Annotated in this window: 54 protein-coding genes and 3 pseudogenes (2 of these 57 only partly in view); 20 read left to right on the top strand and 37 right to left on the bottom strand. The window is 73.8% G+C overall.

Going from position 1 to position 54831, the window contains the following annotated elements; translation table 11 throughout:
* Window positions 1-2639: the 3' portion of a cellulose binding domain-containing protein gene (locus ACFYXA_RS02905; RefSeq protein ID WP_389027669.1), read on the top strand. 16 nt of this gene lie to the left of the window's left edge; 2639 of the gene's 2655 nt are visible here — the last part of the coding sequence; its start codon lies off the left edge, out of view; the stop codon is at window positions 2637-2639.
* A gap of 24 nt (window positions 2640-2663) precedes the next feature.
* Here ACFYXA_RS02905 and ACFYXA_RS02900 read toward each other — a convergent pair whose 3' ends face one another.
* Complete coding sequence (locus ACFYXA_RS02900; RefSeq protein WP_389027667.1) at window positions 2664-3428, bottom strand: class I SAM-dependent methyltransferase; 765 nt, start codon at window positions 3426-3428, stop codon at window positions 2664-2666.
* 54 nt (window positions 3429-3482) lie between these two features.
* Window positions 3483-3788 (bottom strand): 4a-hydroxytetrahydrobiopterin dehydratase, encoded by a 306-nt coding sequence (locus tag ACFYXA_RS02895; RefSeq protein WP_352250180.1) that lies wholly within the window; start codon window positions 3786-3788, stop codon window positions 3483-3485.
* 156 nt (window positions 3789-3944) lie between these two features.
* On the opposite strand from ACFYXA_RS02895, the gene ACFYXA_RS02890 reads away from it, so the two are divergent.
* Complete coding sequence (locus ACFYXA_RS02890; protein ID WP_389027664.1) at window positions 3945-4781, top strand: helix-turn-helix domain-containing protein; 837 nt, start codon at window positions 3945-3947, stop codon at window positions 4779-4781.
* A 7-nt stretch (window positions 4782-4788) separates the two neighbouring features.
* Here the strand turns inward: ACFYXA_RS02890 and ACFYXA_RS02885 are convergent, their stop codons facing one another.
* Window positions 4789-5241, bottom strand: a complete 453-nt coding sequence (locus tag ACFYXA_RS02885) for a hypothetical protein (RefSeq protein ID WP_389027663.1) — start codon at window positions 5239-5241, stop codon at window positions 4789-4791.
* A 246-nt stretch (window positions 5242-5487) separates the two neighbouring features.
* On the opposite strand from ACFYXA_RS02885, the gene ACFYXA_RS02880 reads away from it, so the two are divergent.
* The gene (locus tag ACFYXA_RS02880; protein WP_352250185.1) at window positions 5488-6351 is read left to right on the top strand and encodes a helix-turn-helix transcriptional regulator; all 864 of its coding nucleotides are present in this window, start codon (window positions 5488-5490) and stop codon (window positions 6349-6351) included.
* A 91-nt stretch (window positions 6352-6442) separates the two neighbouring features.
* On the top strand, window positions 6443-7261 hold the full coding sequence (locus ACFYXA_RS02875; protein ID WP_389027662.1) for an SAM-dependent methyltransferase: 819 nt from the start codon (window positions 6443-6445) through the stop codon (window positions 7259-7261).
* Window positions 7262-7350: 89 nt separating this feature from the next.
* Here ACFYXA_RS02875 and ACFYXA_RS02870 read toward each other — a convergent pair whose 3' ends face one another.
* From ACFYXA_RS02870 to ACFYXA_RS02860, 3 genes are all read right to left on the bottom strand, one after another.
* The gene (locus tag ACFYXA_RS02870; RefSeq protein ID WP_130437748.1) at window positions 7351-7776 is read right to left on the bottom strand and encodes an OsmC family protein; all 426 of its coding nucleotides are present in this window, start codon (window positions 7774-7776) and stop codon (window positions 7351-7353) included.
* A 219-nt stretch (window positions 7777-7995) separates the two neighbouring features.
* Window positions 7996-10071, bottom strand: coding sequence for a phage holin family protein (locus ACFYXA_RS02865; protein ID WP_389027661.1), 2076 nt, complete (start codon window positions 10069-10071; stop codon window positions 7996-7998).
* A gap of 108 nt (window positions 10072-10179) precedes the next feature.
* On the bottom strand, window positions 10180-10581 hold the full coding sequence (locus ACFYXA_RS02860; protein WP_130437753.1) for a hypothetical protein: 402 nt from the start codon (window positions 10579-10581) through the stop codon (window positions 10180-10182).
* 85 nt (window positions 10582-10666) lie between these two features.
* Here ACFYXA_RS02860 and ACFYXA_RS02855 point away from each other — a divergent pair, with 85 nt between their 5' ends.
* Together ACFYXA_RS02855 and ACFYXA_RS02850 are read left to right on the top strand one after the other, a co-directional pair.
* Window positions 10667-11440, top strand: coding sequence for an MBL fold metallo-hydrolase (locus ACFYXA_RS02855; RefSeq protein ID WP_389027660.1), 774 nt, complete (start codon window positions 10667-10669; stop codon window positions 11438-11440).
* A gap of 74 nt (window positions 11441-11514) precedes the next feature.
* Entirely contained in the window at window positions 11515-12129 is a 615-nt protein-coding gene (locus ACFYXA_RS02850) for a VTT domain-containing protein (RefSeq protein ID WP_352250228.1), read from the top strand.
* 145 nt (window positions 12130-12274) lie between these two features.
* Here ACFYXA_RS02850 and ACFYXA_RS02845 read toward each other — a convergent pair whose 3' ends face one another.
* The 4 genes from ACFYXA_RS02845 to ACFYXA_RS02830 all read right to left on the bottom strand — a co-directional run bounded on the left by ACFYXA_RS02845 (window position 12275) and on the right by ACFYXA_RS02830 (window position 17406).
* Window positions 12275-13486: an MBL fold metallo-hydrolase gene (locus ACFYXA_RS02845; protein WP_389027659.1), complete on the bottom strand. Its 1212-nt coding sequence runs from the start codon at window positions 13484-13486 to the stop codon at window positions 12275-12277.
* Window positions 13483-14730, bottom strand: coding sequence for an aminotransferase class I/II-fold pyridoxal phosphate-dependent enzyme (locus ACFYXA_RS02840; protein WP_352250194.1), 1248 nt, complete (start codon window positions 14728-14730; stop codon window positions 13483-13485). The genes ACFYXA_RS02845 and ACFYXA_RS02840 overlap by 4 nt, the downstream gene beginning before the upstream one ends.
* A 212-nt stretch (window positions 14731-14942) precedes the next feature.
* Complete coding sequence (locus ACFYXA_RS02835; RefSeq protein ID WP_389027658.1) at window positions 14943-16028, bottom strand: hypothetical protein; 1086 nt, start codon at window positions 16026-16028, stop codon at window positions 14943-14945.
* Between the two features lie 547 nt (window positions 16029-16575).
* Window positions 16576-17406, bottom strand: a complete 831-nt coding sequence (locus tag ACFYXA_RS02830) for a SigB/SigF/SigG family RNA polymerase sigma factor (RefSeq protein ID WP_352250196.1) — start codon at window positions 17404-17406, stop codon at window positions 16576-16578.
* 261 nt (window positions 17407-17667) lie between these two features.
* Between ACFYXA_RS02830 and ACFYXA_RS02825 the strand changes: the two genes are divergently transcribed.
* The gene (locus ACFYXA_RS02825; protein ID WP_352250198.1) at window positions 17668-18048 is read left to right on the top strand and encodes a DUF2795 domain-containing protein; all 381 of its coding nucleotides are present in this window, start codon (window positions 17668-17670) and stop codon (window positions 18046-18048) included.
* 102 nt (window positions 18049-18150) lie between these two features.
* Window positions 18151-18699 (top strand): type 1 glutamine amidotransferase domain-containing protein, encoded by a 549-nt coding sequence (locus ACFYXA_RS02820; RefSeq protein WP_351092902.1) that lies wholly within the window; start codon window positions 18151-18153, stop codon window positions 18697-18699.
* Between the two features lie 218 nt (window positions 18700-18917).
* On the opposite strand, the pseudogene ACFYXA_RS02815 reads toward ACFYXA_RS02820, so the two are convergent.
* Window positions 18918-19163 (bottom strand): annotated as a pseudogene (locus ACFYXA_RS02815) (DUF6158 family protein); the annotation flags it as partial.
* A gap of 58 nt (window positions 19164-19221) precedes the next feature.
* Between ACFYXA_RS02815 and ACFYXA_RS02810 the strand changes: the two are divergent.
* Window positions 19222-20325 carry a Vms1/Ankzf1 family peptidyl-tRNA hydrolase gene (locus tag ACFYXA_RS02810; protein WP_389027657.1) on the top strand — a complete coding sequence of 368 codons (1104 nt, stop codon included), beginning with the start codon at window positions 19222-19224 and terminating at the stop codon, window positions 20323-20325.
* A gap of 34 nt (window positions 20326-20359) precedes the next feature.
* On the opposite strand, the gene ACFYXA_RS02805 is transcribed toward ACFYXA_RS02810, so the two are convergent.
* Entirely contained in the window at window positions 20360-21979 is a 1620-nt protein-coding gene (locus tag ACFYXA_RS02805) for an ATP-binding cassette domain-containing protein (RefSeq protein WP_352250203.1), read from the bottom strand.
* Between the two features lie 150 nt (window positions 21980-22129).
* Here ACFYXA_RS02805 and ACFYXA_RS02800 point away from each other — a divergent pair.
* Together ACFYXA_RS02800 and ACFYXA_RS02795 are read left to right on the top strand one after the other, a co-directional pair.
* Window positions 22130-22726 (top strand): annotated as a pseudogene (locus tag ACFYXA_RS02800) (phosphatase PAP2 family protein); the annotation flags it as partial.
* Between the two features lie 120 nt (window positions 22727-22846).
* Window positions 22847-23695: a class I SAM-dependent methyltransferase gene (locus ACFYXA_RS02795; RefSeq protein WP_389027656.1), complete on the top strand. Its 849-nt coding sequence runs from the start codon at window positions 22847-22849 to the stop codon at window positions 23693-23695.
* Window positions 23696-23761: 66 nt separating this feature from the next.
* Here ACFYXA_RS02795 and ACFYXA_RS02790 read toward each other — a convergent pair whose 3' ends face one another.
* The 12 genes from ACFYXA_RS02790 to ACFYXA_RS02735 form a co-directional block, all read right to left on the bottom strand.
* Window positions 23762-24046, bottom strand: a complete 285-nt coding sequence (locus tag ACFYXA_RS02790) for a gas vesicle protein K (RefSeq protein ID WP_130437762.1) — start codon at window positions 24044-24046, stop codon at window positions 23762-23764.
* Window positions 24043-24231: a gas vesicle protein gene (locus ACFYXA_RS02785; RefSeq protein WP_130437763.1), complete on the bottom strand. Its 189-nt coding sequence runs from the start codon at window positions 24229-24231 to the stop codon at window positions 24043-24045. Before ACFYXA_RS02785 ends, ACFYXA_RS02790 begins: the two co-directional genes overlap by 4 nt.
* Window positions 24228-25034, bottom strand: a complete 807-nt coding sequence (locus tag ACFYXA_RS02780) for a GvpL/GvpF family gas vesicle protein (protein ID WP_389027653.1) — start codon at window positions 25032-25034, stop codon at window positions 24228-24230. The genes ACFYXA_RS02785 and ACFYXA_RS02780 overlap by 4 nt, the downstream gene beginning before the upstream one ends.
* Window positions 25031-25375: a gas vesicle protein gene (locus ACFYXA_RS02775; protein WP_130437765.1), complete on the bottom strand. Its 345-nt coding sequence runs from the start codon at window positions 25373-25375 to the stop codon at window positions 25031-25033. The genes ACFYXA_RS02780 and ACFYXA_RS02775 overlap by 4 nt, the downstream gene beginning before the upstream one ends.
* Window positions 25372-26529: an SRPBCC family protein gene (locus tag ACFYXA_RS02770; protein WP_389027650.1), complete on the bottom strand. Its 1158-nt coding sequence runs from the start codon at window positions 26527-26529 to the stop codon at window positions 25372-25374. The genes ACFYXA_RS02775 and ACFYXA_RS02770 overlap by 4 nt, the downstream gene beginning before the upstream one ends.
* Window positions 26529-27275 (bottom strand): DNA primase, encoded by a 747-nt coding sequence (locus ACFYXA_RS02765; protein ID WP_389027648.1) that lies wholly within the window; start codon window positions 27273-27275, stop codon window positions 26529-26531. Before ACFYXA_RS02765 ends, ACFYXA_RS02770 begins: the two co-directional genes overlap by 1 nt.
* Window positions 27272-27532, bottom strand: a complete 261-nt coding sequence (locus ACFYXA_RS02760; RefSeq protein WP_130437768.1) for a gas vesicle protein GvpG — start codon at window positions 27530-27532, stop codon at window positions 27272-27274. Before ACFYXA_RS02760 ends, ACFYXA_RS02765 begins: the two co-directional genes overlap by 4 nt.
* Before the next feature lie 41 nt (window positions 27533-27573).
* Window positions 27574-28335 carry a GvpL/GvpF family gas vesicle protein gene (locus ACFYXA_RS02755; RefSeq protein WP_389027645.1) on the bottom strand — a complete coding sequence of 254 codons (762 nt, stop codon included), beginning with the start codon at window positions 28333-28335 and terminating at the stop codon, window positions 27574-27576.
* Complete coding sequence (locus ACFYXA_RS02750; RefSeq protein ID WP_351092886.1) at window positions 28332-28760, bottom strand: gas vesicle structural protein GvpA; 429 nt, start codon at window positions 28758-28760, stop codon at window positions 28332-28334. Before ACFYXA_RS02750 ends, ACFYXA_RS02755 begins: the two co-directional genes overlap by 4 nt.
* Window positions 28761-28809: 49 nt before the next feature.
* Window positions 28810-29178: a gas vesicle protein gene (locus ACFYXA_RS02745; RefSeq protein ID WP_351092884.1), complete on the bottom strand. Its 369-nt coding sequence runs from the start codon at window positions 29176-29178 to the stop codon at window positions 28810-28812.
* 161 nt (window positions 29179-29339) lie between these two features.
* On the bottom strand, window positions 29340-31196 hold the full coding sequence (locus tag ACFYXA_RS02740) for a transketolase (protein ID WP_389027643.1): 1857 nt from the start codon (window positions 31194-31196) through the stop codon (window positions 29340-29342).
* Window positions 31197-31801: 605 nt separating this feature from the next.
* Window positions 31802-33706: an FAD-dependent oxidoreductase gene (locus ACFYXA_RS02735; protein WP_389027641.1), complete on the bottom strand. Its 1905-nt coding sequence runs from the start codon at window positions 33704-33706 to the stop codon at window positions 31802-31804.
* A gap of 168 nt (window positions 33707-33874) precedes the next feature.
* Between ACFYXA_RS02735 and ACFYXA_RS02730 the strand changes: the two genes are divergently transcribed.
* On the top strand, window positions 33875-34828 hold the full coding sequence (locus ACFYXA_RS02730) for a TIGR03557 family F420-dependent LLM class oxidoreductase (protein WP_389027639.1): 954 nt from the start codon (window positions 33875-33877) through the stop codon (window positions 34826-34828).
* Between the two features lie 71 nt (window positions 34829-34899).
* Here ACFYXA_RS02730 and ACFYXA_RS02725 read toward each other — a convergent pair whose 3' ends face one another.
* Together ACFYXA_RS02725 and ACFYXA_RS02720 are read right to left on the bottom strand one after the other, a co-directional pair.
* Entirely contained in the window at window positions 34900-35952 is a 1053-nt protein-coding gene (locus tag ACFYXA_RS02725) for an SDR family oxidoreductase (RefSeq protein WP_389027637.1), read from the bottom strand.
* Window positions 35953-35958: 6 nt separating this feature from the next.
* Window positions 35959-36408, bottom strand: coding sequence for a phage holin family protein (locus tag ACFYXA_RS02720; protein WP_389027635.1), 450 nt, complete (start codon window positions 36406-36408; stop codon window positions 35959-35961).
* Window positions 36409-36512: 104 nt separating this feature from the next.
* Between ACFYXA_RS02720 and ACFYXA_RS02715 the strand changes: the two genes are divergently transcribed.
* Window positions 36513-36863, top strand: a complete 351-nt coding sequence (locus ACFYXA_RS02715) for a VOC family protein (protein ID WP_358799009.1) — start codon at window positions 36513-36515, stop codon at window positions 36861-36863.
* Window positions 36864-36879: 16 nt separating this feature from the next.
* Here the strand turns inward: ACFYXA_RS02715 and ACFYXA_RS02710 are convergent, their stop codons facing one another.
* From ACFYXA_RS02710 to ACFYXA_RS02685, 6 genes are read right to left on the bottom strand one after another with little or no spacing between them, the layout of a single operon-like run.
* The gene (locus tag ACFYXA_RS02710; RefSeq protein WP_389027632.1) at window positions 36880-37779 is read right to left on the bottom strand and encodes an arginase family protein; all 900 of its coding nucleotides are present in this window, start codon (window positions 37777-37779) and stop codon (window positions 36880-36882) included.
* Between the two features lie 32 nt (window positions 37780-37811).
* Window positions 37812-38378 (bottom strand): GNAT family N-acetyltransferase, encoded by a 567-nt coding sequence (locus ACFYXA_RS02705; protein WP_389027629.1) that lies wholly within the window; start codon window positions 38376-38378, stop codon window positions 37812-37814.
* 59 nt (window positions 38379-38437) lie between these two features.
* Window positions 38438-39361 (bottom strand): LD-carboxypeptidase, encoded by a 924-nt coding sequence (locus tag ACFYXA_RS02700; RefSeq protein WP_389027627.1) that lies wholly within the window; start codon window positions 39359-39361, stop codon window positions 38438-38440.
* On the bottom strand, window positions 39358-41310 hold the full coding sequence (locus ACFYXA_RS02695; RefSeq protein WP_352249868.1) for a prolyl oligopeptidase family serine peptidase: 1953 nt from the start codon (window positions 41308-41310) through the stop codon (window positions 39358-39360). Before ACFYXA_RS02695 ends, ACFYXA_RS02700 begins: the two co-directional genes overlap by 4 nt.
* A gap of 15 nt (window positions 41311-41325) precedes the next feature.
* The gene (locus ACFYXA_RS02690) at window positions 41326-42630 is read right to left on the bottom strand and encodes a M20/M25/M40 family metallo-hydrolase (RefSeq protein ID WP_389027624.1); all 1305 of its coding nucleotides are present in this window, start codon (window positions 42628-42630) and stop codon (window positions 41326-41328) included.
* Window positions 42631-42670: 40 nt separating this feature from the next.
* Window positions 42671-43504: a M55 family metallopeptidase gene (locus ACFYXA_RS02685; RefSeq protein WP_389027622.1), complete on the bottom strand. Its 834-nt coding sequence runs from the start codon at window positions 43502-43504 to the stop codon at window positions 42671-42673.
* A gap of 110 nt (window positions 43505-43614) precedes the next feature.
* Between ACFYXA_RS02685 and ACFYXA_RS02680 the strand changes: the two genes are divergently transcribed.
* Entirely contained in the window at window positions 43615-44514 is a 900-nt protein-coding gene (locus ACFYXA_RS02680; protein WP_389027620.1) for a sigma-70 family RNA polymerase sigma factor, read from the top strand.
* Window positions 44515-44786: 272 nt separating this feature from the next.
* On the opposite strand, the gene ACFYXA_RS02675 is transcribed toward ACFYXA_RS02680, so the two are convergent.
* The 4 genes and pseudogenes from ACFYXA_RS02675 to ACFYXA_RS02660 all read right to left on the bottom strand — a co-directional run bounded on the left by ACFYXA_RS02675 (window position 44787) and on the right by ACFYXA_RS02660 (window position 47505).
* Window positions 44787-45128 (bottom strand): DoxX family protein, encoded by a 342-nt coding sequence (locus ACFYXA_RS02675; protein WP_358799018.1) that lies wholly within the window; start codon window positions 45126-45128, stop codon window positions 44787-44789.
* Between the two features lie 102 nt (window positions 45129-45230).
* A complete protein-coding gene (locus ACFYXA_RS02670; protein ID WP_389027618.1) occupies window positions 45231-45956 on the bottom strand; it encodes a class I SAM-dependent methyltransferase in 726 nt (241 codons plus the stop codon).
* 148 nt (window positions 45957-46104) lie between these two features.
* A pseudogene (locus ACFYXA_RS02665) lies at window positions 46105-46821 on the bottom strand (PAS domain-containing protein); the annotation flags it as partial.
* Between the two features lie 240 nt (window positions 46822-47061).
* Window positions 47062-47505 carry an SRPBCC family protein gene (locus ACFYXA_RS02660; RefSeq protein WP_352249856.1) on the bottom strand — a complete coding sequence of 148 codons (444 nt, stop codon included), beginning with the start codon at window positions 47503-47505 and terminating at the stop codon, window positions 47062-47064.
* Between the two features lie 189 nt (window positions 47506-47694).
* Between ACFYXA_RS02660 and ACFYXA_RS02655 the strand changes: the two genes are divergently transcribed.
* The 4 genes from ACFYXA_RS02655 (at window position 47695) to ACFYXA_RS02640 (ending at window position 51475) form a co-directional block, all read left to right on the top strand.
* A complete protein-coding gene (locus ACFYXA_RS02655; RefSeq protein WP_389027615.1) occupies window positions 47695-48738 on the top strand; it encodes an Rv2578c family radical SAM protein in 1044 nt (347 codons plus the stop codon).
* Window positions 48739-48923: 185 nt separating this feature from the next.
* Window positions 48924-50501: an alpha/beta hydrolase gene (locus tag ACFYXA_RS02650; RefSeq protein ID WP_389027613.1), complete on the top strand. Its 1578-nt coding sequence runs from the start codon at window positions 48924-48926 to the stop codon at window positions 50499-50501.
* A gap of 54 nt (window positions 50502-50555) precedes the next feature.
* Entirely contained in the window at window positions 50556-50954 is a 399-nt protein-coding gene (locus ACFYXA_RS02645; protein ID WP_352249850.1) for a RidA family protein, read from the top strand.
* Entirely contained in the window at window positions 50951-51475 is a 525-nt protein-coding gene (locus ACFYXA_RS02640; RefSeq protein WP_352249848.1) for a GNAT family N-acetyltransferase, read from the top strand. Before ACFYXA_RS02645 ends, ACFYXA_RS02640 begins: the two co-directional genes overlap by 4 nt.
* Before the next feature lie 37 nt (window positions 51476-51512).
* Here the strand turns inward: ACFYXA_RS02640 and ACFYXA_RS02635 are convergent, their stop codons facing one another.
* On the bottom strand, window positions 51513-52088 hold the full coding sequence (locus ACFYXA_RS02635) for an adenylosuccinate lyase (protein ID WP_351335926.1): 576 nt from the start codon (window positions 52086-52088) through the stop codon (window positions 51513-51515).
* A 425-nt stretch (window positions 52089-52513) separates the two neighbouring features.
* On the opposite strand from ACFYXA_RS02635, the gene ACFYXA_RS02630 reads away from it, so the two are divergent.
* Complete coding sequence (locus tag ACFYXA_RS02630; protein WP_352249845.1) at window positions 52514-54319, top strand: 3-hydroxybutyryl-CoA dehydrogenase; 1806 nt, start codon at window positions 52514-52516, stop codon at window positions 54317-54319.
* 133 nt (window positions 54320-54452) lie between these two features.
* Window positions 54453-54831, top strand: the start of a protein-coding gene (locus ACFYXA_RS02625; protein WP_389027609.1) for a TetR family transcriptional regulator. 455 nt of this gene lie beyond the right edge of the window; 379 of the gene's 834 nt are visible here — the first part of the coding sequence; the start codon lies at window positions 54453-54455; the stop codon falls past the right edge of the window.

Raw genomic sequence — 54831 nt, 5'->3', positions numbered from 1 at the left:
TCCTCACCGCCGTCCTCGCCCTCGCCGCCGGGCTGCTCGCGGGCACCCCGCCCGCACTGGCCTCGGGCGCCGAGAAGACGACGGTCGCCGCCGAGTCGTACACCTGGAAGAACGCCCGGATCGACGGCGGCGGCTTCGTGCCGGGCATCGTCTTCAACCGCAAGGAGAAGAACCTCGCCTACGCGCGCACCGACATCGGCGGGGCGTACCGCTGGCAGCAGAGCAGCAAGACGTGGACGCCGCTGCTGGACTCGGTCGGCTGGGCGAACTGGGGGCACACGGGCGTGGTCAGCCTGGCCTCCGACCCGGTCGCCCCGAACCGCGTCTACGTCGCCGCCGGGACGTACACCAACAGCTGGGACCCGGGCAACGGGGCCGTGCTGCGCTCCGCCGACCGGGGTGCGAGCTGGCAGCGCGCCGACCTGCCGTTCAAGCTGGGCGGCAACATGCCCGGCCGGGGCATGGGCGAGCGGCTCGCGGTCGACCCGCACCGCAACAGCGTGCTCTATCTGGGCGCGCCCAGCGGGAAGGGGTTGTGGCGGTCGACGGACTCGGGCGTCACCTGGTCGCAGGTGGCGAACTTCCCCAACGTCGGCAACTACGTGCAGGATCCGGGAGACACCAGCGGCTACGCCTCCGACAACCAGGGCATCGTCTGGGTCACCTTCGACGAGTCCACCGGCACGGCGGGCGGCGCGACGCGGACGATCTACGTCGGCGTGGCGGACAAGGACAACGCGGTGTACCGGTCGACGGACGCGGGCGCGACCTGGTCGCGGCTGGCGGGGCAGCCGACGGGGCAGCTCGCGCACAAGGGCGTGCTGGACGCCGTCAACGGCCAGTTGTACGTGGCCTACAGCGACAAGGGCGGCCCGTACGACGGCGGCAAGGGCCGGCTGTGGCGGTACACGACGGCGACCGGTGTGTGGACGGACATCAGCCCGGTGGCGGAGGCCGACACCTTCTACGGCTTCAGCGGACTGACCCTCGACCGGCAGCGGCCGGGCACGGTGATGGCGACCGCGTACAGCTCCTGGTGGCCGGACACGCAGATCTTCCGCTCGACGGACAGCGGCGCGACGTGGACGAAGGCGTGGGACTACACCTCGTATCCCGAGCGGGCGAACCGCTACACCATCGACGTCTCGTCCTCGCCGTGGCTGACCTGGGGCGCGAACCCGTCACCGCCCGAACAGAGCCCGAAACTGGGATGGATGACGGAGGCGCTGGAGATCGACCCGTTCGACTCGGACCGGATGATGTACGGGACGGGCGCGACGATCTACGGCACGGAGAACCTGCGGAACTGGGACACCGGCGGGAAGTTCGCGGTCAGGCCGATGGTGCAGGGGCTGGAGGAGACGGCGGTCAACGACCTCGCCTCTCCCCCGTCCGGGGCGCCGCTGCTCAGCGCGCTCGGTGACGTCGGCGGATTCCGGCACACGGACCTGACGAAGGTCCCCTCGATGATGTTCACCTCGCCGAACTTCACCACGACGACGAGCCTGGACTACGCCGAGGCCGGCCCGAACACGGTGGTGCGCGTCGGCAACCTCGACTCCGGTCCGCATGTGGCGTTCTCGACGGACAACGGGGCCACCTGGTTCGCGGGGAGCGACCCTTCGGGGGTGAGCGGCGGCGGGACGGTGGCCGCGGCCGCCGACGGCAGCCGCTTCGTGTGGAGTCCGGAGGGCGCGGGCGTGCAGCACACGACCGGCTTCGGCTCGTCCTGGACGGCTTCGGCCGGCATCCCGGCGGGCGCGGTCGTCGAGTCCGACCGGGTGGACCCGAAGGTCTTCTACGGCTTCAAGTCCGGCCGTTTCTACGTCAGTTCCGACGGCGGCGCCACGTTCACCGCTTCGGCGGCCACGGGGCTGCCGAGCGGCGACAGCGTGCGCTTCAAGGCGCTGCCGGGCGCGAAGGGCGACGTGTGGCTGGCGGGCGGGGCGAGCGACGGCGCGTACGGCCTGTGGCACTCCACGGACGGCGGCGCGAGCTTCGCCAAGCTGGCGAACGTCCAGGAGGCCGACACGATCGGCTTCGGCAAGGCGGCCGCGGGCGCCTCCTACCAGACTCTCTACACCAGCGCGAAGATCGCCGGGGTGCGGGGCGTCTTCCGCTCCACGGACAAGGGCGCGACCTGGACGAGGATCAACGACGACGCCCACCAGTTCGGCTGGACGGGAGCCGCGATCACCGGCGACCCGCGGGTCTACGGCCGGGTCTACCTCGCCACCAACGGCCGGGGCGTGATCTACGGCGACACCTCGGACGCCGGCGGCGGGGGCGGCGGCACGGACCCGCCGCCGAGCCCGGCCGGCGCCTGCGCGGTGACCTACACGATCACCAACCAGTGGTCGGGCGGCTTCCAGGCGGAGGTGAAGCTGACCAACACGGGTGCGGGCGCCTGGTCCGGCTGGAGCCTCGACTGGACGTTCCCCGACGGCCAGAAGGTCTCCCAGCTGTGGAACGCCCAGTACACGCAGTCGGGTTCGTCGGTGACGGCGAGGAACACCACCTGGAACGGCGTCGTGGCGGCCGGTTCGTCGGTGGGCTTCGGCTTCACCGGCAACTGGTCCGGCAGGAACGGCGAACCGACGGCGTTCCGGCTGGGCGGCCAGGCCTGCACGGTGAGTTGAGCCGCTCGCGGTCCTGACCGTCGGTCAGCCGCCTGACGTGGAGGGCGCGGCCGGCTTCCGGAACGCCCTGAGCGTGAACTCGGGGTCGGGGCGGGGGCGGTCCTGGTCGGGCAGCCGCGCCAGCCTCCCGGCGAAGACCTCGGCGAGGGGTTCGCCGGGGGGCAGGGTCGTGAACCAGCCGCGCCGCAGGTCGGCGATCGTGCGGCGCGGACTGCGGCCCTGCCCCCGGCCCGGGAAACGCGCCCGCCCGGCCGGGACGAGGCCGCAGGCAAGGGCGTACGACTCGACGCGGGCCTCGTCGTCCCGGGCGTCGTGGGGCGGCCGGGAGACGAGGACGGCGTCGATGTCGCTGCCGACGTTGTGCGCGGCGGCTTTGTCGACCGTCGTGACGTAGACGCCGCCGGGCCGCAGCACCCGCGCGCACTCGGCGACGATCGTCCGCGCGTCGGCGTCGCTCGGCGCGAGATGCAGCAGCCACACACTGCTGACGGCGTCGAACTCGCCGTCGCGAAAGGGCAGTCGGCGGCTGTCGGCCCGCACGACCCCGCCGGGCAGCCGTGCCGCGGCCTGCCGGACCATCGCGGCCGAGAGGTCCACGCCGGTCACCCGCGGAGCGTCGCGCCCGGCGGCGAGCCTGCGGGTGACGATGCCGGTGCCGCAGGCGACGTCGAGCAGCCTGGCCGTCCCGTCCGGCAGCAGGCCGAGGACGGCCCGGGCGGCGGCCGCCGCTCTGGGCTCGCCACCCCGCGCGGCGTCGTAGCGTTCGGCTTCCTCGTCGTAGTCCAGCACGCGCGCCCCCCGTATCCCCTTGTCCCCGGTTCCCGCCCCGTCCGCCGTCGTGCGTCAGCGCGCCCCGTGGCCCGGGGCCAGCTCCTCGACCCTGCGGGCGAGCTCGAAGTCGAGCTCGGTGAGGGCGCCGCCCGCGCTGTGGGTGTTCACCGCCAGCGTCACCGAGTCGTAGCCGAGGGTGAGGTCGGAGTGGTGGTTCAGCTCCTCCTGCACCTGCGCGACATGGATGACCAGGGCGGTCGCGGCGAAGTGCGAGGCCAGCCGGTAGGAGCGGGTGAGGCGGCCCGCCTCGACGGACCAGCCCGGCAGCTCCGAGAGGCGGTCCTCGATCTCCTTCAGCGACAGCGGTTCGACGGCCATGGCCCGGCTCCCTTCCTGGATGTCGTGCGATGTCGCGGTGTCACGGTGTCGCGTACCCGTCCAGCGTCCCACAGCGCCGCCGTGCCGGCCCCCGCCCGAAGCCGCACCGGGCCGGCGGGCTCGTGGCGCGCCGCTCCGTCGGCTACGGTCGGCGGCATGACCGCTGTCGCCTCCGAACCCGCCCAGGCCGTCGGCCCCCTGCTGCGGGCCTGGCGGGAGCGGCGGCGGGTGAGCCAACTGGAGCTGGCGCTGCGCGCGGACTCCTCGGCGCGGCACATCAGCTTCATCGAGACGGGCCGCTCCCGGCCCAGCGAGGAGATGGTGCTGCGCCTGGCGGAGCACCTCGACGTGCCCGTGCGGGAGCGCAACTCGCTCCTTCTCGCGGCGGGTTACGCCCCCCGCTACCGGGAGACCCCGTTGGACGACCCGGCGCTGGACGCCCTGCGCACCGGCATGGAACGCCTGATCCGCGGCTACGAGCCCTACCCGGCGCTGGTCGTGGACGCGATGTACAACGTGCTGGCGGCGAACCGCGGGATCACCCTGCTGCTGGACGGCCTCCCCGAGTCGCTGCTCACGCCCCCGCTGAACGCGATGCGCCTGACCCTGCACCCGGAGGGCCTCGCGCCGCGCATCCTGAACCTGCCCGAGTGGCGCGGCCATCTGCTCGCCCAGATGGAGCGCGACATCGCCCTGCACCGGTCGGCGCCGCTGCGGGCGCTGTACGAGGAGGTGGCCGCGTATCCGGCGCCGAAGACCGGCCCCGGGGCGGGGGCCGGGGCGGAGGCCGGCTCGGGGGGCGAAGGCGACGAACCGGTGCCGTACTTCGCGCTGCCGCTGCTGATCGAGCACGAGGGCCGGACGCTGTCGTTCATCTCGTCGATCTCCACGTTCAACACGCCCATGGACGTGACCGTCGCCGAGCTGGCCATCGAGACGTTGCTCCCGGCCGACCCGGCGACGGTCAAGTACCTTCACTCGCTTGGAACATGATCTTCAGTCAGTTCTCGCGCGCCTTCAGTGCCGTCTGCTGGAGTGCCGCGAAGCCGGCCACGACGAGGGCCTGCGCCACGGTCCACGCCTCACCCACGAGGGTCGGTGAGAGCCACAGCGCGAGGGCGACGCAACTGAGCACCGCCCAGACCGCGTTGGCCTCGATCACCGCCCGCACGGGCAGCGCCGCGGGGCGGGTGCGGGTGGCGAGCAGGCCCACGCCGGCCGCGTACACCGTGAGGAACGCGCCGAGCCCGAGCAGTGTCGAGGAACCGACGCCGAGGAGCCGGCCGAGGGGCCCGGAGGCGGCGAGGTAGGCGAGGCCGTTGACGCCGGTCACCACCGCGTCCAGGGCGAGGAAGCGGCGCAGCGCGGTGTGCGGCTCGGCGGTGCGGGCGAGTGCGAGGAGCGCGGTGCGCCGGGCGGGGCGGACGGGCGCGGTGGTCTGGGTGGCGGACATGGCGGATCACCCTCCGTCGAGGTCGGGATGCGGCTGGGGCGGCGGGGCCGGACCGGAGTGCGCCGGCCCGGACCCGCTGCCCTTACGATCCCGTGCGGGGGAAGCGGGGTCGATTACTTCCGGGGTAATGCCGTCCGGGCGATCGCGGCGCACCCCGCCGGACGATCATCTTGCCGTCTCCCCTGCGGGCGGGAACCGGAACATGACAGACTGTCCGCGTGTCTCGACGCACAGGGGAGACGTGGCGTGAGTGAGCGGCGGCCCGCGCCCACGGTGGGCCAGGTGGTACTGGGCAGGCGGCTCCAGGAGCTGCGCGAGGCGGCCGGGCTGAGCCGCGAGGAGGCGGCCCGCGCGCTGCGGGTGGCCCCGGCGACCGTGCGGCGCATGGAGACCGCCGAGGTCTCGCTGAAGATCCCGTACGTGCAGGTGCTGCTGGACGCCTACGGCGTGCCGGCGCAGGAGGCCGACGCGTTCGTGGCGCTCGCCGAGGAGGCCAACCGGCCGGGCTGGTGGCAGCGGTTCCACGACGTGCTGCCCGAGTGGTTCAGCCTGTACGTGAGCCTGGAGGGCGCGGCCCGGCTGATCCGCTCCTACGAACCGCACTTCGCGCCGGGCCTGTTGCAGACCGAGGCGTACGCGCGTGCCGTGCTGGAGTCGGGGACGGTCGGGCGGAGGAGCCCGGAGGCGATCGAGCGGCACGTGTCGCTGCGGATGGCCCGGCAGCAACTGCTGGAAGGCCCCGACGCACCCCATCTGTGGGCGGTGATGGACGAGACGGTGCTGCGCCGGCCGGTGGGCGCCGATCCGGCCGTCATGCGGGGACAGCTCGACAAACTGCTGGAGTTCGCGGAACGGGACCGGATCACCTTGCAGGTGGCGGAGTTCGCGGACGGCCCGCACCCGGGGACGTCCGCGCCGTTCACCCTCTTCCGGTTCGCCGAGCCGGAGTTGCCCGACATGGTGGTCACCGAGTACGTCTCCGGCGCGCTGTACCTCGACTCCCGCAACGAGGTCTCCGCGCATCTGGAGGTCCTCGACCACATCACGACGCACGCCGCGTCGGCGGAGCGCACGAAGAAGCTTCTGCGGGACGCCCGCGGAAGCCTCTGATCCCTCAAAGCCGCCCAGGGCCCGGCACGGGTCCCGCGGGCTTCGCACGGCCCTGACCATCCGTACCGCACGCCCGAGGAGACGACCCCGTATGACCGGATCCGAGTCCGAGACCCCCCTGCGCATCGACACCAGCCGGCCGCACCCGGCCCGGGTGTACGACTGGTGGCTGGGCGGCAAGGACAACTACCCCGTGGACGAGGAGCTGGCGCGCAGGATCCTCGCCGTGGACGGAACGGTGCTGCGCGGGGCGCGTGCCAACCGCCGGTTCATGCAGCGGGCGGTGCGTGCCGTCGCCGAGGCCGGGATACGCCAGTTCCTGGACATAGGCACGGGCATCCCCACCGAGCCGAACCTGCACCAGGTCGCGCAGGGCGTCGCCCCGGAGGCGAAGGTCGTGTACGCGGACAACGACCCGGTCGTGCTGCGGCACGCCGAGGCGCTGCTGCACGGCTCCCCCGAGGGCTCCACCCAGTACGTGCACGCAGACGTCCGCGACCTGGACGCCGTGCTGCACCGGGCCGCCGAGTCCATGGACCTCGGCCGGCCGGTCGCGCTGTCGCTGGTGGCGCTCACCCACTACCTGGGCGAGGACCCGTCGGGCGACGACGTGTACGGGCTGCTGAAGCGGTACGTCGCCGCGCTCGCGCCGGGGAGTCACCTGATCCTCTCCCAGGTCACGCCTGATCTGAACCCGGAGGCCATCGAGCAGGCGGCGAACCACTTCCGGCGCAGCGGCACCCCTTTCCATCCCCGTTCGCTCGCGGAGTTCTCCCGCTTCTTCGAGGGTCTGGAGCTGCTCGGCCCGGGAGTGATCCCGGTGTCGGGCTGGCGGCCCGAGCCGGAGGACGTGGCGCTCCAGGCGGAGGGCATCGTGCCGGTGTACGCGGGGGTCGCCCGCAAGCCCTGACGTCCGCGCAGCGGGCGCCCTCCCGCGTGCCGGACGCGAGCCGGCCGGCCGTGCGGGGTGCGCGACGGCCGGCCGGGGCGGTCCGGGGCTCAGGCGAGCTTGGCGGACAGGGTGATCGTGGTGCCCGCGAGGGCCTGGCTGACCGGGCAGTTCTTCTTGGCGTCCTCGGCGGCGGCCACGAAGGCGTCCTCGTCGAGGCCGGGGACCGTGCCCTCGACGGTCAGATGGATGCCGGTGATGCCCTCACCCGGCTGGAAGGTGACGTCGGCGGACGTGACGAGCCTGGTGGGCGGGGTGCCCGCGCCGGCCAGGCCGTGCGACAGGGCCATGGAGAAGCAGGAGGAGTGGGCGGCGGCGATCAGCTCCTCGGGGCTGGTCTTGCCGTTCGCCTGCTCGGCGCGCGACGGCCACGACACCGGCTGCCGGCCGATGCCGGAGGAGTCGAAGGTGACGACGCCGTTGCCCTCGAGCAGGTTGCCTTCCCATTCGGTGTGTGCGGTGCGCGTGGTGGCCACGGTTGTTCCTTTCGCGTGGGGGTCCCGTCGGACGGGTTCACGGGTGACGGGTTTCCGTGTTCCCATCCGATCACACTCACCGTCGTCGCACCCGGAAGACCGGCCCACGAGGCCGTGAACGGCGGCCGGCGTACCCGGGGGTGGGACGGGAGGGCGTACCCAAGTGGGGACGGCAGGGCGTCCCCGGGTCGGAACGGCAGGGCTTACCCGCGAGACCTCTCAGGCGGCCCGTTCCTCGGGGGTCGGCTCCAGGGGCGTCTCGGGGGCGTTCCGCTCGCTCAGCCAGCGGCGCAGGACGCGGTGGACCTGTTCGGCGCCCACGAGGTCCTCGCCGTCCCCGACCGGGGCGGACAGGTCGAGCGGCGACAGCAGGAACGGCCTGGCCTGGGGGCCGCCGAGGCCGCCGTGCGAGCCGATCTGCTCCTCGAAGGCGAGCACCTCCCCGTCGGCGGGGTCGTGGAAGGAGTTGACCATGATGTCGGCGGTGTGCGGGAAGGCGTGCGTGCGGCGCACCGCGTCGGCGGCGCGCGGCCCGAACCCGGCGAGCGGGCCGGGTTCCTCGTCGAGCCGGTCGAGGGGTATCTCCGCGCCGAACGCGCCGAGCACGACCGCGCCGTGCCGCTCGCTGCGCACGAGGAGGAAGCCGATGCCGGGGTGGTTGGCGAGCGTGGACAGCAGGGCGGGGTGACGGGCGTCTATCTCCTCCTTGCTCATCCGGTGCGGCACGTCGGGGAAGGAGACCAGGCCCAGGTTGCCCGAGGCGAGGACGAGGGGCTCCGAGCCGGGGGCCGGGCGGTCGCCGCCGTCGGTCTCCTCCTCCGGTCTGCGCAGCGCGGCCCGGACGGCCGCGCGCGCCTCGGCGCCGCTGTGGGTGTGCCGCGCCCTGCGCGGGACGGGCAGTCCGCAGCCGGCCCGCACCAGGTCGCCGAGGGTGAGGCCGTAGCGGGCGCGGAAGGTCTCCCCGGGGCTCTGCCCGTGGTCGGACAGGACGACGATCCGGTACGGGCGGGGCGCGTGCTCGGCGACTTTCGCGATGAGCGCGAGGGACCGGTCGAGGCGGGCGAGAACCTTCTGCGCGTCGCGGCTGCGCGGGCCGGAGTGGTGCGCGACCTCGTCGTAGGCGACGAGGTCGGCGTAGACGGCGCCGCGGCCGGCGAGCAGGTCGCCCATGACGGCGGCCACGACGACGTCGCGTTCGACGACGGTCGCGAAGGCGCGGACGAAGGGGTAGAGGCCGCCGCGCCCCACGCGCGGGCGCTGTCTGCGCAGCCGGGCGCGGGTGGACTCGACGATCTCGCGGACGACCTCGGCGACGAACGACAGCGCGGTGCGCACCGCGTTGGCCGGGTCGGAGAAGTAGGCGAAGTAGCCTGCCCGGGAGCGGGTGGCCGCGTCGCGGCGGCCGACGGCTATGGACAGGACGAGGGCCTGCTCCTCGGCGCCGCCGCCGAAGAGGTTGCCGCGGCTCGCGCCGTCGCCGGCGAGCAGTCCGGCGTCACCGGTGCGCTCGACCGCGCGGCGCTGGAGTTCGGCGGCGCTGGTGGGCCGGTTGCAGACCATGACCTCGCCGCTGTCCTTCTCGTACCAGCGGAATGCGGGCACGTCGTGGTTGCTGCCGTGCAGGATGCCCAGCTGGCTCGCACCGGTCTGGCTCGACCAGTCGGTGTGCCAGAGCGTGAGGCGGTGGGTGGCGGCGTGGCCGGGGGTGTGTCCCAGCCAGCGGGCCGTCGTGGGCATCACCCCGGTCGCGGCCGCCGCCAGCAGGACGTCGTGGCCCACGCCGTCGAGCTGGAGGAACACGGTGCCGGGGGTGGTCTCGCAGGCCGGGCCGACCCGGCGGCGGCGGACGGACAGCCGGTGGAGGCGGTGCCGGTAGGCGTCGTCGTCGCGTACGGCGAGCGCGCCGCCGGTGGCGGAGGCGACGGCGGACATCACGGCGGCGACGATCACCGCCGTCTCCGGTGCCGCCTCGCTCTGCCCGGAGGGGTTGAGCCGCAGCGCGAGCAGGAGCAGCGAGCCGTTGAGGAAGAACACCAGCAGGCCGAGGACGAGCGCCGGCACGAGCAGCAGCAGGCGCACCAGGACGGGCCAGACCAGCGCCGACAGCAGGCCGAAGACGCCGGCGCCGACGGCGGCCGTGACGGCGATCGTGGGAGAGTCGTCGCCGTCCGGCGACTGCAGCCGGAAGTCCGGCAGGATGCCCGCGAGCGCGAGCATGGTGACCGTGGACACCGCCCACACCGCGACGCTCCGACCGGCCTGACTGACGGCCCGCCGCCAACGCACTCCCCGCACGCCCAGCCACCTCACGTTCCGGCCCCGCCGCCCGGGGGACCGCCACCCACCTTGTCATACCGCGCGGGGGAGGGTCCGGGGCCGGTTCCGGCGGCCGGGGGCGCCGCGTCAGCGGCCGTCGTAGCCCGCCGTCGGCATGGACAGCCGGCGGTGGACGCGGGCCTTCATCTGGGCGTCGTAGGCGGGTTCCGCGAGGCCCACCGTCTCCACCCGGACCCCGCGCCGCTCGCACTCCTCGGTGAACTCCTCGACGGAGGACAGGGCGCTCTCCAGCACCCGGCGGCTGGGCGCGACGAACACGTCGACGCCGGGCCGGACGCCGTCCCACAGCACGCAGTGATCGGGGCGCAGCGCGCGCACCAGCAGCTCCCGGCGGACGACGTACCCGTGTTCCTCGGCCCACCGTGCGCACATCGCGTGCTGGCCGCGGGAGTCCACCAGGAAGGGATCGGCGTCCAGTTCCTCGAGCGGCGTCAGACTCGCGATCGCCGTGACCCGCACCGGCCCCATGGCGTCCCCCCTCACCTCCGGGTTTCGCCGCCGACCCTACTCCTGCCCGTAGGCTTCGGGGGAGTCGCACGAAGGAGGCAAAGAGGTGCCGGTGGAGATCACCTGGTGGGGTCACGCCACCTGCACGGTCGAGGATTCGGACGTCCGTGTGCTCACCGATCCCCTGTTCGCCCGCCGGCTCGCCCACCTGCGCCGTCGCCGCGGCGCCGTGCCCCCGCCGGAGGCGTGGCGCGCGGACGTGGCGCTGGTGTCGCACCTGCACGCCGACCATCTGCACGTGCCCTCCCTGGCGCGCCTCGCGCCGGGCACGCGCCTGCTCGTGCCCCGGGGCGCGCCGCGCGCCGTGCCGGGGCTGCGCCGCCTGACGCATCTACGGGTGACCGAGATGGCGCCGGGCGACGAGACGGACGCAGGGCCGGTGCGGATACGCGCCGTGCCCGCGGAGCACGACGGCCGGCGGCTGCCGGTCGGACCGCACCGCTCCCCCGCGCTCGGATACGTCGTGGAGGGCGAGGCCAGGACGTACTTCGCCGGGGACACGGGCCTGTTCGAGGGGATGGCCAAGGAGGTCGGGCCGGTCGACGTGGCGCTGCTGCCGGTGGGCGGCTGGGGCCCGTATCTGGGCGAGGGGCATCTCGACGCGGGGCGCGCGGCGGAGGCGCTGGTGCGGCTCGCGCCCCGCAGCGCCGTGCCGGTGCACTACGGCACGTACTGGCCGATCGGGATGGACGCCGTGCGCCCCCATGAATTCCATGCGCCGGGCGAGGAGTTCGTGCGCCGGGCCGCGCAACGCGCGCCGGAGGTCGCGGTGCACCGGCTGGCGCACGGGGAGAGCGTGCGCCCGGTGGTCACGCCGTGACGCCGCCCGCCGCCCTGACGGCGCTGGCCGCGTGGACGTCGGCCGCGCTCAGACCCGAGGCCGATCCGACGCCGCTGGCCGTCGTCGCGCTTCTGCCGACGGAGTCCACGCAGCAGGCGATCGGCTATCCGACGCTGTTCCTGCTGGTGCTGGCCGGCGCGCTGGTGCCGGTGGTGCCGACGGGCGCGCTGGTGAGCGGGGCGGCCGTGGTCGCCTTCCACCAGACGGCGCCCTTCTCGCTGCTGCTGGTGTTCGTGACGGCGTCCCTGGCCGCGTTCCTCGGGGACGCGGCGCTGTACTGGCTGGGCCGGCGCGGACTGGGCTCGAAGAACGGCTCGCGCTGGCTGGAGGCGATCCGCAACCGCGCGCCGGAGGAACGGCTCGCCCAGGCGCAGGCCAAGCTCGCCGACCACGACGTGGCCGTCCTGGTGCTGTCCCGGCTGGTGCCGGCGGGCCGCATCCCGGTGATGCTCGCCTGCCTGCTGGCGAAGTGGCCGCTGCGCCGCTTCGCCCGGGGCAACCTGCCGGCCTGTCTGGCCTGGGCGCTCACCTACCAGCTGATCGGCATCCTCGGCGGCTCTCTGTTCCCGGAACCCTGGCAGGGCGTGCTGGCCGCGATCGCGCTGACCATTGTGATCGGCGCGGCCCCCAGCGTGTGGCGCCGCCTGCGGCACACGGACCCGGCGTAGGCCTCCGGGCCGGAGCGGCGGGTCAGGGCAACGGCTCCTTTCTGAGCGCGAGTTCGGGCAGCTGCTTGCGGTTCAGCGGGAGTTTCGTCGAACGCGCTGCGGTGGGAGGGCCGTCGGGACGCAGGCCACGCGGACGAGTTCTCGCTCAGGTCGCGTCGGGGCCCGGGCGGTCGAGCACGCGGGAGCCGCCCACCGGGAGGTCCCACAGGTCGGCGCGGGGGCGGCCCGCCTGCTGCCAGGCGGCGCGGACCCGGGTGAGGGGTTCGAGGACCGGTTCGGCGGAGAGGACGAACGTGCCCCAGTGCATGGGGGCCATCCGGCGCGCCCCCAGGTCCTGGACGGCCCGCACCGCCTCCTCCGGGTCGCAGTGGACGTCGCTCAGCCACCAGCGGGGATCGTAGGCGCCGATGGGCAGGAGGGCGAGGTCGATGCCCGGGTAGCGCTGTCCGATGCGGGAGAACCAGTGGCCGTAGCCGGTGTCGCCGGCGAAGTAGAGGCGCTGCCCGTCGCGGTCGGTGAGCACCCAACCGCCCCACAGGGAGCGGCAGGTGTCGGTGAGGCTGCGCTTGGACCAGTGGTGGGCGGGGACGAAGTCGAAGCGGACGCCGGACAGTTCGGCCGCCTCCCACCAGTCCAGCTCGGTGACGCGGGTGAACCGGCGGCGCATGAACCAGCGGCCGAGCCCGGCCGGCACGAACACCGGTGTGTCGCGCGGGAGTCGGCGCAGGGTGGGCGCGTCCAGATGGTCGTAGTGGTTGTGGCTGATGACGACCGCGTCGACGGGCGGCAGCGCCTCCCACGGAACGCCGACGGGGGTGACGCGGGCCGGGGTGCCGAGGATGCGGCGGGACCAGACCGGGTCGGTCAGCACGGTCAGCCCGCCGATCCGCACCACCCAACTGGCGTGCCCCGCCCAGGAGACGGCGACGGTGCGGGCGTCCACGGCGGGCAACGGGCCGGGCTCGAACGGCAGTCGGGGGATGTCGGCGAGGCCCTCCCGGCCGGGGCGTACGGAGCCTTCGCGGGCGAAGCGGGCCATGGCCTTGAGGCCGGGCAGCGGGGCGGTGAGCCGGTCGTGGAAGGAGCGCGGCCACACCCGCCGCTCCCCCAGCGGCCGGGGCTCGGCGAGCGGCGGCGCGGAGGGCGCCGGGGGCACGGGCGCCGCCGTCGGCGGGGGCCCCGCGGGCACGGGGGGCGCCGAGGACGCCTGCGGGACGGCGGGCGGGACGGGCAGGGGGCTCGCGGGGGACGCAGGGGCCGGGGGGTCGGCCTTCCGGGCGCCACCGGGGGCGGTGGTGACGGTCGTGCCGGTGAAGGCGGTCGCACGGGTGGTGGTCGACTCGGACTGCTGCGTCATCGAGGAGGCTCCCATCGCTGAGCGTCACCGCCGAGATCGTCGAAGACCGACCTCAGGAGGGTCAACGCGCGGTGCACGTGTGGCAGTTCCAACGGGGTGGGTGAGGTGAGGCTTTCGGTGCGCTGGGCGCCGGTGCCGCCCAGCAGCGCGCCGGTGGACAGGCGGACGCGCAGTGCGGCGAGGTCGTCGCCGAAGCGGTGGCCGCCCGGCGCGGGCATGCCGAGCCGGGCGGTGAGGTGGTCCTCCAGGTCCTGTGCGTCGTCGACGTCCCGCGCGGCGAGCGCCTCACGCAACGGGCCGAGGTCGACGTAAAGATGACGGCCGGCCTGCGGCGGCGGGGCGAGCGCGCCGGCGGACACGACGGCGTCGTGCGCGGCGGCGGCCAGGCGCGCGTGCAGCCGTACGGCGTCACGCACGCGCGTGCGGACCGGCTCGGGTTCGGTCAGGGCATGGGCGGCTGCCGCGGCGACCGGGGCGGCGACCCGGGCGTCGAGAGCGGTGAGGACGTCCAGCACGCGCGCGTGCAGGTCGTCCCCCGCCGCCCCGGGTGGCAGCCGGGCCACGGCGGCGGGCCAGCCCGTCGGCAGCAGCGCGCCGGCGAGGTCGCTGACGACGGTGACCCGGTCCGGAAGCATCTCGGCGGGGCTGACCAGCACGGTGGCGTGCGGGTCGTGCAGCGTGTCGCGCCAGGTCTCGTCGCTGACGAGGTGCAGCCCCTCGTCGGCGGCGGCCTCCACGGCCTCGTGCAGCACCTCGGGCGGGGCGACGGTGGCGGTCGGGTCGTCGGCGACGGACAGCACCAGCAGCCGGGGGTCGCCGCCCTCGGCGCGCACCCGCCGCACGGTCTCCAGGAGCGCGAACGGGTCCGGGACGCCGCCGCACTCGGCGGGCGTCGCCACATGGAAGACGGGTCTGCCCAGCAGTCGCGCGTACGGCGCCCACCAGGCCGCGCAGGGCCTCGGTACGAGGACGTCCCCGCCGACCGCGGCGGTCAGCGCGAGCAGCAGCGCCGGGGCGCCCGGGCCGGCCACGATCCGCTCGGGTCCCGCGGGGGTGCCGCGCCGCTCCCAGTAGCCGCGGGCCGCGTCCAGGAGGGCGGGGCCGCCGCCGACGGGTTCGCCGTCGCCGTGGGAGGCGGCGGATGCGAGGGCCTCGGCGAGGCCGGGAGGTACGGGCAGACCGTCCCCGGGGAGCGGGGGGCCGTAGCGGACGGGCCCGTGGCCTTCCGGTTCCGTCCGCCGCATGAGGTCCTCCGCGCAGTCCGTCCCTGGTGCCGAGTGCCGTCGCCGGCCGGTCGCCACACGTCCGCCGGCCGGGGCCGCTGTCCGCCCGTGCGCCGGATGGTGCGTGACATCTCGTACGGGGCCGGGTGTGCCCTCGGGCACCGAGTACCCCGTGTGCCGCCTTCCCATGGCCGCCTCGCCGGTGTTGCGCCGGTCACGGCGCGGGGGCGGCGTCAGAGGCGGCCCGCGGCGTCTCGGCGGCGCAACCGGTGGACGGCGGCGCCGAACGCGCCGGCGATGAGCAGGGCGCCGGCGGCCAGTGCGGGCACGGAGTCGGTGAAGGCGCCGCCCGCCCCGGCCCGCACGCCGTGCTGGACGGCCGCGCCGGCGCAGGCGTCGTCCCGCGGGCCGGCTCCGCGGGTGAAGTCCGGGCAGGGTGCGGGCCGGGGGGTCCCGCAGGGCCGGCCACGCTCGGCGTCGCCTTCCTCGCCTTGACCGTCGGGGCAGGATTCGTGGCCGGCGCAGGGTTCGTCGGAATTGAGGGAGGAATCGGGGGCCGCGGGGTCCTTGGCGTCCTTGGCGTCCTTGGCGTCCTTGGCGTCCTTGGCGTCCTTGGCGTCCTGCGGGCCTTCCGCACACGTCTCGCGCGAGCCGCAGGCGTCGAGGTGGCCCTCCTCGCAGGGCTCGGACGGCGCCGTGCAGGCCTTGCCCTCGCAGGGCGCGGACGGCGACGTGCAGTCCTCGCCCTCGCAGGGCGCGGACGGCGACGCGCAGGCCTCGCCCTCGCAGGGCGCGGACGGCGACGCGCAGTCCTTGCCCTCGGGACAGGTGGGCGCCCCGGCGTCGCTCCCGCCCTCGGTGATGTCGAAGCCGGCGCTCCACGGCGCGCCGCGCCCGCCCGGCGGGGCGGGGCAGACGCCGTCGACTTTCCAGGCGGAGCCCGGGGGTGGCGACGCGGTGCCGCCGGGCGCGTCGGCAGGCGGATCGCCGGCCCCGTCCGCGTCCACCGGCACCGTGAGGGCCGTGGCGGGGGCGATGCGGGCGGTGCCCTTGTAGGCGGGGCCGGTCAGCTCGTCGCCGCCCGGCACGAGGGTGAGCGTGACGGTCCCGTCGGCGAAGGCCCGGGAGGTGGCGTCCACGGTTTGGGGCGCGGGACCTCCGAGGGGGTCGCACGTCACCGAGACGGTGACGCTGCCGCCTGGGGGGACGGCGGTCGGGCCGATCTCCGCCGCCGGCTCCGCGGACGCGTCCGGGACGGCGCCGGCCAGTACGGCGGCGCCCAGGGCGGCGACGGACAGGACACGGGCGGTGCGGCGCATGGAACGGCTCCTTCGGCCGGCGACTGCGGGACACGACGTCCATGCCCCACAGCCATCACAGCCCGCCCCCGCCCTCACCCGCGCGCGACCACCCGCCATTAGCGGGACCCACCCCCACCAACCGGGTGACTCCCCCGGCGAGTCGCCCCACCGCCAAGACCGGCGATGCCGAGCCCCGCCCGCCGACACGGACTCCACGAGGCCGTGCCGACTGCCCGCACGGCGGCACCAGGGCCCCTGCCCTGGGGCAACGCGGTTCCACGGGTGGGGTGCCGCCCCCGCGAGACGGTGCTACGCCCCACCGAAGCAGCGTCGCCCTCAGTGTCCACGCCGTTGCCGCGCACGGCGGCACGGCTACGCCGGGCAGTGGCGGCTGCCGGGAGACGGGTGTGCGCCGCGCACGGCGGTGGGAAAGGTGGTGGCGGCGGCGCCCGGCGATGCCGACGCTCCGCGAGGCAACGCCCACCCCCGTCCAGTGGTCCATGGCCCGCCCCGCCCGCGCCGGCTCCCGGCGAGGGCCACACGGTGCCCGGGGTCTCGGCTGCCCTTACGCCGCTTCCTTCAGGGCCTGTTCGCGGAGGCGTTCGCAGCAGCGGTTGATCAGGCGGGAGACGTGCATCTGGGAGATGCCGAGCTGCTCGGCGATCCGGCTTTGCGTCATGTCCTGGAAGAAGCGCATGTAGAGGATCGTCCGCTCGCGTTCGGGCAGTGCGGCCAGCCCGGCCTTCACCGACTCCCGGTCGACGACCGTGTCCAGCGCGGGGTCGGGCGAGCCCAGGGCGTCGCCGAGGGAGTAGCCGTTCTCGCTGCCCGCCGTCTGCGCGTCGAGCGACAGCGCGCTGAAGCTGTCCAGCGCCAGCAGCCCCTCGCGCACCTCCTCCTCGCTCAGCCGGGTGTGCCGGGCGATGTCGGCGACGGCGGGGTGGTGGGCGGAGCCGGCCTGGGACAGCTCCCGGCAGGCGACCCGCACCCGGTTGCGCAGCTCCTGCACCCGGCGCGGCACGTGCAGGGTCCACATGTGGTCGCGGAAGTGCCGCTTGATCTCGCCGGTGATGGTGGGCACGGCGTAGCTCTCGAACGCCTTGCCGAGCTCGGGGTCGTAGCGGTCGACGGCCTTGACCAGGCCGAGGGCGGCCACCTGGCGGAGGTCGTCGGTGTTCTCGCCGCGGTCGCGGAAGCGGCCGGCGAGGCGGTCGGCCATGGGCAGCCAGGCCTCGACGATCCTGGCGCGGAGCGCGTCGCGCCGGGGGCCGGGCGGCAGGGCGGCGAGCCTGCGGAAGTCGTCGGCGGTGTCGGGGGCGTCATGGTGCGGGTGGCGCTTCGCGCTCGCCCGGTCGTGCACGAGGTCGGGCACGGGGTTGGGCACGGATGTACGCATGAACGTGGCAACTCCCTTGGAGTGCTTGGGTTGGCCGGTCACCGTGGAGATGCGACACGGCACGACCGCAGGGGCCCGCCGGGGTCGCGAACTGCGGTGTCCCACGGACGTGCCTCCGGTCCGAAGCACTGATTCCGCGCCTGCCCAGGCCCCGGCCACGCAAACACCCCGCCCCGATCCGCATATCGGTTCCGAGTGCCCCGTGTCGGCGTCCGCGCCTCGGGTACGCGGTGGGCCGACCCCGAAGATCTGGAGGGAGACATGCAGCGAGGCAGCGACCGGCTGAGTGTCCACCGGGACGACGAGATGAAGCACGAACTGCAGGGTCTGCTGAGGTCCGGGCACCCCACCCGGTCCGAGGAGTGGCACGACCCCGAGCCGTCCGCCGACGACGACCCCGAGGTGTGGGGCGGTCCGGTGGTGCCGGGCACGTCCCGGGCGTCTCTGGCGACCGTACGGCTGGAGCTGGCCCGCATCCTGGGCCGGGGCTCCTTCCCCGCGGGGCCGGAGGACCTGACGCGCGCCCTGCGCCGCAAGAACGCCCCGGACGGCCTCGTGGAGGCGGTGGGGCGGCTGCCGCGGGAGGAGCGTTACGCCACGGTGCAGGAACTGGCCGAGACCCTGGTCGGAAGCGAGCGGTGAGCGGGGCCTCGCCGATGTGCCCGCAGTGACGAGAGGAACGAGCAGCGGCGGGCCGGGGCCCACGAGGCCGGCCGGCCCGCCGCGGAAGGACGGTGAACGAACATGCGTATCGCGTTTCTGACGGCTCCCGAGGGCGTCGAGCAGGTGGAGCTGACCGATCCGTGGCAGGCGGCGCTGGAGGCGGGGCACGAGCCCGTGCTGGTGTCGACCGACTCCGGTGAGGTCCAGGGCTTCAACCACCTCGACAAGGCGGACACGTTCCGTGTGGACGAGGTCGTCGGGGAGACGTCAGCGGACTCCTTCGGCGGGCTGGTGCTGCCGGGCGGGGTCGCCAACCCCGACTTCCTGCGCACCGACGACAAGGCCGTGGCGTTCGTCAAGGACTTCTTCGAGCAGGGCCGTCCGGTGGCCGCGATCTGCCACGCCCCGTGGACACTGGTCGAGGCGGACGTCGTACGGGGCCGGACGCTGACCTCGTGGCCGAGCCTCAGGACGGACATCCGCAACGCGGGCGGCACCTGGGTCGACGAGCAGGTGAAGATCTGCGACCACGGGCCGAACAAGCTGGTCACCAGCCGTAAGCCGGACGATCTGAAGGCGTTCTGCGAGGCGTTCCTGGACGTCTTCGCCAAGGAGACCGAGGCGGCCTGAGACGCCCCGGCGGCGGCCGGGTCGGCCCGGGAGGGTCGCCTCTCGGCCACCCCGGGCGATGCCCCGTCGCCCTCGCGGCCCCGGTGGGTTCACTCCCCGCCGGGGCCCTCCTTCGTCCCGCGGCCCGGTCTGCCCGTACCGCCGGCCGAGCCCGGACCCCACTTGCCGACCGGGGTGTCCTCGCGGCCTCCTCTGCCGCCGCTCTCCGTCGCCGTGTCGCGTTCGCGGGCGCCGTCACGGGTGCGGCTGGGGGCGACGAAGCGGTCCGGGTTGCGGCGCAGGTACTCGCCCTCCAGCTTCGCCATGCGGTCGTTGTGGGCGCGCAGCGCGTCGTTCGAGCCGTGCAGGAGGGTGTCGTGGCGCGTGCGGTGGATCGTCTCCAGCTCTTTCATCAGCTGCTGGTCGTCCAGCCGGTCCGGGTCGACTCCGGTCATCGTGGTGCCCCGCTCGTTGTGTTCGTCCATGTCGTCCGGGTACCCGCCCGGTGCGAAACGACCCCCGAGCGGCATCCGGGAGGGAGCCATGGATCTCGCCTTTCTGCATCCACTGTACGAACATTCCGGCCCCTGGGCCTCCGTCTACGTCGACACCTCACGGCACACCGAGAGCACCCCGCACGAGCGGCGTCTGACGGCCGCCGCGATGGCGCGGCAGCTGGCGGAGCAGGGCGCGGACGAAGCCACCTGCCGGGCGGTGGAGACTGCGATCGACGAGTTGCGCCGCTCCGGCGAACCGCACGGGCGGGCCCTGTTCGCCCGCGCCGGCGAGGTCGTCCTCGATCCGCCGCTGGCGCGTCCCCCGCAGGGCGACCACGCCGAGTGGGCGCCGCTGCCGCGGGTGACGCCGCTGCTGGAGCTGGCCGGCCAGGACCCCGTGTGCCTGGTGGCCTACGTGGACCGCCGGGGCGCGGACCTCGAGCTGCGCAGCGGACTGGGCCGGCGGGAGGCCGGCACGGTCACCGGCCGGCAGTACCCGATCCACCGCACGTCGTCCGCCGACTGGTCGGAGCGGCACTTCCAGCTGAAGGTGGAGAACACCTGGGAGCACAACGCCGGGGAGATCGCCGACCACGTCTCCGCCTGCCAGGAGGAGACCGGCGCCGACCTGATCGTCCTGGTCGGGGACGACCGGGAGCGGCGGGCCGTGCACGAGCGGCTGCCGCAGCGGTTGCGGGACCGGGTCGTCGAGGCGCCGCACGGCGCGGGCAGCCGGCTGCTCGACGAGGACGTGGAGGCGGCCCGCGCCGAGCACACGCGCCGGCGGGCCGAGGCCGAGCTGGAGCGGTTCCTGGCCGCCCGTGCCCCCGACGGCGAGGGCCGGGCCGGGGCCGTGGAGGATGTGCCGGGGCTGGTCGAGGCGGCCCGTGAGCACCGGATCGACGAACTGCTGATCCGAGCGGACGGGCCGGACACCCACCGTGAGGTGTGGATCGGCGAGGACGCCGACCAACTGGTGGTCCGGCGCACCGAGTTGAAGACGCTGGGTGAGCAGAACTCGTGGGCGGCCCGAGCGGACGACGCCCTGATCCGCTCGGCCGTCACCACGGACGCCCCGGTCCTGGTGCTCCCGCCGGAGTCCGAGGAGACCCCGGTGGGCGGCCTGGGCGCCCTGCTCCGCTGGAAGTGACCCCGCGCAGAGCAGACCCCGGCCCCGGTCCCGGCTAGCGGACTCGCTCCACGCGGCGTTCGTCCCAGACCGGGGTCGGGGTCTCGCGGACCCGGCCGTCCGTGCCGAAGACCAGGTAGCGGTCGAAGGAGCGGGCGAACCAGCGGTCGTGGGTGACCGCCAGGACCGTGCCGTCGAAGGCCTCCAGACCTTCCTGGAGGGCCTCGGCGGACTCCAGGTCGAGGTTGTCGGTCGGCTCGTCGAGCAACAGGGCGGTGACGCCCTGGAGTTCCAGGAGCAGGATCTGGAAGCGGGCCTGCTGCCCGCCGGAGAGCCGGTCGAAGCTCTGCTCGGCCTGGCCGGTCAGCTCGTAGCGGCGCAGCCTCGACATGGCGGCGCCCCGGTCCTGGGAGTGCTCGCTCCACAGGATGTCGAGGAGTGTGCGCCCCTGGAGTTCGGGGTGGGCGTGGGTCTGGGCGAAGTGCCCGGGCACGACCCGCGCGCCGAGCCTGAACTCCCCCGTGTGCGCCACGTCCTCACCGGCGAGCAGGCGCAGGAAGTGGGACTTGCCGGAGCCGTTGGAGCCGAGGACGGCGACGCGCTCGCCGTAGAAGACCTCCAGGTCGAACGGCTTCATCAGTCCGGTCAGCTCAAGTCCCTTGCAGGTGACGGCCCTCACGCCGGTGCGGCCGCCCTTGAGGCGCATGGTGATCTCCTGCTCGCGCGGCGGCTCGGGCGGCGGCCCCGCCTCCTCGAACTTGCGCAGCCGGGTCTGGGCGGCGTGGTAGCGGGACGCCATCTCATGGCTGACGGCGGCGGCCTGACGCAGGTTCAGCACCAGCTTCTTCAGCTGGGCGTGCTTCTCGTCCCAGCGGCGGCGCAACTCCTCGAAGCGGGCGAAGCGTTCACGCCGGGCGTCGTGGTAGGTGGCGAAGCCGCCGCCGTGCACCCAGGCGTCGGCGCCGGCCGGGCCCGGCTCGACGGAGACGATCTTCTCGGCGGCGCGGGAGAGGAGTTCGCGGTCGTGGGAGACGAACAGGACGGTCTTGCGGGTCTCCTTCAGCCGCTCCTCCAGCCACCGCTTGCCCGGCACGTCGAGATAGTTGTCGGGCTCGTCGAGGAGCAGCACCTCGTCGGTTCCGCGCAGCAGCGCCTCCAGCACGAGCCGTTTCTGCTCGCCGCCGGAGAGGGTGCGGACCTCACGGAACTGCGCCTTGTCGTACGGCACGCCGAGCGCGGCCGTGGTGCACATGTCCCACAGGGTCTCGGCCTCGTAGCCGCGCACCTCGGCCCAGTCGGCGAGGGCCTGCGCGTACTGGAGCTGGGCGGCCTCGTCGTCGACGGTCATGATGGCGTGCTCGGCCCGGTCGACGGCCCGCGCGGCCTCCTGGATGCGGGGCTGGGCCACGGACACGAGGAGGTCGCGCACGGTCGTCTCGTCCCGTACGGAGCCCACGAACTGGCGCATCACGCCGAGTCCGCCGCTGACGGTGACCGTGCCGCCGTGCGGTTTCAGCTCGCCGGAGATCAGCCGCAGCAGGGTGGTCTTGCCGGCGCCGTTGGGTCCCACGAGGGCCACGACGGCCCCTTCGCCCACCCGGAAGGACACGTCGCCGAGCAACGCCCTCCCGTCGGGGAGGTAGTACTCGAGGTGCGCGGCTTCCAGATGTCCCATGGGGACGCATTCTGCGGGCCGCGCGCGGCGGGCGGCAAACCGATATCCCCCGGACCCGGCAGCCCGCCCCGCTCCCGCGTGCGGGCGGCACGGCCGCAGGGGCGGCCCGGGTGAGGCAGGAAACGGCCACCTCAGGGTACCCGCGGCCCTATGAGCCCAGATGTCGACCTGACCTCCCCCGCGCCCGGCCGCAGTGTGCTGCGCGACCGGCTGATCGCCCTCGACTGCCGTCTGTTCGAGTTCGCCGCCGAGCGGGACTGGCCAGGCGCGGAGCGGATCCTGCCCCGGCTGAGCCGCGGCGCGAACCACGGGGTGCTGTGGTTCGCCACGGCCGCCGTGATCGCGGCGAGCCGCACGCCACGGGCCCGCCGGGCCGCCGTGCGCGGCATCGCCTCCCTGAGTCTGGCCTCGCTGGCGATCAACACCGTCGGCAAGCGCTCGGTGCGCCGTCCGCGGCCGGTGCTGGACCCGGTGCCGCTGGTGCGGCGGCTGAAGCGGCAGCCGATCACCACGTCCTTCCCCTCCGGTCACTCGGCGTCGGCGGCGGCCTTCGCCACCGGCGTGGCCCTGGAGTCGCCGGCCTGGGGCGCGGTGGTGGCGCCGGTCGCGTTCTCGGTGGCGGCGTCCCGCGTGTACACGGGCGCCCACTTCCCCGTCGACGTCGTCGCGGGCGCGACCCTCGGCGCGGGCGCCGCCTTCGTCGTACGCCGTCTGCTGGCGGCGCGCGAGGAGAGGCCGGAGACCGGCGGGGAGGGGTCGGAGGGGGCGTCGTCCGCACAGCGGCTGTCCGCATGACGGAATGAACTGTCTCAGTATGCGGCTGGCCCCCTACAGTGGAGGCGATTCCGGCTAAAGAGGGGAACGGCCATGCCGCGAGCACGGGAGACCGCCGTCTACACCCATGGGCACCATGAGTCGGTGCTGCGGTCGCACACCTGGCGGACGGCCGCCAACTCGGCCGCCTATCTGCTCGGCTCGCTCACGCCCGGGATGCGGATCCTGGACGTCGGCTGCGGGCCCGGCACCATCACCGCCGACCTGGCCGACCTGGTCCCCGACGGGCACGTCACCGCCGTCGACCACGCGCCCGGCATCCTGGACCAGGCCCGGGCGACCGCCGCCGAACGCGGCCTGACCAACGTCGACTTCGCGGTCGCCGACGTGCACGCCCTGGACCACCCCGACGAGACGTTCTGCGTGGTCCACGCCCACCAGGTGCTCCAGCACGTCGGCGACCCGGTGGGCGCGCTGCGCGAGATGCGCCGGGTGACGCGGCCCGGCGGGCTGGTGGCCGTGCGCGACTCGGACTACGCGGCGATGACCTGGTACCCCGCGTCGGCGGGACTGGACGACTGGCTGGACCTCTACCGCAGGGTGGCCCGCGCCAACGGCGGGGAGCCCGACGCGGGGCGCCGGCTGAAGTCCTGGGCGCTCGCCGCGGGCTTCACCGACGTCACCGCCACGTCGTCGACCTGGACGTTCAGCACCGAGCAGGAGCGCGCCTGGTGGAGCGGCCTGTGGGCCGACCGCACGGTGGCCTCCGCCTATGCCGGGCGCGCCGTCGGCGGCGGGCACGCCACCGAGGCGGAACTGCGGGCCGTGGCCCGGGCCTGGCGGGAATGGGGTCAGCGGGAGGACGGATGGTTCAGCGTCCTGCACGGAGAGATCCTGTGCCGGAAGGACGCGAAGGACACGGGCGACGCGAAGGGCGCCTGACACCCGCGGCACCCGCGACCGCGGGCTACGGGGGGCCGCTGAGCAGACGCCGAGCGGCCCCCGGAGTCACTCCCGGGGCAGGAGCGGGCCGAGCGGGCCGAGGTCCAGATTCAGGTCCTCGGGGCGCAGGCCGTAGCGCTCGCGCAGTTCGGTCATGCGGTCGTCGAGCAGCATCAGGGTGAGCCCGATGCGCTCCTCCTGCTCCTCGTTCAGGTCGCCCTGGTCGAAGCGGCGCAGCGCCTGACGCTCCATCAACTGGCGCAGGAGTTCCACCACGGTGAGGACGAGCTTGACCAAGTCACGCTCGACGGTGTCGGGTTCGAGATCGAGGCGTTTGCGCGAAGTCGTCACATCAGATCCCCCCAAGGCGACGAGACGTTCTCGTTGACGGAGCTGATGAGGGCGTTGAGGTCGATCCGGACGAGGTCGACGTCGGCGATCCGCAGAGTGATGTCGCCCGTGATCACGACCCCGCCGGCGAGCAGCCGGTCGAGCAGGTCGACGAGGGCGACCTCACGGCGTTCCACGACGGTCATGAGCCGGCCTCCTGGGAATGCCTCTCCGCCTCCTGGGTCTCCATGTCCACGAAGGAATAGGCGGCCCACGGCCCGGTGAGCTCCACGCGCATCCCGGGCTCCTGGTCCTTGGTGTGGTCGACGATCTCCACGAACTCCTCGGACCCTGCGCGCGGCACGAGATAGGCCGCGTTCAGGACGTTCTGCCCGGACGCCTTGGAGAGGGCGGGGTTCTGCGGCGCGTGGAGACGGGCGGCGTCGGCGTGCTCGGAGAGCAGGGAGTGCAGCCGGCCGGCGAACCGCTCGGCCCGCTGCCAGGTGTCGTCCTGCGCCCTGGCCTGCATCCGGCGGCGCAGCAGATAGTCCCGGCCCGAAGCGGGCTTGGCGCTCGCCTCGGAGCCGGCATCGCCCGCGGGCGGCTCCGCCTGGGGCTCGACGTAGACCTTCACGCCCCACTCCACCCGGCCCTGAAGCCGGTCGAGAGTGCGCCGGAAGTCGTCCTCGCGTTCCTCCATCATCACGCGGACGCCGCTGTCGTCGCGGAAGACGGTGGCGAGCCGCAGCGGCAGCGGTGTGGTGACCGCGGTGAGCGCGTCGATCACCTGCTGGTGGCCGCGGGCGGTCGCGCTCAGCCAGTCCAGGTCCTCCAGATGGGAGCGCAGCGGCTCCTCGGCGAAGTCCTTCGCGGGCACGTCGCTGACGACGGCGACGAGGCCGTGGTGGTGCAGCAGCTTGGCCGGTGCGCCCGCCACCCCCGTCAGCTGGACCTGGAGCGGCGCGTCGAAGGGCCGGCAGACGGCGTACACATAGCGCAGTCCGGTCATGTGGACTCCTCCTCCCGGGACCGGGCACGACCCAGTTCCAGCTCCTCCAGCCGCGCCAGCCGCTCTCGCAACTCGGCGTTCTCACGCGTGAGTTGGTCGCGGCGGGCGCGGGTGGAGAGCTCCGGGTCGTCCTCCCACCAGTCGATGCCCATCTCCTTGGCCTTGTCGACCGAGGCGACGATGAGACGGAGCTTGATGGTCAGCAGTTCGATGTCGAGCAGGTTGATCCGGATGTCGCCGGCGATGACGATGCCCTTGTCGAGGACGCGTTCCAGAATGTCCGCGAGATTGGCTCCGCCGCTCTGACCGTACGGCTCCGGCATCCGGCTCGGCATGGTCATCGACGACTCCCGCCCTCGGCGTACTCGGCGTCCTCGTCTTCGGCCTCGTCCTCGTACTCGGCGTCCTCGTCGCCGTCCGCGGAGCCTTCGGCGTCCTCGGCGTCCTCGTCCTCGTACTCCGCCTCGGGCTCGTCCTCGTCGTACTCCTCCTCGCCGGGCTCGCCCTCCTCGTCGTACTCGTCCTCGTACTCCTCGCCGTCCTCCGGCTCGCCTTCCTCTCCTTCGCCGTTCTCGCCGTTCTCGTCACTCTCCTCGGCCTGCTGCTCCTCCTCCAGGGCGTCCTCGTGGGACTTGACGACCTCGCCGTCGCGGATCTCACCGCGCCAGCCGTCCTCGGCCTCCCCCTTGAGGGTGATGAAGCGGACGTAGTTCTTCAGGTCGAGCCGGGCGCGGCGGCCCTGGGCGCGCCATATGTTGCCCGTCTTCTCGAAGAGCCCGGACGGGTAGTACTCGATGACCAGCAGCACGCGGGTGAGGTTGTCCGCGAGGGGATGGAAGGAGACGACGCCCTTCGTGGTGCCCTTGGCGCCCTCCGAAGTCCAGGCGATCCGGTCGTCGGGGACCTGCTCGGTCGTCTTCGCCTTCCAGCTGCGGTTGGACCACCAGACCTTCAACTGCCAGTCGCTGGTGGTGTCGTCGGCGCGGCTGGCGCTCTTGACGCCCTTGGCGAAGGTGCTGAAGTCCTGGTACTTGGTCCACTGGTCGTAGGCGGTGCGCAGCGGCACGCCGACGTCGATCTGCTCGATGATGACGGTCGGCTTGTTGCCCGAGCTGCTCTTGCCCTTCTTGCCCTTGCCGCCACCGAGGCCCTTGAAGGCCCCGGTCACCTTGTCCTTGATGCTGGAGGCGCCGACTTCCAGCGCGCTGCGCAGCGGACCCTTGCCCTCGGCCAGCTTGCGACCGCCGTCCAGGGCCATTTTGGCGAAGCCGGGGCTGTTGCCCTCAGCGATGTCGTTCAGCTTGCCCGTGGTCTCGCCGAGCTTGCGGCCTACGCCGGTCAGCACGCGCTGGGCCTGGGCGGAGAGGTATTCCTGCACCTCCGCCTTCAGCCGGTCGGCGGCCTCGCTCTGGGCCAGGCCGGAGAGCGGGTTCCCGCCGTCGCCCTTGGCCGCCTTGCCCGCGGCGGAGGTCGCGGATCCGAGGGTCTCGGTCATCACTCACCGCCTCCCTTCGGCCCCCGGGAACGGGAGGCCGTCTTGCTCGCCGTCTTGCGGGACGTCGCGGTCTTCTTCGCGGCGGTCTTCTTCGCGGCGGTCTTCTTCGCGGGGGCCCGCTTGGCGGCGGCGCTCTTCTTGGCCGGTGCCTTCTTCGCGGGCGCCTTGTTGGCCGCCTTCTTCGCGGGCCGCTCGTCCTCGCCCTCGTCCTCGCCCTCGTCGGAGTCGTCCTCACCGCGGGCCTCCTCGGGCTCCTCCTCGTCCTCCTCGTCCTCCTCGGCGCGGGCCTCCTCGGGCTCCTCCTCGTCCTCCTCGTCCTCCTCGGCGCGGGCCTCCTCGGGCTCCTCCTCGTCCTCCTCGGGCTCCTCCTCGTACGCGTCCTCGGGCTCCTCCTCGTCGTCCGAGCGGGAGCCGGGCGCGTCGGGCACGACGCCGTTCAGCTGGTCGCGCACATCGGAGGTCCGGCTGTGCAGCCGGTCGGCGAGCGCGCTCATCTGGCGTTCGACCATGGCGCCGGAGGCGGCCTTGCCGACCCCGCGCAGGTCCTCGCGGAGCTGGTCCCCGATCTCCTTGAACTGCGGGTTGTCCTTCAGTTGCTGGGACACCAGGTCGGCCAGACCCTTCGGGGTCAGGTTCATCCGCTTGCCGGCCACCAGGGAACCCACCGCGAACGCCAGCTTCATCTTCTTCGTACGCCCGAGGAGATATCCGGCCCCTACCGCGAGGCCCAGTCCCATTCGGTTCATTGTGTCGTCCCGTCCGTTCCCGCGCTTCTGCGCGACGCGATCTCCAGCCGGTCCAGGAGTTCGTCCTCCATTCGGTCGAACTCGTCCTCGGTGATCTCGCCCGCCTCCAACTGCTCTTCGAGCCGGGAGAGTTCGGCCCGGACCGCAGCGGGGTCGTAATAGATCCGCTCGGCCTCCTTGACGACCTGTCCGATCACCCAGCCGCTGCCTCGCACCGGGGCGAACGGCAGCAGCAGCACTTCCGAGATCAGGCCCATCTCTCTGCTCCTTCGCTCGCGCGCCCGGCGTTCGCCGGCCGCTACACCGCGTGCTCGGCCGACGGCACCGCGGGCTTCGAGGGACCGGGTTCGACGAAGCTGTACGGCGGCAGCGGCCCGTTGACGCGGACCTCCAGGTAGGGGTGGCTCTCGCGCAGCGCCTCCGCGGCCTCCAGGAAGCGTGCCGCGGAGTCGCGGTCGACCAGGAAGGACACGTTGGCCAGCCAGCCCGTGGACTCGGGGCCCGCCTCGACGTCGGCGGCCAGCGGCTCCAGCGCCTGCCGCACCTCCGCCGCGTCGGTGGCCTCACGGGCCTTGACCGCGGCCGCCACCATCTCGCCGAGCTGGAGCTTCTGCTCGTAGGTGCCGCCGCCGGCCTGGCGGTTGGCCTCGGCCATCCCGCGCAGTTCGGGGCTATCGGCCATCACCTGGTGCAGGACCGCCTCCTCGACGTGGGAGGCCTTCACGTTGTACTCGACCTTGTTGTCGAGGGCCGCCAGCCGCTCCCTGTAGTGCTCCAGGCGCTCGGCGAGCACGCCGGTGACGGCGCTGTCGTCGGGGGCGACGCTCCCGAAGCGCATGGGCAGCACGCACCCCTCGGCGCCCGCCTCGGCGAGGACGTTCTGGTGGGCGAGCAGGTCCTTGCGCTTGGGCCGCAGATTCTCCGGGGCATCGCTGACGATCGCCGCGAGGTCGCCCTCCGTGAGCACCCGGATCTGCATCGGCGGGTCGCCCACACCGCCCAGGCCCTCCGGGAGGGCCGGGTGGGAAGCGGCGGTGATGCCGTAGACGTACGTGCTCACTCCTGCTCCTCCTTACGGCTGCGCGAGGCGGTGGACTTGCGGGCACGCGGCCGCGACTCGGTCTCGCCCTCCTCGCGGGCCTGCTTGAAGGCGCCCGAGATGGTCTCGGCGGCGCCGGACAGGGCGCCCTTGGACTTGCCGCGCGCGCCGGACTCGGTGACCTCGCCGACGATCTCCGGCAGCCCCGGGCTCTTGCGCGGGCCGGCCTCCAGGTCGAGGCGGTTGCACGCCTCGGCGAAGCGCAGATAGGTGTCGACGCTCGCGACGACGACACGTATGTCGATCTTGAGGATCTCGATACCGACCAGGGAAACCCGCACGAACGCGTCGATGACGAGTCCCCTGTCGAGAACGAGCTCCAGGACGTCGTAGAGGCCGCTGGAGCCGCCTCCGCCACCGGACTGCTGTGCCGGGACAACGGTCATGCCGACCGCACCTCCTTGTCTCGCGGATGATGTTCTGGCTGTGCCGGGCTCAGCCCCGGCGATGTGCGTCGGCCCGTCCGCGCTCGTAGCGGCGAACGCGCCGGTAGCCGGTGAGCTGGCCCTGCGGGTCGAGCTCCACCTCGTAGCTGGCCATGAGGCTCATGGTGTCCGGCACCCGCTCCAGTTCGAGGACCTCGACCTCGAGCGACCAGCCGTCCTCCGTCTGCGTGAAGGACGAGACGCTCTCGGCGGTCATGCCCGTCAGCTCGGCGAGCTGGGCGCGCGCCTGACGCAGCACCTCCATCGGGCTCGGCCGGTCCGCCACGGTGTCGTCGTCCTCTCTGTGCTCCGGAGCGCTGTCGTCTTCCTGTGAAGACCGTGAAGTCTTCGTCTCCGATGTGTTCTTCGTGTTCGCCATGACCACCTCTCCTTCCGGGTGGCCTGAAGGTTGTTGGCCAAACCTTCACGAGGGCACGGGTCTGGGCCGCCGTACGGACATCACTGCGTACCGGCGGTACGTGTATCAGCCACGCGAGTCGGCGGGGCCGCGCCGGGCGGGGCGCCGGCGCGGGCCGCTCGTCACGGCACGACCGCCGTCTCCACCAGCAGTCGCGCCGAGGCGGCGATCGACTCGGCGTCGATGCCGGCGGCGTGCAGCTGCTCGTCCGGGCTCGCCGAGCCCGGCATCGTCCGCACTCCCAGCCGCACCAGACGGGGCACCGGCCGTCCGTCGGCGAAGGCCTCCGCGACCGCGTCGCCGAGGCCGCCCTCCTCGTGGTGGTCCTCCACCGTCAGCAGACAGCCGGTCTCCTCGGCCGCGCGCCGCAGCGTCTCCCGGTCCACCGGCTTGACCGAGTACAGATCGACGACCCTGACGGCGACGCCCTCACCGGCGAGCGCGTCGGCGGCCTTGAGCGCCTCGTGCACGGTGACGCCGGCCGCCACCACGGTGAGCCGGTCCCGGCCGGAGGAGCGCAGCACCTTGCTGCCGCCCACGGGGAACTCCTCGTCGGGCCCGTAGATCACCGGGCTCGCGCCGCGCGAGGTGCGCAGATAGCGGACGCCGTCCAGCTGGGCCATGGCCGCGACCAGGCGGGCGGTCTGGTTGGCGTCGCACGGGTACAGCACGGTGGAGCCGTGCACGGCCCGGAACATCGCCAGGTCCTCCAGACCCATCTGGGAGGGCCCGTCCTGTCCGATGGCCACGCCCGCGTGCGAGCCGACCAGGTTGATCCCGGCCCCGCTGATCGACGCCATCCGCACGAAGTCGTACGCCCTGGTCAGGAACGCCGCGAAGGTGGAGGCGTACGGCACCCGGCCGCGCGCCGCGAGGCCCACCGCGGCGGCGACGAGCTGCTGCTCGGCGATGTAGCACTCGAAGAACCGCTCGGGGTGCTCCTTGGCGAAGAACTCGGCCCGGGTGGAGTCGCTCACCTCGCCGTCGAGGGCGACGACGTCCTCGCGGGCGGTGCCGAGGGCGGCGAGCGCCTGCCCGTAGGCGTCACGGGTGGCGACGCCCTTGTCGGGGTCGCCCTTCTCCCAGCGCGGCAGGTCGAGGCGCCCGTCGGCGACGGCGTGCAGCAGCCGGGCGCTGGGCGGCGGCTGCACCCGCACGCGCAGGTCGCGGACCCCGCCGAGCTCCTCGATCGCCTCGTCGGCGTCCGGGAGCGGTTTGCCGTGCAGGCCCTCGCGGTCCTGGACGGCTTCGACGCCCTTGCCCTTCAGGGTGCGGGCGAGGATCGCGGTGGGCTGGCCCTTGGTGGAACGGGCCTCGCCGTAGGCGCGGTCGATGTCGTCCACGTCATGGCCGTCGACCTCGACCGTGTGCCAGCCGAAGGCCTGGAAGCGGCGCGCGTAGGCGTCGAGGTGGTGCCCGTGGCGGGTCGGGCCGCGCTGGCCGAGGCGGTTGACGTCGACGATGGCCACCAGGTTGTCCAGCTGCTCGTGGCCCGCGTGCTCGGCGGCCTCCCAGACCGATCCCTCGGCCATCTCGCTGTCGCCGCACAGCACCCACACCCGCGCCTCGGAGCGGTCCAGCCGCTTCACGGCGAGCGCGATGCCGACGCCGACCGGCAGCCCCTGCCCGAGCGAGCCGGTGGCGGTCTCCACCCAGGGCAGCCGGCGCGGGGTGGGGTGCCCTTCGAGCCGGCTGCCGAGCTTCCGGAAGGTGAGCAGCTCGTCGTCGTCCACGACCCCGGCCGCCTTGTAGGCGGAGTAGAGCAGTGGGGAGGCGTGGCCCTTGGAGAGGATGAAGCGGTCGTTGCCGGGGTGGTCGGGGCGGTCGAAGTCGTAGCGGAGGTGGTGGGCCAGCAGGACGGCCATGAGGTCCGCGGCGGACATCGAGGACGTCGGGTGCCCGGACTTCGCGGCAGCGGCGGCACGGACGCTGTCGACGCGCAACTGCTGTCCGAGTTCGGTGAGTTCGGCGGTGTCCATCGGGTCGCTGATCTCCTTCCCCGGGGTCGGGGGTGCGAGGGCTGTCGTTGGCTCCTGATATCTGCCGGGCCGCGGCCCCGCCGGGCTCACGCCCCCCGGCGGTTCACCACGGGCTCCTCACGAGCGGACCCACCACGGGCCCGAGCGGGTCGGCCGGCCGGGCTGGCTCTTGGCGGGCTGTCCGCCGGGCGGATTCCTGGCGGGTTCACCACGGGTTCCGCTGGGTGGGAACCGCCGGGCTGATTCATGGCGGGCTCACCGCCAGGCTGGCCCTTCGCGGTCTCGCCGCCCGGCTGGTGGTTGTGGGCTCGCCGCCGGGCGAGTTCCTGGCGGGCTCACCACCCGGCTGTCTTGTGGCGGCCTCGCCACCCGGCTGATTCTTCGCGGGCTCACGGCCCGGCTGGTTCCTGGCGGGCTCACCGCCATGCTGGTTCCTGGCGGGCCCACCGCCAGGCTGGTTCTTCGCGGGCCCACCGCCCGGCTGGTTCCTGGCGGGCTCACCGCCAGGCTGGTTCTTCGCGGGCTCACCGCCCGGCCGGTTCTTGGCGGGCCCACCGCCCGGCCGACTCTTCGCGGCCTCGCCACCCGGCTGATTCATGGCGGGTTCACCGCGGGTTCCGCTGGGTGGGGCGGTCGCCGGGCTGGTTCCTGGCGGGCTCGCCGCCCGGCTGGTTCTTCGCGGGGTCGCCGCCGGGCTGGTTCTTCGCGGGCTCGCCGCCCGGCTGGTTCCTGGCGGGTTCACCGCCCGGCTGGTTCTTCGCGGGCTCGCCGCCGGGCTGGTTCTTCGCGGGCTCGCCGCCCGGCTGGGGCTTCGTGGGGGTGCCGCCCGGCTGGGGCTTCGTCGGTGTGGGCTCGGCGGCGGCTTTGTCCTTCGGCGGCTGGCCGTCCGTCCCCGTGGGGCCGTCGTCGTTTCGCCGCTTCGCGGGCTCGTTCTTCACCGGCTCGGGTGTGGGTGAGGTGATCGTCCGGGTGGTGTCCTCACCACCGCCCCCGCCCGCGGCGCTCTCGACGGCGGTTCCGTCGGCCTGGGCCGGCTCGGGCTGCACCCGGCGCCGCGCGGGCTCGGTGCGCACCGGCTCGGGCGTCGGCGAGGTGATCGTCCGGGACGTGTCCTCGCCCCCGCCGCCACCCCTGGCCCGCGATCCGTCGCCGTGCGCGCTGTCGCCGTGCGCACCGCCACCGCCGGCGGCCCCGTGCGGCTCGCCTCCGGCCGGGGCCCGGACCAGCTCCGGCGAGGCGGTGTCCAGCGGCACCGCCCAGGAGCGGACCAGGCCCAACTGGACGCCCTGGCGCGGCAGTACGGCGTCCAGGAGCCAGTCGGCGGCGACCCGGACGCGGTTGCCGGGCATCGCGGCGAGATGGTAGCCGCGCGTCACCACGCCCGCCGGCAGCCCGGAGAGGTGGACGCCCAGCGGGTTCGCGGCGGCCTTGACCCCGCCGAGGTCGACGACGAAGCCCATGTCCTTGTGCCGGTAGGGCCGCAGCTCACGGCCGGTCAGCGAGGCGGCGACATTGTGCGCGGCCACCTTGCCCTGCCGCCAGGCGTGCTGCGCCGTCATCGGCGTGTACTGCCCGGGCTTCTCCAGATCGGGCACCGCGGCGGCGTCGCCGCAGGCGAACACCTCGGGCCGGCCCGGTACCTGCAGCGTCGGCTCGACCAGGAGCCGGCCGCGCTCCAGGGGCAGTCCGAGGGCCTCGACGAGCGGGTCGGGCCGGACGCCCACGCACCACACGAGGGTGTGGGTGTCGACGGACTCGCCGTCGGTCAGCAGGACCCCGTCACGGGTGGCCTCCTTCACGGAGGTGCCCATCCGGACGTCGACGCCCCGTCCGCGCAGCACGCTGTCGGCGGTGCGCGAGAGCCGCTCGTCCAGTTCGGGCAGGACGCGGTCGGCGATGTCGAGGAGCATCCAGCGCGGCCGTACGTCGTCGCGCAGCGGGCGCGAGCGCACCAGCGCGTCGGTGAACAGCTGCCCCTGCGCGGCGACTTCGGTGCCGGTGTAGCCGGCGCCGACCACCACGAACGTGCAGCGCGCCGCGCGCTCCTCGGGGTCGTCGGCGGTGTCCGCCAGCTCCACCTGCCGGGTGACGTGGTCACGCAGGTAGAGCGCCTCGGGCAGGCCGCGGAAGCCGTGCGCGTGCTCGGCGACGCCGGGGATGGGCAGCAGCTTGTTGACGCTGCCGGCGGCGAGCACCAGCCGGTCGTACTCCAGCGTGCCCCGGCGGCCCTCCGGGTCGGTGTAGTGGACGGCGCGCCCGTCGAGGTCGATGCGGCCCGCCTCGCCGAGCACCAGCCGCACGTCGGGCAGGGTGCCGGAGAGGGAGACGGTGACCCGGCGCGGTTCGAGGATGCCGGCGGACACCTGCGGCAGCAGGGGAAGGTACAGGAAGTAGTCGGTCGGGTTGAGCAGGGTGATGTCGGCCCGGCCCCGGGCCGCCCGCGCCAGGCTGCGGGCCGTCCGGTACCCGGCGAATCCGGCTCCGACGATCACGATGCGGGGTCGACTCACGGTTCGCCTCCGGTTGGGGACTCGTACGGTGGTACAAGGGCTTCCGCGTCCCCCTGGGCAGGGGGGCCAAACGTCGCCGGTGCGCGCGGTCGCGGTTTCCCGGCCGGGCGCCGGGTACCCGGACGGCCGACCCCCACCCACCCGCGGCCCACAAGCGGAGGTTCCCCCATGCCCGAGTACGGCTACTTCCTGTCCACCGAGGAACACGGCCCCGCCGACCTGATCGAACAGGCACGCATGGCCGAGCAGGCCGGATTCCAGGCACTGTGGATCTCCGACCACTACCACCCGTGGAACGACGCGCAGGGCCAGAGCCCGTTCGTGTGGTCGGTGATCGGCGCGCTGTCGGAGGCGGTGTCGCTGCCGATCGAGACGGCGGTGACCTGTCCGACGGTGCGGATGCACCCGGCGGTGGTGGCGCAGGCCGCCGCCACCGCGGCGGTGATGACCGAGGGCCGCTTCCGGCTGGGCGTCGGCTCGGGCGAGGCCCTCAACGAGCACATCCTCGGCGACGCGTGGCCGCCCGCGCAGGTGCGTCTGGAGATGCTGGAGGAGGCGATCCAGATCATGCGCCGGCTGTTCACCGGCGAGGAGGTCAGCCACCACGGCACCCACTACACGGTGGAGAACGCGCGCCTGTACACCGTCCCCGACCAGCCGGTGCCGATCGACATCTCCGGCTTCGGCCCGAAGGCGACGGCGCTGGCCTCCCGCGTCGGCGACGGCTACATCACGATGATGCCGGAGGAGTCGATGGTGGAGCAGTTCCGCAAGGGCGGGGGCGGCGGGAAGCCGGTCAGCGGCGGCACCAAGGTCTGCTACGGCGCGGACCGCGAGGAGGCTCTGCGCACGGCGCACCGGCTGTGGGCGAACGAGCTGCTGCCCGGCGAGCTGGGCCAGGTCCTGCCCACGCCGCGCCACTTCGAGCAGGCGCAGTCGCTGGTCACCGAGGACATGGTGCGCGAGAACCGGGTGTGCGGCGACGACGTCGACGAGCACGTCTCGGCGCTCACGGCGTTCGCCGACGCCGGCTTCGACCGGGTCTACGTCAACCAGATCGGCCCGGACCAGCGGGGCTTCTTCGACTTCTACCGTACGAAGGTGCTGCCGCAGCTGTCGTGAGGCGCCCCCCGACACCGCAGGCCGGGACCCCGCGACGGTGGGGTCCCGGCCTGCGGTGTGACGGCGGTGGTTCAGGCGGCGCGTGCCCGCCGGCGCAGTCCCGCCGTCACCGCCGCGCCGACGCCTGCGGCGAGCAGCCCGGCGCCGACCCGTCCACGGTTGCGGGAGGCCCATTCCTGCGGGCTGTGCCCGATCGCCTCGTCGTCGAAGCGGCCGTGGGCGCCGTGGTCGTGCCCGTGGGGGCCGTCGGCGGGCTCCCACAGGTTGCCGGGGCCTCGGGAGCCCCGGGTCCCGCCGTCCTCCTGCTGCGCGTCGAAGGCGGTGCGGGCCAGGTAGCGGTCGAGGAGGCCGGGGATCACGGCGTTGGCGACGAGGGCGGCCGCGGTGGAGCCGCCCACCCAGTACTCGCGTCGCCGCGCGTGCCCGGCGGCGTGCACGATCGCCCGGGCGGCGACCTCGGGCTGGTACACGGGCGCCACCGGGCGGGCACGGCCCGGCATCCGGTTCAGCACCCAGTCGAACTGCGGGGTGTTGAGGCCGGGCAGCTGCACCATCGTGGTCCGCACCCGGCTGCGGGAGTGCAGCAGCTCGCAGCGCAGGGACTCGTTGAACCCCTGGATGGCGTGCTTGGCCCCGCAGTACGCCGCCTGCAGGGGCACCCCGCGGTAGGCGAGCGCGGAACCGACCTGGACGATCGTGCCGCGGTCGCGGGGCAGCATGTGCCGCAGGGCGGCGCGGGTGCCGAACACGAAGCCCAGGTAGGTCACTTCCGTCACCCGGCGGAACTCGTCGGGGGTGATCTCGGTGAACGGGGCGAAGACGCCGGTGAAGGCGTCGTTGACCCATACGTCGATGCGGCCGTAGGCGTCGACGACCTGCTGCGCCGCGTCCTCGACCGCCTTGGCGTCGGCCATGTCGACGCTCACGGTCAGTGCCTCGCCGCCCGCCTGCTGCACTTCGTCGGCTGCCGCGGCGAGGCCCTCACGGCCCCGGGCCAGCAGGGCGACACGGTCGCCCCGGGCGGCGAAGGCGCGGGCGGTGGCCCGCCCCACTCCCCCGCTGGCCCCGGTCACCACGACGACCCTGCGTCCGTCGTCCGCCGCCGTCCTCCACGGTGCGCGCATCCTGCCTCACACCCCGTGGTGCGGGCCGTCGGGGCCGCCCTGACGGGGCACGTCGGGCGGGGTGGACGGCATCGGCGGGACGGACATGCCGAGACCGCCGGCGGGCGTGCCCACGGGCGGGGTGGCGAGGCCCGCCCCGGCGTCCGGGCGGCCGCTCGTGCGGCGGTGCGGGCGGGCGGCTTCGCGCAGCACGTACGCCAGCACACCGAGGATCGCCGCGGTGATCAGCGCGGCGGCCCAGTCGGGCAGCACGAGGGCGAAGGCCAGGCCCACGGCGAGGGAGACGGCGGCGCCCGCGTACAGGGCGAGGGCGCCGGACGAGGCGTACAGCACGGCCGTACGGCGCTGCTTGCGGGTCTGCTCGCGCACCTCCTCACGGATGGTCTCGCGTGCCACCTGCGCCAGCTCGTCGACCAGGTGCTTGTCCAGATGCTCCAGGTGATCCATGCGCTCCATCGGGCTCGGGTACCCGGGGTGTGCGGAGGATAACGCCGGGGAACGCCGGGGGGATCGGGTGAAGGCGCCTCGTCTGCGCCGCCGTCCCAACTACGCTCTCACGCATGGAGATTCTCGGAACGACGCTGCGGGTCTGCGTCGACGACCTGGAGGCCGCCGTCCCCTTCTACGAACGGCTCGCGAACGCCCCGGCGCTGCGTTTCGAGCGCGCCGGGGTGCAGGTCGCGGCGGTCGGCTGCTTCCTGCTGATGAGCGGGCCCGCCGCCGAGCTGGAGGTGCTGCGCAAGGTGGCGGCGACGATCGCCGTCACGGACGTGGACGAGGCCTACAAGACCCTCACCGACCTGGGCGCGAACATCCTGGCAGGCCCGGTGTCGACCCCGGCGGGCCGAAACCTCGTAGCCCGCCACCCCGACGGCACCCTCTACGAATACGTCGACCGCCGCCGGGGCTGACCGGGCGCGCGCCCGTTCATGCCCGTCCGAGGGCCGCGACGACGAGGTCCGCGAGCAGCGCCCCCGCCGTGCCCTCGGGGTCCAGATCGGGGTCGTAGATGGTCACGTTGAGGCCGGCGCAGCGCGGGGAGGCGAGCAACGGGCTCAGCAGGCCGACGAGTTCGTCCGGAAGCAGGCCGTCGGGGTCGGGGCTGTCGACGGCGGGCATCACACTCGGGTCGAGCACGTCGGCGTCCAAGTGCACCCAGAACCCGTCCAGTCCGGGGATCTCGAAGGACTGGGCGGTGGCCCGGCCGACGGCCTCCGGCCCCTGTGCGCGCAGGTCACCCACCGTGAACACCGGCATCTTCAGCTCGACGAGTTCGGCGCGGTCGTCGGCGAACTCGTCGCGGATGCCGAAGAACCGCACGTCCTCGTCGCGCAGATAGGGCCCGAGGCCCTCCAGGTCGGTCAGGTCCTTCTGGCCCCGCCCGGTCGCGAGGGCGACCTCCTCGCCGCCCGCGGCGCCCACCCGGTCGGAGTTTCCGGGATGCCGAAAGTCCGGCGACGCGTCCACCGCGGCCAGACCGTAGCGGCCGATGCGGCGCAGCGCGAGGGACGAGCCGAGCCCGATCGAGCAGTCCCCGCCGAGCACCACGGGGAAGTCGCCGGCGCGCACATGGCGCTCGATCCGGTCGGCGAGCCTCACCGTGTAGGAGGCGAGGGCTTGCGCGTTGAAGACGCCGTCCCCTTCCCGCCAGTCGCCCCGGTCGTAACGCGGCGGGACGACCACCCCGCCCTCCAGGGCGCCCAGCCTCTGGACGATCCGCTGTTCGCGCAGCGCACCGGCGAGCTTGTGGCAGCCGGGGACGGTGCCGGGAGCGGGCGGGCGCAGGCCCAGGTTGCTGGGGGCGTCGAGCACGACGAGATTCCGCATGCGGGCATCCTCGCGGACGCCGGGGCATGCTCTCAACGGCGTTCTCGGGCGGGCGCGGATCTCATCTCCGCCGTCAGGGCCCAGCGCTGGTGGTCTCGCCAGGCGCCGTCTATGTGGATCATGCCCGGGGAGAAGCCCTCCAGGCGGAAGCCGCAGCTCTGGGCGAGGGCGATCGAGGCGGCGTTGCCGGGCTGGACGTTGATCTCCAGGCGGTGCAGCCGCATCGGGCCGAAGGCGTGGCCGACGACGAGGCCGAGTGCCTCGCGCATCAGTCCCCGCCCGGCAGCGTGCGCGAACGCCCCGTAGCCCAGCGCCCCGTTCTGGAAGGCGCCCTGAACGATGTTGTTGATGTTGACGAATCCGGCGATGGCCCCGTCGTCCTTGGTGCACACCAGGAAGCCGGCCTTCGAGGGGTCCTGGATCAGCCGGTCCGCGTAGGCGGTGTACCCGTCCGGGGTGTCCGGCGGGAACAGCCACGGGCGGTGCAGGTGGTGGCTCTCGCGGGCGCGGGCGGTGAACTCTGCGCCGTCCGCGTGGGTGAAGTGGCGTATGCCCACGCGGGGGCCCTCGGCGAGGTAGCGCGATGCGGTGTGCGGCATCCGGCCAGCGTAGTCAGCCGCGCCGCCGCACTGCGCGCCGACGACGGTCCCCCCGCCGCTCAGATCAGCGCGGGCTCGTCCAGGGTGAGTGTCCCGGCGTCGGCGTCCAGCTCGGCGCTCACGCCGAACGGCACGGTCAGCGCCCCCTCGCAGTGCCCGAAGCCCAGCTCCTCCACGACGGGCACCCCGAGTCCGCCCAGCCGGTCGGCGAGGACGGGGCGCAGCTTCTCGTAGGGGCCGCAGCCCTCCCAGGAGCCGAGGGCGACGCCGGCGACGCTGTCGAGCCAGCCGGTGCGCAGCAGCTGGGTGAGGGCGCGGTCGAGACGGTACGGCGGCTCCCCCACGTCCTCCAGCAGGAGCAGTCCGCCGCGCGCGCCGGCGCGGGTGTGCGGGGTGCCGTAGCCGGTGGCGAGGAGGGTGAGGCAGCCGCCCAGGGTGACGCCCCGGGCCCGGCCGGGGGCGAGGGCGGTGCCGGTGGAGGCGAGGACGCGGACGGTCTCCGGGGCGAACAGGGTGGCCCTGAGGTGGTCCTGGGCGCGGGCGTTCTTGATGAAGTCGACGCCGGCGGCGACGGGACCGTACAGGGTGACCAGGCCGAGGCGGACGGCGAACGCCTCCTGCAGGGCGGTGCTGTCGCTGAAGCCGATGAACAACTTGGGCCCGGCCGCCCGCATGGCGTCCCAGTCGAGCAGGTCGACGACGCGCTGCGCGCCGTAGCCGCCCCGTGCGCACATCACGGCGTCGACGGACGGGTCGCACCAGGCGCGCTGGAGGTCGGCGGCCCGGTCGGCGTCCTCGCCCGCGAGGTGGCCGAGGGTGCGGTGCCGGTCGAGGGCGTGGGGCGCGGCCACCGGGTCGAGGTCCCAGCCTCGCAGGACGTCGAGACCGGCCTGGAGCCGCTCCTCGGCCACGGGTCCGCTGGGGGCGACGACCGCCACCCGGGCGCCGGGGGCGAGCCGGGAAGGGCGTACGAGGTCGTTCACCGTGTGAGCTCCAGGGTCGGGATGCCGGGCGGGCGCAGCCCGAACACCTGAGCGTACAGCGAGAGCTCGGCCTCCAGGGCGCGCACCATGGTCTCCGCCCGCCGGAACCCGTGCCCCTCCCCCTCGAAGGCGAGGTAGGCGTGCGGGACGCCGCGGCCGGCGATGCGGGCCAGGAGGCGTTCGGCCTGGGCGGGCGGGCAGATCACGTCGTCGAGGCCCTGGAGCAGCAGGAACGGCACGCGGATCCGGTCGGCGTGCTCGACGGGCGAGCGTTCGGCGTACCGGGCGGGCACCTCGTCGAGCGGTCCGACGAGGGTGTCGAGGTAGCGGGACTCGAAGTCGTGGGTGCCGCCGGTCGCCCAGGCCGCGAGGTCCAGGACGGGGTAGACGATGGTGCCGCAGGCGTAGACCCCGGCGCCGGTGAGCGAGACGGCGGCGGTCCAGCCGCCCGCGCTGCCGCCGCGGATCGCCAGCCGGTCCCGGTCGGCGGTGCCCTCCTCGGCGAGGGCGAGGGCGACGGCCGCGCAGTCCTCGACGTCGACCACGCCCCACTGTTCGCGCAGCCGGTCGCGGTACTCCCGTCCGTAGCCGCTCGACCCGCCGTAGTCGACCTCGGCGACGCCGATGCCCCGGGAGGTGAAGTAGGCGGTCTCCAGGTCCAGTACGAGCGGGGAGCGGTCGGTGGGCCCGCCGTGCGCCCGGATGACGTACGGCGGCAGCTCGGCGCCCGGGGCGACGCACCCGGGGTTGTGCGGCGGGTACACGTGCGCGTGGACGTCGCGGCCGTCGGGTCCGGTGAAGGTGCGCAGTTGCGGTTCGGGGTAGTAGGCGGGGTCCACGGTGTCGTCGTGCGGCGCGCCGATCACCCGGGCCCTGCCGGTGCGGGTGTCGAGCTCCACCACCTCGTAGGCGCTGCGCGGGCTGGCGCCGACGGCGACGACGCGCTCGCCGTGCACGGCGAGGGTGGAGGCGAACTCGGTCCACGGCCCGGCCACGTCGACGACCTCGCCGCTCTCCGGGTCGAGGACGCCGAGCGCGGCGGCGCCCCGGCCGTGCACGACGGCGAGGAGACCGCCGGGAAGCGGCGCGAACCAGCGGTGTCCGAGCTTCCACAGCGGTCCGCCGAACTCCTCCTCGCGCGGGCAGACGGGCTCGTGGTCGCGGTAGACGTTCCACCAGCCGGAGCGGTCGCTGGTGTAGAGCAGGCGGCCGTCCGCGGACCAGTCGACCTGGGCGACGGACTCCTCGGGCCCGCCGGCGACCACCCGGGCGTCGTCGAGCGCGCCGTCCGCCCCGATGCCGGCGACGACGACGTCCGTGCCGTCCCACGGCATGTGCGGATGGTCCCAGGCGAGCCACGCGGCCCGCCGGCCGTCCGGAGAGATGCGCGCCCCGGTGACGAACCGCCGCCGGTCGTCGGTGAGTTCGCGTACGGCGCTCCGGTCCCCGGCGGCCGATCCGTCGAGCGGCACGGCGGCCAGGACCCGGCGCACGTCGGTGGGCCCGTCCCCGGTGAACTCCTCCAGCACGCACCACACTTCGCCCCGGTCGAGCAGCAACTGCGGTTCGGCCCAGCGCAGTCCGCCGCCCACCGGCGACAGCGGGGTCAGCGGCCGGGGCTCGCCGCCCGGCCGCCAGACGTACAGCCGCTGGTCGGCGAAGTGCGCGAACACCACCAGCGGTCGCCCTTCGTGGAGCGCGCCGGCCCAGGGCTGCCCGCCGTACTCGAGCACCCGGCTGCGCACGTTCCACGGCGCGGGCAGCACCGACTCCTCGGCGCCGTCGGCGCGCCGTCGGACCAGGGTGCGCCGGCCGCCCTCGGCGGGGCGGGGCGCCGTCCACCACACCTCGTCGCCGACGAAGCCGACGTACTCGGGCCGCCCGTCGTGCGCCGCGGCGAGCCGCGCGTCGAGCGGCGAGGGCCAGGAACCGTACGGCAGGATCTGCACGTCTCCCCCGCCCTCTCAGGCCGTGCGCAGGAAGCGGTCGAGGACGTCGACGCCGAAGTGGAGCGCCTCGACGGGCACCCGCTCGTCGACGCCGTGGAAGAGCGCCTGGTAGTCCAGCCCTTCCGGCAGTCTGAGGGGTGCGAACCCGTAGCCGGTGATGCCGAGCCGCGAGAACTGCTTGGCGTCGGTGCCGCCGGACATGCAGTAGGGCACCACGTGTCCTCCCGGCGCGAACTCCTCCACGGCGGCGCGCATCCGCGCGTACGTCGGCGAGTCCACCGGCGCCTGGAGGGCGACCGTGTGGTGCTGGAACTCCCAGTCCACGTCGGGGCCGGTCAGTTCGTCGAGGGTGGCGCGGAACTCGTCCTCGCCGCCCGGCAGATACCGCCCGTCGACATGGGCGACGGCCTCGCCCGGAATGACGTTGATCTTGTAACCGGCTTCCAGCATGGTCGGGTTGGCGCTGTTGCGGACGGTCGCCTCCACCAGCCTGGCGGCCGGCCCCAGCTTGTCCAGCAGGGCGTCCACGTCGTCGAGGCGGGCATCGACGCCGTACACGGCGGCCAGTTCGGTGAGCGCGGCCCGCACGGTCGGGGTCAGCCTGAGCGGCCACTCGTGCTCGCCGATCCGCGTGATCGCGGCGGACAGGCGGGTCACCGCGTTCTCCCGGTTGACCTTGGAGCCGTGCCCTGCGCGGCCACGGGCGGTGAGCTTCAGCCAGCCGGTGCCGCGCTCCCCCGCCGCGATCGGGTAGATCTCCCGGCCGCCGCCGTCGTGGAAGGTGAACGCGCCGGACTCGCCGACGCCCTCCGTGCAGCCCTCGAAGAGGTGGGGGTGCTCGTCGGCGAGGAAGCCCGAGCCGTCATCGGCGCTGGCCTCCTCGTCGGCGGTGAAGGCGACCACGACGTCACGCCGGGGCCGTACGCCCTCGCGGGCCCAGGCGCGCACCACGGCGAGGATCATCGCGTCCATGTTCTTCATGTCGACCGCGCCGCGCCCCCACACCACGCCGTCGCGGATCTCCCCGGAGAAGGGGTGCACGCTCCAGTCCGCGGCCTCGGCGGGCACCACGTCGAGGTGACCGTGGACCAGCAGCGCCTCCGCCGACGGGTCCGAGCCCTCGATGCGGGCGACGACGTTGGTCCGGCCCGGCGTGCGCTCCAGCAGCGTCGGCTCGAGTCCCGTCTCGGCGAGCAGGGCGGCCGCGTACTCGGCGGCGGGCCGCTCCCGGCAGTCCCCGCCGCCCCGGTTGGTGGTGTCGATGCGGATGAGGTCGGACGTGAACCGCACGACCTCGTCCCTCGCCTGCGCGTCAGCCATGCTGCTCCTCAGCCGTGTTGTTCCTCAGCCGTGTTCTGCCTCAGCCGTATTGTTCCTCGACCGCCGCCGAGGCGACCGTCGTGACCGCCTTGAACGTGCGGATGCCCTCGTACATGGTGCCGCTGGTGTACGCCACCTTGCGCTCCCCGATCCGCGCCACACCCGGCACCACCGTGGCGGCCATCGCCAGGTGTTCGGCGTCGAACTCCACCGCCACGGTGAACGGCCCCTCCTGGGAGGGCTCCTGACGGGCCGCCAGACGCGCGGCTTCCTTCGCCGCGGCCCGGATGTCGGCGGCGGTGCGGGCCGGCGTCCGGCACACGGCCGCGTACCGCGACACATGGTCCTTGACCGCCACCTTCAGCGCCTCGGGCGCGTACCCGAGGGCGTCCTCGCAGGCCACGTCGTCGCCCGTGACCAGCACCACGGGTACCCCGAACTCGGCGGCCACGCGCGCGTTCAGCAGCCCTTCACTGGCCCGTACGTCGTTCAGCCACACCCCGGTGATGGAGTTGGCGAGGTAGGTGTGCGCGAGGACGCCCTCCGCGCCGGCCCCGGCGTGGTAGCCGACGAAGGCGACGCCGTCCACGTCGCCGTGCTGGACGCCCTCCACCATGGACAGCGACTTGTGCCGCCCGGTGAGCATCTGGGCCCGCTCGTCGAGCTGTTCCAGGAGAAGGTTGCGCATGGTCCAATGGGCCTCGTTGACCAGGACTTCGTCGGCGCCGCCGTCGAAGAAGCCGAGGACGGCCGCGTTGACGTCCGAGGTGAACAGCGCCCGGCACCGCTCCCACTGCGGCGTCCCCGGCAGCACGTCGGCCGGCCAGGTGACACCGGTGGCGCCCTCCATGTCGGCGCTGATCAGGATCTTCATACCGGCATCCGCCCTTTCCGGGAAACGCCCCGAGCTTAACCGGTCCCTTTCTGCTCTGATCTACCTCGCACGCCGCTCACCGCTCACCTTCGACGAACGGGGAACCAGCCATGACCGGGCGCATACTCTCGCCGGAACGCTTCGAGGCGGACCGGCCGCGACTGCGGGCCGTCGCCCACCGCATGCTCGGCTCGCTCGCCGAGGCCGACGACGCCGTCCAGGAGACCTGGCTGCGGGCGTCCGCGGCCGACCTCGGCGAGGTGGAGAACGTCACCGCGTGGCTGACCACCGTGGTGGGCCGGGTGAGCCTGAACATGCTGCGCTCACGCAGGACGCGGCGCGAGGAGCCGCTGGAGGCCGCCGGCCTCGGGGCCGGCGCCGAACCCGGCGGCGATCCCGAGGAGGAGGCGCTGCTCGCCGACTCCGTGGGGGTGGCGCTGCTCGTCGTCCTGGACTCGCTGGGGCCGGACGAGCGGCTGGCGTTCGTCCTGCACGACCTGTTCGCGGTGCCGTTCGACGCGATCGCCCCGCTCATCGACCGCACCCCGGCGACGACCCGGCAGCTCGCCAGCCGTGCCCGCCGGCGGGTCAAGGGCACGACGCCGGCACCGGCCGGCTCGCAAGCCGCGTCCGCCGCCGACGCGCCCCGGCAACGGCAGGCGGTGGAGGCGTTCCTCGCCGCCACGCGCGGCGGCGACTTCGAGGCCCTGCTCGCGCTGCTGCATCCGAACGTGGTCCTCACCGCCGACCGGTTCGTCGTGCCGACGCCGGAGCCGGTCGAGGTCGTCGGCGCCCGCACGGTCGCGCAGGGCGCGATGACGGCGGCCGGCCGGGCCCGGTTCACCGGCCCCGCGCTGCTCGACGGCCGCGTCGGCCTGGTGCTGGCTCCGCACGGGCGGCTGCGGCTGGCCCTGCTGCTCACGGTCACCGACGAGGGGATCACCCGCATCGAGATCATCGCGGACCGCGACCGACTGGCCGGGATCGAGGTGGCGGTACTCGACGACTGAGATCGACCGGACGGACGGGCGCGGCGGCCGGGGGAATCCCGGCCACCGCACCCCGGATCCCGGCTCCGGCCGGAGCCCGCTCAGAACCAGCGCGCGGGAAGTCCCGGCCTGCGCCCGGGATCCGGCTCCGGCCGGAGCCCGCTCAGAACCACAGCGCGGAAAGTCCCGGCCCCCGCACCCCGAATCCCGGCCCCGGCCCGAGCCGCTCAGAACCAGAGCGCGCGGAGTCTCAGCCAACCGCGCCCCGGGTTCCGGCCCCGGTCGGGAGCCGCTCAGAACCAGAGCACCAGCGACGCGGCGGCCGGCGCGCCGTAGATCAGTGGGAACGGCAGGTGCGAGAACCAGCGGGCGCGCGCCACCGTGGCCGCGGCCCCGAGGAAGTACAGGACCAGCCCCGCCGCGGCCAGTACGCCGATCGCGGGCACCAGGAGCCCGGCCAGCAGACCGGCCGCGCCGGCGGCCTTTGCGACGCCCAGCCATGTCCACCAGGCGCGCGGCACGCCGTAGTCGGCGAGCGGCTTCACGGTCCACTCGGCGCCGAGCAGCAAGGACGCGGCCGAGAACCCGGCCAGGACGGCTCCCAGGACGGTGACGACGACATAGGCAGTGGACATGTCAGTGGCTCCTCATCGGGGTGTCGTGCTCGCTTCACCCCCCTGACACGCCGCGCCCCGGATGTGTGACAGCACCGGGACGGAACGCCACTGTGACCCCGCTCACGTCACGCGTCCCGCCAGCAGCCACCTCGACGGCAGCTCGATCCGGGTGCCGTCCGGGGTGAACTCGGTCGTGGTGAGCGGGAGTTCACCGGAAGCGAGGACAGTGAGGCCGGCGGCGGCCAGATAGACGGGCACGGCCTCGTCGGCGACCTCACCGGGGGCGATGCCGTGGCTCAGGACGGGGGCGAGCTTCGGGGGCGGTCCGGCGGGCCCGCCGGCCAGGTCCTCGAGGAGCGGCCGGGCCGTCTCCGACAGCTCGACGAGGAAGGCCCGGCCGGCGTCGCCGAGGAGGGCGGCGACACCGTCCACCAGCGGCTGGCGGTCGTCGGGCTCGCACTGGTGCAGTACGCCCCTCATATAGACGTTCGCGTCGCCGAGTTCGGCGTGCAGTGCCTCGGCCTCGCCCTGGGCGGCCGCGTCCAGCCGCCGGTACGCCGCCCGTCCGGCGGGGTCGGCGCGCCGGGCGTGGTCGAGGGCGGCGTCGGCCAGGTCGACGCCGATCACCCGCGGGAAGCGGTCGGCCAGGAAACGCGTCTGGGTGCCGTTGCCGCAGCCGAGGTCGACCAACGGCAGGGCGGCGTCGAGGAGTCGGGGCTCGAAGAAGGCGAGGTGGTGGGCGGAGGTCACCGCGGGGTCCGCGTCCCAGAACACCCCGCCCGGCGTCGTCGGGGCCGCCCGCCAGAACCCCTCCCAGGAGTCCCGGTACCGACTCGTCACGCTCATGCCCAACTCCCCTTCGCGCGACGCCGTTCCGGCGTCACCCTCGTTCAGCGCCCCGGCGGCGTCGGCGCGCACCGGACGAACTTCCCGGCGGCCGTGCGGCTGGAGCCGCGCCCCCGGGCCGGCGCGCTCACCACGCGGCGCCTCCGGCCCGTGCCCCGCGCCGCTGCACACCCCAGTCGGGGGTGACGGGCACCCGGTCGTTCCGGCTGAACTCCAGGACGGGGTAGCCGAGTTCGAGGACCTGGGCGACGATGCGGGCGCTGTCGCCGACGCTCATGCCGGGCAGGATCCCGGGCAGCCGGCGGGCGAGTTCCCCGGCGCCGGGGACGTCGGTGTGCAGGGCGAAGGCGGGGGCGACGCATTCGACGGTCCGCCGGTCCGGCTCCTGCCGCCGGTCCAGGCTCTCCGCGTCGGCGGCCAGCACGAGCAGCCGCTCGGACCCCGGGCCGACGAGGGGGTACGCCCACCACAGGACGTCGACCCGGCCTCTGGCCCCCGTCCCGCCCCGCTCGGGCACGGTCAGCCGGGCCCGCCCGGCGGCCGGGTGGCTCAGCGCGCCGTCGAGAGAGGCGTCATCGGCGCGGGAGGCCGGGCCCTCGTAGGGAAGGTCCTCGTCCACCTCGGGGAGCGCCCCGGAGACGGGGAGCAGGTCGATCGCGGGCCGGCCGATCGCCTCGTCCGCGGCGACGCCGAAGAGCTCGCGGGCGGAGCTGCTCCAGTGGGCGACGAAGCCGCCCCGGTCGACGACGACCACGGCGAGCGGGATGCGCGCGACGCCCAAGGGGCCGCCCTCCGAAGGCCCGTCCGGTGGACCGGCGTCGGCGCCACGGCTGGGAGGTGCGTGCCTCTCGGTGCCGCGGTCCATGGCCCAGGCCCTCCCGGAGCTGCGCAAGATCTGTTCCGAAGGCACCACCGTACGGCGCGGGCCGCTCGCGATGTGCGTCATTTCTGTAATTGGTTTCACTGCCGAGCCGCCGGGGAAGTCCCCCGCCCGGCGCACCGCCGGAGCCGGCGTGACCGCAGGTCACGCCTGGAATCCAGGGCCCTGGAACGACACGACGGCCAAGGGCCGCCGGGTCCTTGGCCGTCGCGGTGACAGCGTGTCCTACTTCTCGACCTCGGTGGCGAGGTTGGCGAGAATCGCGTCGTAGATCCGGCCGAGACCCTTGGGCGCGAAGGTCCTCTCGAAGAAGCCGCCGATGCCGCCGGCGCCGGTCCAGGTGGTCGTCACGACGACCCGGGACCTGCCCTCGCCGGCCGGGGTGACGCGCCAGACGGTGACCATGGAGGAGTTGCGGTCCTTCTCGACCAGCTCGCCGTCGGTGGGCTCGGTGACCTCCAGGAGGCAGTCGCGGACGCGCTTGCTGGTGGCCTGGAGCTTCCAGTGCACGAGGGTGCCCTCGCCGTCGCCGCCCTCGTGCACCTTGTACTCGCTGAAGTGCTCGGGCAGCAGCTTCCCGCGCGTGCCGCTGTAGTCGGCGATCGTGTCGAACACCGTCTCCGGGTCCGCCGCGACGACCCGCTCCGTGGTGGCTTCGACCTGCGCCATGGGTTCCTCCAGGTCCTTGTTGCTCAGGGCTGAACAGGGGTTTCCTCAGCTTCGGGGCAAGCCAACCACCCCGCTGTCCGGCCGCCAAATCGGGGCACCGGAAGCGGTCGCCGGCCGGTCGGAAAGCACCCTCGCACGATCATGGGAACACATGTTCTATTGTGGGCCCAGTGCTACCGAGGAGGCGTCATGCGCTGGGAGAACCTCACCGTGGAGTCCCGCCACGACCGCGCGGCGGACGCCGCCCTGTTCGGCGCGGACGCGGTCACCACCAGGACGTTCGACACGCCCGAGTTCCGTGGGATCACCTTCCACGAGATCCGCGCCCGTTCGATCCTCAACCGGGTGCCGGGCGCCTCCCGCATGCCGTTCGAGTGGACGGTGAACCCCTACCGGGGCTGCACGCACGCGTGCGTCTACTGCTTCGCCCGCAAGACGCACAGCTATCTGGACCTGGACACCGGCATCGGCTTCGACACCCAGATCGTCGTCAAGGTGAACGCGCCCGAACTGCTGCGCCGGCAGCTGGCATCGCCCCGCTGGCAGGGCGAGCACGTGGCGATGGGCACCAACGTCGACTGCTACCAGCGCGCCGAGGGCCGCTACCGGCTGATGCCGGGCATCCTCTCCGCGCTGCACGAGCGGGCCAACCCCTTCTCGATCCTGACCAAGGGCACGCTGATCCTGCGCGACCTCGACCTGCTGCGGCAGGCGGCCGAGGTGACCGACGTCGGCGTCTCCGTGTCGGTCGGCTTCGTCGACACCGAGCTGTGGCGCACCGTCGAGCCGGGCACCCCCGCGCCGGAACGGCGGCTGGACGTCGTACGCACCCTCAGCGAGCACGGCATCGGCTGCGGGGTGCTGATGGCGCCGGTGATCCCCTTCCTCGGTGACGAGCCGGCCCAACTGCGGTCCACGGTAAGGGCGATCGCGGAGGCCGGCGCGACCTCCGTCACCCCGCTGGCCCTGCATCTGCGCCCCGGCGCCCGCGAGTGGTTCATGGCCTGGCTCGGGCAGCACCACCCGCACCTGGTGTGCCGCTACGAGCGGCTGTACGCGGAAGGGGCCTACGCGCCGAAGTGGTACCAGCGCCGGATCACCCGTCAGGTCCACGACTTGGCCGAGGAGTACGGGATCGGTCCCACGCGCGCGGGGATGCCGCGCCGGATCCGGCCGCCCGAGCCGGTCGAGGAGCCGGAGCCGTCCGGCCCCACCCAACTCACCCTGATCTGAGCCTCTTCGGAGCGATCCCGAACGAATCCGGAACCGATCACTTCGAACTGAGTGCGTTCGAGGGCATCCGGCGACCCGATCGGGTCAAGAATCGCCGGAACGGGCTCCAGTGATCCCTCTTTCCGGGACGATGCGCCGAGGGCCGTGACCCACGCGGTCCCTCGACCTCCGTCCTGGGAGGACCCATGAGAAAACGCGCAGCCGTGCTGTGCGGAGCCGCCGCCGTCGTGGCCGGGACGATCACCGCCGCGCCCGCCGACGCGAGCCCCACGCACCCCGCGCGCACCGCCCCGGCGACCCGGATCGCCTGGAAGGCCTGCGGCACCGCCGACTCCCCGACACTGCAGTGCGCTTCCCTGAAAGTGCCGCTCGACCACGCGAGGCCCTACGGCGAGAAGATCACGATCGCCCTGTCCCGCGTCCCGCACACCGCGAAGAAGTACCAGGGACCGCTGCTGGTCAACCCCGGCGGCCCCGGCGGCAGCGGGCTGGCCCTCGCCGGGTTCGTCGCGTCGTCGCTGCCGAAGGCGGTGGCAGCCCAGTACGACGTCATCGGCTTCGACCCGCGCGGGGTGGGCAAGAGCACGCCCGCGCTGAACTGCGCGCCGGGCCACTTCAAGCCGGTCCGCCCGGACTCGCTGCCGGCGACCGCCGCGGTGGAGCGGGCGAATCTGCGGCGCGCCGAGGGCTTCGCCGCGGCCTGCGGGAAGAAGTACGCCCGCCTGCTGCCGTACATCGACACCCTCAGCGCCGTACGGGACATGGACGCAGTCCGCGACGCCCTCGGCGCGCCGAAGCTGAACTACTTCGGCTACTCGTACGGCACTTACCTGGGCGCGGTCTACGCCAAGCTCTACCCCCAGCGGGTGCGGCGGCTGGTCCTCGACTCGATCGTCGACCCCACCGGCGTGTGGTACGAGGACAACCTGGCGCAGGACCACGCCTTCAACGACCGCCACCGCGCCCTCATGGCCTGGATCGCGAAGCACGACGCCACGTACAAGCTGGGCACGGACCCCGCGAGGATCGAGGCGAAGTGGTACGGGATGCGGGCGGCGCTGGCGAAGCGGGCGGCCGGCGGCAAGGTGGGCGCCGCGGAGCTGGAGGACACCTTCCTGCCCGGCGGCTACTACAACGGCTACTGGCCCCGCCTCGCCGCGGCGTTCGCCGCGTACGTCAACGGCAAGGACACCGGCCCGCTGGTCAAGGCGTACGAGACCCTCGCCGCGGTGGACGCCTCGGGCGACAACGGCTACAGCGTCTACACCGCGGTGCAGTGCCGTGACGCCGACTGGCCGCGCTACTGGAGCCGGTGGCGCGCGGACAACTGGGCGGCGTACCGGAAGTCGCCGTTCATGACCTGGAACAACGCCTGGTACAACGCGCCGTGCGCGTTCTGGCCGACCCGCTCGCTGGGGCCGGTGAACATCATGAACGGCAAGCTGCCGCCAGTCCTGCTGTTCCAGGCGACGGACGACGCGGCCACGCCGTACGAGGGCGGCGCGACGGTCCACGCGCTGCTGCGCGGGTCCAGCCTCGTCGTCGAGCGGGGCGGCGGCAACCACGGCATCACGCTGAGCGGGAACGCCTGCCTGGACAAGCATCTCGCGGCCTATCTCACCGACGGCACCGTGCCGCGCGGCGTCGGCGGGGTGGACGCGGTGTGCGCGGCGCAGCCCGACCCCACACCGCTGGCAGCGAAGGCCGCTTCGGGCACGGCCCGCGGTTCCACCCTGCACGGGCTGCTCGGCTTCCGCGGCTGACCACCCGCCCACCCTGTCGGGGGCACTGTCAGGCTCATGGTCCAGGATGACACCATGAGCGATCTGACACGGATTCACGCCCCCGACGGGGTCGCCGCGGCCGCGCAGTACTCGCATGTGGTGCTGGGCACGGGCCGGTTCGTGGCCGTCTCCGGCCAGCTCCCCCTCGACGAGGACGGCCGCCTGGTGGGCGAGGGCGACCCGGCGGCCCAGGCCCGCCAGGTCTTCGAGAACCTGCGGCGCTGCCTAGCCGCCGCCGGCGCGGACTTCGACGACGTCGTCAAACTCACCTATTTCGTCACGGACATGGCGCACCTGCCGGCGATCCGCGCGGCCCGCGCCGCCCACATACCCGACGACCGGCTCCCGGCCTCGTCGGCCGTGCAGGTCGCCGCGCTGGTGCGCCCCGAGTTCCTGATGGAGATCGAGGCCTACGCGGTGGTGTCCGAGTGACCTCCGCGGTGGTGCGCCCGATGGCGCTCGGCGACTGTGAGCGGGTCTCCGAGATCCGGATCCGGGGCTGGCAGAGCGCCTATCGGGGATTGATGCCGCAGTCCCACCTCGACGCGCTCGACGTGGGTGAGGACGCCGAGCGGCGGCGCACCTGGTTCGCGCAGGCGGACGGCAGTGTGCGCAACCTGGTCGCCGAGCGGGACGGGCGCGTCGTCGGCTGGGCCGTCCACGGGCCGTACCGGGACGGCGAAGTGCGCACGGACGACGGCGAGTTGTACGCGATCTACGTGGACCCCGAGCACCACGGCGAGGGTCTGGGCCGGGCGCTGCTTGAGGCGTCCCTGCGGGGGTGTGCCGCCGACGGGCGCCGGCTGGTGCGGCTGTGGGTGTTGAAGGGGAACTCCCCCGCCCGCCGCTTCTACGAACGGGCGGGCTTCCACGCGGACGGCGCCGAGGAGCCCTTCGAGGTGGACGGCGTCGAGGTCCCGGAAGTCCGGTACACCAAGCCCTTGACGCGATGACCGCGCCCTGATCGGACGCTCATGGCGCAACGCCCCCTCAGCGTTGCCGGGGGATGCGGGCCAGGGCGCCGGCCGCCGCCGCCGCGAGGGCCGGGTGGGCCAGGGCGTCGTTGAGGACGGGGCGGGCTCGCGTGTCGCCGAGGGCGCCCAGCCCCTCCACGCACGCGAGGGCGACCCGGCGGTAGGGGTCGTGCGGGCGCAGCCGGCGTTCCAGGGTGGTGATCAGCGCGGGCACGGACTCGGGGGCACGCAACTCCACCAGCAGCCTCACCGGTTGCAGTGCGTAGGCGATCCGTAACTCGTTGGTGGCGAGGGTGGCCGCCGCGCGGGCGGTGCGGGGGTCGCCGAGGCGGGCCAGCGCGTGCGCGGCGCCGGCGCAGCGCGGCGGATCGCGGTGGTTGAGCAGCAGGACGAGCGCCTCGAAGGCCCGCCGGTCGCCCGCGATCCCCAGCCGGAACGCGGCCAGTTCCCTCGCCCACAGCGGCTGCCCGGCGGCGGTGAGCACCGCGGCGAGCTCGTCGTGGTCACCGGTGCGCACGAGCCGCTCGAAGGCGGCATCGCCTCCCGACTCCCGCCGTAAGCGTTCCGTGAGCGATCGCAACTCCCCGTCCATGAAGGCGAGCTTAGGACCATCAGGGGGCCGCGTCGGGACGTATGTCACAAAGTCGAGGTCTGGCGCGCTCGTTACCCGGCAGTTAAGCTCAGACGAGCGAGTTACCCACTCGCACAACCTGCTCGCGGTGGCCTGGTGACGCAGCCGCCAAGAGAGCAGTCGGTTCGGTACACAGGTACCTCAGGCGTGACCCGGCTCCGGGACAGGGCCGGTCGGTCATCACCGTTCACTCGGGCGTGTGCGCGCCGCGAGCGACGGCCCCGGGCGTGTGCGCAGTGCCCTGACAGGCGCTGACAGCCCGGCAACACCCGCATCCAGCACCTCTGTTCACGCACCGGTGCGCCACGGCCCGGGCCCTCGGCAGGGCTTCCCCGGCGCACCCGGTCGCGCTTTTCAGTCGTCACCCTCTTCTCTGGAGTCCCGCGATGGCCACTCCCCTGTCCCACACCTCTCAGCCCTCCCTCCGCACGATCGCCGTGGTCGGTCTCGGCACCATGGGCGCCGGCATCGCCGAAGTCCTCGCCAAGGCGGGCCGCGAGGTGATCGGCATCGACGTCGACGAGACCCAGACGGCGCGTTGTGTCGCCGCCCTGGAGTCCGCCACCGCCCGCGCCGTCGAACGCGGCCGGCTGACCGAGCGGGAGCGCGCCGACGCCCTGGCCCGCCTCCGCACCTCCACCGACCTGCGCGACGCGGCCGACGCCGACCTGGTCATCGAGGTGGCGCCGGAGTCGTACGAGGTCAAGCAGCAGATCTTCCGGGAGCTGGACGGGATCGTGCGGCCCGAGACGATCCTCGCCACCGGCACCAACGCGCTGTCCGTCACCCGCCTCGCCGCCGACTCCGCCCGACCCGAGCGCGTCCTCGGCCTGCACTTCTTCAACCCCGCCCCGGCGATGAAGCTCGTCGAGGTCGTCTCCTCCGTGCTGACCGCGCCGGCCGCCGTCACCGCCGTCACCGACCTCGCCCTGGACCTGGGCAAGGAGCCCGTCGCGGTCGGCGACCGCCCCGGCTTCGTCGCCGACGGGCTGCTGTTCGGCTACCTCAACCAGGCTGCCGCGATGTACGAGGCGCGGTACGCCTCCCGTGAGGACATCGACGCCGCGATGCGGCTGGGCTGCGGTCTGCCGATGGGCCCGCTCGCCCTGCTGGACCTGATCGGCGTCGACACCGCGCGCACGGTCCTGGAGGCCATGTACGCCGCCTCCCACGACCGGCTGCACGCCCCCGCGCCCATCCTCAAGCAGCTCAGCGAGGCCGGTCTGACCGGCCGCAAGGCGGGCCGCGGCTTCTACACCTACGAGGCCCCGGGCAGCGCGACCGTCGTCGCCGACGCCCTCACGCCGGTGACCGGCGGCACCGGGACCCCCGGCCGTGCGGTGCGCTCCGTCGGCGTCGCCGGGTCCGGCACGATGGCCTCCGGCATCGCCGAGGTGTTCGCCAAGGCGGGCTTCGACGTCGTCCTCGCCGCCCGCAGCGAGGAGAAGGCGCAGGTCGCCAAGGCGCGGATCGGCAAGTCGCTGTCCCGTTCCGTCGACAAGGGCAGGATGACGGCCGAGGCCGCCGCACAGACCCTGGAGCGCGTCACCACGGCCGGTTCCTACGACGCCTTCGCCGACGTCGACCTGGCGGTCGAGGCGATCGCCGAGGACCTGGAGATCAAGCGGCAGCTGTTCGCGACGCTGGACAAGGTGTGCAGGCCGGGCGCCGTCCTCGCCACGACCACGTCGTCGCTGCCGGTGGTCGCGCTGGCCCGCGCCACCTCGCGTCCGCAGGACGTGATCGGCATGCACTTCTTCAACCCCGCGCCGGCGATGAAGCTGGTCGAGGTGGTCCGCACGGTGCTGACCGGCGAGGACGTCCACGCCACGGTCCACGAGGTGTGCGGCCGGATCAGGAAGCACGCCGTGGACTGCGGCGACCGGGCCGGGTTCATCGTGAACGCCCTGCTGTTCCCGTACCTCAACAACGCGATCAAGATGGTCCAGGAGCACTACGCGACCCTGGACGACATCGACGCCGCGATGAAGCTGGGCGGCGGCTACCCGATGGGCCCGTTCGAACTGCTCGACGTGGTCGGTCTGGACGTCTCCCTGGCCATCGAGAAGGTGCTGCACCGCGAGTTCCGCGACCCGGGGCTGGCCCCGGCGCCGCTGCTGGAGCACCTGGTGGCCGCGGGCTGCCTCGGCCGCAAGACCGGCCGCGGCTTCCGCGAACATGCCCGCCGCTGACGGCGCCGGGGACCGGCCGCGGGCCGGAGAGGACTGGGGCGGGCTGCTGGACCCGGCGGCCCCCCTCCCGCCCGCCCCGGCCTGGGCGGGGGGAGCCCGCCGGCCTCGCGGACCGGCGCACCGAGCTGCGCACATGCAGTACGTTCAGGGCATGCCCCAGCCCGCCAAGTCCTCACGTACCTCAGCTCCGACCGAAGTGTCGGACAGCCCCGCGGGCAGCCGCGCGGCGGCCCAGCGGCTCAAGATGCGCCGGGAACTCGCGGCCGCGGCGATGGAGTTGTTCGCGACGAAGGGGTACGAGGCGACCACCGTCGACGAGATCGCGGCCCGGGCCGGCGTCGCCCGCCGGACGTTCTTCCGCCACTTCCGCTCCAAGGAAGAGGCGATCTTCCCGGACCACGACGACACCCTGATCCGCGCCGAGGCGGTGCTGAACGCGGCGCCCGCGCACGAGCATCCGCTGGACACGGTGTGCCGGGGCATCAAGGAGGTCATGAAGATGTACGCGGCGC

Source organism: Streptomyces sp. NPDC002566, assembly GCF_042889585.1.
Classification (GTDB): Bacteria; Actinomycetota; Actinomycetes; order Streptomycetales; family Streptomycetaceae; genus Streptomyces.
This window is presented reverse-complemented; position numbering and strand designations above follow the sequence as displayed.

Coding starts and splice junctions, on each gene's coding strand:
- ACFYXA_RS02730 (WP_389027639.1), top strand. CDS start 33,875: ATGCCCGAGTACGGCTACTTCCTGTCCACCGAGGAACACGGCCCCGCC.
- ACFYXA_RS02660 (WP_352249856.1), bottom strand. CDS start 47,505: ATGGCGCAGGTCGAAGCCACCACGGAGCGGGTCGTCGCGGCGGACCCG.
- ACFYXA_RS02890 (WP_389027664.1), top strand. CDS start 3,945: ATGACCGCTGTCGCCTCCGAACCCGCCCAGGCCGTCGGCCCCCTGCTG.
- ACFYXA_RS02675 (WP_358799018.1), bottom strand. CDS start 45,128: ATGTCCACTGCCTATGTCGTCGTCACCGTCCTGGGAGCCGTCCTGGCC.
- ACFYXA_RS02680 (WP_389027620.1), top strand. CDS start 43,615: ATGACCGGGCGCATACTCTCGCCGGAACGCTTCGAGGCGGACCGGCCG.
- ACFYXA_RS02845 (WP_389027659.1), bottom strand. CDS start 13,486: ATGACGCAGCAGTCCGAGTCGACCACCACCCGTGCGACCGCCTTCACC.
- ACFYXA_RS02895 (WP_352250180.1), bottom strand. CDS start 3,788: ATGGCCGTCGAACCGCTGTCGCTGAAGGAGATCGAGGACCGCCTCTCG.
- ACFYXA_RS02825 (WP_352250198.1), top strand. CDS start 17,668: ATGCAGCGAGGCAGCGACCGGCTGAGTGTCCACCGGGACGACGAGATG.
- ACFYXA_RS02725 (WP_389027637.1), bottom strand. CDS start 35,952: ATGCGCGCACCGTGGAGGACGGCGGCGGACGACGGACGCAGGGTCGTC.
- ACFYXA_RS02875 (WP_389027662.1), top strand. CDS start 6,443: ATGACCGGATCCGAGTCCGAGACCCCCCTGCGCATCGACACCAGCCGG.
- ACFYXA_RS02645 (WP_352249850.1), top strand. CDS start 50,556: ATGAGCGATCTGACACGGATTCACGCCCCCGACGGGGTCGCCGCGGCC.
- ACFYXA_RS02775 (WP_130437765.1), bottom strand. CDS start 25,375: ATGACCATGCCGAGCCGGATGCCGGAGCCGTACGGTCAGAGCGGCGGA.
- ACFYXA_RS02720 (WP_389027635.1), bottom strand. CDS start 36,408: ATGGAGCGCATGGATCACCTGGAGCATCTGGACAAGCACCTGGTCGAC.
- ACFYXA_RS02690 (WP_389027624.1), bottom strand. CDS start 42,630: ATGGCTGACGCGCAGGCGAGGGACGAGGTCGTGCGGTTCACGTCCGAC.
- ACFYXA_RS02885 (WP_389027663.1), bottom strand. CDS start 5,241: ATGTCCGCCACCCAGACCACCGCGCCCGTCCGCCCCGCCCGGCGCACC.
- ACFYXA_RS02795 (WP_389027656.1), top strand. CDS start 22,847: ATGCCGCGAGCACGGGAGACCGCCGTCTACACCCATGGGCACCATGAG.
- ACFYXA_RS02830 (WP_352250196.1), bottom strand. CDS start 17,406: ATGCGTACATCCGTGCCCAACCCCGTGCCCGACCTCGTGCACGACCGG.
- ACFYXA_RS02770 (WP_389027650.1), bottom strand. CDS start 26,529: ATGACCGAGACCCTCGGATCCGCGACCTCCGCCGCGGGCAAGGCGGCC.
- ACFYXA_RS02750 (WP_351092886.1), bottom strand. CDS start 28,760: ATGACCGTTGTCCCGGCACAGCAGTCCGGTGGCGGAGGCGGCTCCAGC.
- ACFYXA_RS02765 (WP_389027648.1), bottom strand. CDS start 27,275: ATGAACCGAATGGGACTGGGCCTCGCGGTAGGGGCCGGATATCTCCTC.
- ACFYXA_RS02655 (WP_389027615.1), top strand. CDS start 47,695: ATGCGCTGGGAGAACCTCACCGTGGAGTCCCGCCACGACCGCGCGGCG.
- ACFYXA_RS02715 (WP_358799009.1), top strand. CDS start 36,513: ATGGAGATTCTCGGAACGACGCTGCGGGTCTGCGTCGACGACCTGGAG.
- ACFYXA_RS02835 (WP_389027658.1), bottom strand. CDS start 16,028: ATGCGCCGCACCGCCCGTGTCCTGTCCGTCGCCGCCCTGGGCGCCGCC.
- ACFYXA_RS02635 (WP_351335926.1), bottom strand. CDS start 52,088: ATGGACGGGGAGTTGCGATCGCTCACGGAACGCTTACGGCGGGAGTCG.
- ACFYXA_RS02710 (WP_389027632.1), bottom strand. CDS start 37,779: ATGCGGAATCTCGTCGTGCTCGACGCCCCCAGCAACCTGGGCCTGCGC.
- ACFYXA_RS02780 (WP_389027653.1), bottom strand. CDS start 25,034: ATGACCGGACTGCGCTATGTGTACGCCGTCTGCCGGCCCTTCGACGCG.
- ACFYXA_RS02805 (WP_352250203.1), bottom strand. CDS start 21,979: ATGGGACATCTGGAAGCCGCGCACCTCGAGTACTACCTCCCCGACGGG.
- ACFYXA_RS02630 (WP_352249845.1), top strand. CDS start 52,514: ATGGCCACTCCCCTGTCCCACACCTCTCAGCCCTCCCTCCGCACGATC.
- ACFYXA_RS02650 (WP_389027613.1), top strand. CDS start 48,924: ATGAGAAAACGCGCAGCCGTGCTGTGCGGAGCCGCCGCCGTCGTGGCC.
- ACFYXA_RS02760 (WP_130437768.1), bottom strand. CDS start 27,532: ATGGGCCTGATCTCGGAAGTGCTGCTGCTGCCGTTCGCCCCGGTGCGA.
- ACFYXA_RS02785 (WP_130437763.1), bottom strand. CDS start 24,231: ATGACCGTCGTGGAACGCCGTGAGGTCGCCCTCGTCGACCTGCTCGAC.
- ACFYXA_RS02840 (WP_352250194.1), bottom strand. CDS start 14,730: ATGCGGCGGACGGAACCGGAAGGCCACGGGCCCGTCCGCTACGGCCCC.
- ACFYXA_RS02810 (WP_389027657.1), top strand. CDS start 19,222: ATGGATCTCGCCTTTCTGCATCCACTGTACGAACATTCCGGCCCCTGG.
- ACFYXA_RS02820 (WP_351092902.1), top strand. CDS start 18,151: ATGCGTATCGCGTTTCTGACGGCTCCCGAGGGCGTCGAGCAGGTGGAG.
- ACFYXA_RS02670 (WP_389027618.1), bottom strand. CDS start 45,956: ATGAGCGTGACGAGTCGGTACCGGGACTCCTGGGAGGGGTTCTGGCGG.
- ACFYXA_RS02860 (WP_130437753.1), bottom strand. CDS start 10,581: ATGGGGCCGGTGCGGGTCACGGCGATCGCGAGTCTGACGCCGCTCGAG.
- ACFYXA_RS02740 (WP_389027643.1), bottom strand. CDS start 31,196: ATGGACACCGCCGAACTCACCGAACTCGGACAGCAGTTGCGCGTCGAC.
- ACFYXA_RS02705 (WP_389027629.1), bottom strand. CDS start 38,378: ATGCCGCACACCGCATCGCGCTACCTCGCCGAGGGCCCCCGCGTGGGC.
- ACFYXA_RS02745 (WP_351092884.1), bottom strand. CDS start 29,178: ATGGCGAACACGAAGAACACATCGGAGACGAAGACTTCACGGTCTTCA.
- ACFYXA_RS02685 (WP_389027622.1), bottom strand. CDS start 43,504: ATGAAGATCCTGATCAGCGCCGACATGGAGGGCGCCACCGGTGTCACC.